Origin of the sequence: Clostridium tertium, from assembly GCF_017873245.1 — a bacterium.
In the GTDB taxonomy this organism is placed as follows: Bacteria; Bacillota; Clostridia; order Clostridiales; family Clostridiaceae; genus Clostridium; species Clostridium tertium.
This window is the reverse complement of the sequence record NZ_JAGGJY010000018.1, coordinates 1-57,671: the sequence shown is the minus strand read 5'-3', so window position 1 is coordinate 57,671 and position 57,671 is coordinate 1. Positions and strand designations below refer to the sequence as shown.

Annotated in this window: 72 protein-coding genes and 4 pseudogenes (1 of these 76 running past the window's edge); 8 read left to right on the top strand and 68 right to left on the bottom strand. The window is 26.1% G+C overall.

The window, feature by feature from the left end:
• The 19 genes from J2Z25_RS16420 to J2Z25_RS16330 form a co-directional block, all read right to left on the bottom strand.
• Positions 1-1,457, bottom strand: the 5' portion of a protein-coding gene (locus tag J2Z25_RS16420) for a methyl-accepting chemotaxis protein (protein ID WP_209741334.1). Its footprint begins 259 nt before the window's first position; the window shows 1,457 of its 1,716 coding nt (coding positions 1-1,457); the start codon lies at positions 1,455-1,457; the stop codon falls past the left edge of the window.
• Positions 1,458-2,075: 618 nt separating this feature from the next.
• The gene (locus J2Z25_RS16415; protein ID WP_008678918.1) at positions 2,076-2,285 is read right to left on the bottom strand and encodes an alpha/beta-type small acid-soluble spore protein; all 210 of its coding nucleotides are present in this window, start codon (positions 2,283-2,285) and stop codon (positions 2,076-2,078) included.
• A gap of 203 nt (positions 2,286-2,488) precedes the next feature.
• Complete coding sequence (locus tag J2Z25_RS16410; protein ID WP_209741333.1) at positions 2,489-2,791, bottom strand: spore coat protein; 303 nt, start codon at positions 2,789-2,791, stop codon at positions 2,489-2,491.
• Between the two features lie 3 nt (positions 2,792-2,794).
• A complete protein-coding gene (locus tag J2Z25_RS16405; RefSeq protein ID WP_111927805.1) occupies positions 2,795-3,010 on the bottom strand; it encodes a hypothetical protein in 216 nt (71 codons plus the stop codon).
• Between the two features lie 99 nt (positions 3,011-3,109).
• A complete protein-coding gene (locus J2Z25_RS16400) occupies positions 3,110-3,373 on the bottom strand; it encodes a hypothetical protein (RefSeq protein WP_209741332.1) in 264 nt (87 codons plus the stop codon).
• A gap of 199 nt (positions 3,374-3,572) precedes the next feature.
• Positions 3,573-4,796, bottom strand: coding sequence for an amidohydrolase family protein (locus tag J2Z25_RS16395; RefSeq protein WP_209741331.1), 1,224 nt, complete (start codon positions 4,794-4,796; stop codon positions 3,573-3,575).
• A gap of 8 nt (positions 4,797-4,804) precedes the next feature.
• Positions 4,805-5,875 (bottom strand): hypothetical protein, encoded by a 1,071-nt coding sequence (locus J2Z25_RS16390; RefSeq protein ID WP_209741330.1) that lies wholly within the window; start codon positions 5,873-5,875, stop codon positions 4,805-4,807.
• A gap of 116 nt (positions 5,876-5,991) precedes the next feature.
• Positions 5,992-6,648, bottom strand: a complete 657-nt coding sequence (locus tag J2Z25_RS16385) for an NADPH-dependent FMN reductase family protein (RefSeq protein ID WP_209741329.1) — start codon at positions 6,646-6,648, stop codon at positions 5,992-5,994.
• Positions 6,645-7,148 (bottom strand): flavodoxin family protein, encoded by a 504-nt coding sequence (locus tag J2Z25_RS16380; protein WP_097033355.1) that lies wholly within the window; start codon positions 7,146-7,148, stop codon positions 6,645-6,647. The genes J2Z25_RS16385 and J2Z25_RS16380 overlap by 4 nt, the downstream gene beginning before the upstream one ends.
• Before the next feature lie 302 nt (positions 7,149-7,450).
• A complete protein-coding gene (locus J2Z25_RS16375) occupies positions 7,451-8,851 on the bottom strand; it encodes a sensor histidine kinase (RefSeq protein WP_209741328.1) in 1,401 nt (466 codons plus the stop codon).
• A gap of 1 nt (position 8,852) precedes the next feature.
• Positions 8,853-9,557, bottom strand: a complete 705-nt coding sequence (locus J2Z25_RS16370; protein WP_209741327.1) for a response regulator transcription factor — start codon at positions 9,555-9,557, stop codon at positions 8,853-8,855.
• 240 nt (positions 9,558-9,797) lie between these two features.
• Positions 9,798-10,511, bottom strand: a complete 714-nt coding sequence (locus J2Z25_RS16365; protein WP_209741326.1) for an ABC transporter permease — start codon at positions 10,509-10,511, stop codon at positions 9,798-9,800.
• 14 nt (positions 10,512-10,525) lie between these two features.
• On the bottom strand, positions 10,526-11,272 hold the full coding sequence (locus J2Z25_RS16360) for an ABC transporter permease (protein WP_111927813.1): 747 nt from the start codon (positions 11,270-11,272) through the stop codon (positions 10,526-10,528).
• A 2-nt stretch (positions 11,273-11,274) separates the two neighbouring features.
• On the bottom strand, positions 11,275-12,186 hold the full coding sequence (locus J2Z25_RS16355; RefSeq protein WP_111927814.1) for an ABC transporter ATP-binding protein: 912 nt from the start codon (positions 12,184-12,186) through the stop codon (positions 11,275-11,277).
• A 160-nt stretch (positions 12,187-12,346) separates the two neighbouring features.
• Positions 12,347-13,243, bottom strand: coding sequence for a dihydrodipicolinate synthase family protein (locus tag J2Z25_RS16350; protein WP_111927815.1), 897 nt, complete (start codon positions 13,241-13,243; stop codon positions 12,347-12,349).
• Between the two features lie 22 nt (positions 13,244-13,265).
• On the bottom strand, positions 13,266-14,159 hold the full coding sequence (locus tag J2Z25_RS16345) for a fumarylacetoacetate hydrolase family protein (protein WP_209741325.1): 894 nt from the start codon (positions 14,157-14,159) through the stop codon (positions 13,266-13,268).
• Positions 14,160-14,208: 49 nt separating this feature from the next.
• Positions 14,209-15,369, bottom strand: a complete 1,161-nt coding sequence (locus J2Z25_RS16340; RefSeq protein ID WP_111927817.1) for a UxaA family hydrolase — start codon at positions 15,367-15,369, stop codon at positions 14,209-14,211.
• A gap of 11 nt (positions 15,370-15,380) precedes the next feature.
• The gene (locus J2Z25_RS16335; RefSeq protein WP_097033347.1) at positions 15,381-15,659 is read right to left on the bottom strand and encodes a UxaA family hydrolase; all 279 of its coding nucleotides are present in this window, start codon (positions 15,657-15,659) and stop codon (positions 15,381-15,383) included.
• Positions 15,660-15,696: 37 nt separating this feature from the next.
• A complete protein-coding gene (locus tag J2Z25_RS16330) occupies positions 15,697-16,680 on the bottom strand; it encodes a 2-keto-3-deoxygluconate permease (protein WP_097033346.1) in 984 nt (327 codons plus the stop codon).
• Between the two features lie 192 nt (positions 16,681-16,872).
• Here J2Z25_RS16330 and J2Z25_RS16325 point away from each other — a divergent pair, with 192 nt between their 5' ends.
• Positions 16,873-17,667, top strand: a complete 795-nt coding sequence (locus tag J2Z25_RS16325) for an IclR family transcriptional regulator (protein ID WP_111927819.1) — start codon at positions 16,873-16,875, stop codon at positions 17,665-17,667.
• A gap of 143 nt (positions 17,668-17,810) precedes the next feature.
• Here J2Z25_RS16325 and J2Z25_RS16320 read toward each other — a convergent pair whose 3' ends face one another.
• Positions 17,811-18,308, bottom strand: coding sequence for a GNAT family N-acetyltransferase (locus J2Z25_RS16320; RefSeq protein ID WP_209741324.1), 498 nt, complete (start codon positions 18,306-18,308; stop codon positions 17,811-17,813).
• A 288-nt stretch (positions 18,309-18,596) separates the two neighbouring features.
• Here J2Z25_RS16320 and J2Z25_RS16315 point away from each other — a divergent pair, with 288 nt between their 5' ends.
• Entirely contained in the window at positions 18,597-19,724 is a 1,128-nt protein-coding gene (locus J2Z25_RS16315) for an ABC transporter permease (RefSeq protein ID WP_209741323.1), read from the top strand.
• Complete coding sequence (locus J2Z25_RS16310) at positions 19,724-20,416, top strand: ABC transporter ATP-binding protein (protein WP_209741322.1); 693 nt, start codon at positions 19,724-19,726, stop codon at positions 20,414-20,416. Before J2Z25_RS16315 ends, J2Z25_RS16310 begins: the two co-directional genes overlap by 1 nt.
• Before the next feature lie 302 nt (positions 20,417-20,718).
• Here the strand turns inward: J2Z25_RS16310 and J2Z25_RS16305 are convergent, their stop codons facing one another.
• The 11 genes and pseudogenes from J2Z25_RS16305 to J2Z25_RS16255 all read right to left on the bottom strand — a co-directional run bounded on the left by J2Z25_RS16305 (position 20,719) and on the right by J2Z25_RS16255 (position 30,114).
• The gene (locus J2Z25_RS16305) at positions 20,719-21,207 is read right to left on the bottom strand and encodes a CarD family transcriptional regulator (protein WP_209741321.1); all 489 of its coding nucleotides are present in this window, start codon (positions 21,205-21,207) and stop codon (positions 20,719-20,721) included.
• 289 nt (positions 21,208-21,496) lie between these two features.
• Positions 21,497-21,811: a hypothetical protein gene (locus J2Z25_RS16300; protein WP_209741320.1), complete on the bottom strand. Its 315-nt coding sequence runs from the start codon at positions 21,809-21,811 to the stop codon at positions 21,497-21,499.
• A 541-nt stretch (positions 21,812-22,352) separates the two neighbouring features.
• Positions 22,353-23,258, bottom strand: a complete 906-nt coding sequence (locus tag J2Z25_RS16295) for a GNAT family N-acetyltransferase (RefSeq protein ID WP_209741319.1) — start codon at positions 23,256-23,258, stop codon at positions 22,353-22,355.
• A gap of 446 nt (positions 23,259-23,704) precedes the next feature.
• Positions 23,705-24,416: pseudogene (locus tag J2Z25_RS16290) on the bottom strand (pentapeptide repeat-containing protein).
• 124 nt (positions 24,417-24,540) lie between these two features.
• Positions 24,541-25,290 carry an aminoglycoside adenylyltransferase domain-containing protein gene (locus J2Z25_RS16285; protein WP_209741318.1) on the bottom strand — a complete coding sequence of 250 codons (750 nt, stop codon included), beginning with the start codon at positions 25,288-25,290 and terminating at the stop codon, positions 24,541-24,543.
• Positions 25,291-25,351: 61 nt separating this feature from the next.
• Positions 25,352-25,498, bottom strand: a complete 147-nt coding sequence (locus J2Z25_RS16280; RefSeq protein WP_209741317.1) for a hypothetical protein — start codon at positions 25,496-25,498, stop codon at positions 25,352-25,354.
• A gap of 553 nt (positions 25,499-26,051) precedes the next feature.
• Positions 26,052-26,408 (bottom strand): helix-turn-helix domain-containing protein, encoded by a 357-nt coding sequence (locus J2Z25_RS16275; RefSeq protein ID WP_008678946.1) that lies wholly within the window; start codon positions 26,406-26,408, stop codon positions 26,052-26,054.
• A gap of 352 nt (positions 26,409-26,760) precedes the next feature.
• The gene (locus tag J2Z25_RS16270; protein ID WP_142690132.1) at positions 26,761-27,435 is read right to left on the bottom strand and encodes a PIG-L deacetylase family protein; all 675 of its coding nucleotides are present in this window, start codon (positions 27,433-27,435) and stop codon (positions 26,761-26,763) included.
• Between the two features lie 111 nt (positions 27,436-27,546).
• Positions 27,547-28,488, bottom strand: coding sequence for a GNAT family N-acetyltransferase (locus tag J2Z25_RS16265; protein WP_209741316.1), 942 nt, complete (start codon positions 28,486-28,488; stop codon positions 27,547-27,549).
• Complete coding sequence (locus J2Z25_RS16260; protein WP_008678951.1) at positions 28,475-29,755, bottom strand: PTS sugar transporter subunit IIC; 1,281 nt, start codon at positions 29,753-29,755, stop codon at positions 28,475-28,477. The genes J2Z25_RS16265 and J2Z25_RS16260 overlap by 14 nt, the downstream gene beginning before the upstream one ends.
• Positions 29,756-29,817: 62 nt before the next feature.
• On the bottom strand, positions 29,818-30,114 hold the full coding sequence (locus tag J2Z25_RS16255) for a PTS sugar transporter subunit IIB (RefSeq protein WP_008678953.1): 297 nt from the start codon (positions 30,112-30,114) through the stop codon (positions 29,818-29,820).
• A gap of 147 nt (positions 30,115-30,261) precedes the next feature.
• Here J2Z25_RS16255 and J2Z25_RS16250 point away from each other — a divergent pair, with 147 nt between their 5' ends.
• Together J2Z25_RS16250 and J2Z25_RS16245 are read left to right on the top strand one after the other, a co-directional pair.
• A complete protein-coding gene (locus J2Z25_RS16250) occupies positions 30,262-31,023 on the top strand; it encodes a MurR/RpiR family transcriptional regulator (protein ID WP_209741315.1) in 762 nt (253 codons plus the stop codon).
• A 533-nt stretch (positions 31,024-31,556) separates the two neighbouring features.
• A complete protein-coding gene (locus tag J2Z25_RS16245) occupies positions 31,557-31,757 on the top strand; it encodes a PF20097 family protein (RefSeq protein ID WP_209741314.1) in 201 nt (66 codons plus the stop codon).
• Positions 31,758-31,886: 129 nt separating this feature from the next.
• On the opposite strand, the gene J2Z25_RS16240 is transcribed toward J2Z25_RS16245, so the two are convergent.
• From J2Z25_RS16240 to J2Z25_RS18860, 5 genes are all read right to left on the bottom strand, one after another.
• Entirely contained in the window at positions 31,887-32,360 is a 474-nt protein-coding gene (locus J2Z25_RS16240) for a hypothetical protein (protein ID WP_097033330.1), read from the bottom strand.
• A 59-nt stretch (positions 32,361-32,419) separates the two neighbouring features.
• Positions 32,420-32,893, bottom strand: a complete 474-nt coding sequence (locus J2Z25_RS16235) for a DUF4829 domain-containing protein (protein WP_209741313.1) — start codon at positions 32,891-32,893, stop codon at positions 32,420-32,422.
• Positions 32,894-33,096: 203 nt separating this feature from the next.
• A complete protein-coding gene (locus tag J2Z25_RS16230; RefSeq protein WP_209741312.1) occupies positions 33,097-33,294 on the bottom strand; it encodes a hypothetical protein in 198 nt (65 codons plus the stop codon).
• 281 nt (positions 33,295-33,575) lie between these two features.
• On the bottom strand, positions 33,576-34,103 hold the full coding sequence (locus tag J2Z25_RS16225; RefSeq protein WP_209741311.1) for a biotin transporter BioY: 528 nt from the start codon (positions 34,101-34,103) through the stop codon (positions 33,576-33,578).
• Entirely contained in the window at positions 34,100-34,234 is a 135-nt protein-coding gene (locus J2Z25_RS18860; RefSeq protein ID WP_268875688.1) for a hypothetical protein, read from the bottom strand. Before J2Z25_RS18860 ends, J2Z25_RS16225 begins: the two co-directional genes overlap by 4 nt.
• A gap of 119 nt (positions 34,235-34,353) precedes the next feature.
• On the opposite strand from J2Z25_RS18860, the gene J2Z25_RS16220 reads away from it, so the two are divergent.
• Entirely contained in the window at positions 34,354-35,334 is a 981-nt protein-coding gene (locus J2Z25_RS16220) for a biotin--[acetyl-CoA-carboxylase] ligase (protein WP_209741310.1), read from the top strand.
• Between the two features lie 63 nt (positions 35,335-35,397).
• On the opposite strand, the gene J2Z25_RS16215 is transcribed toward J2Z25_RS16220, so the two are convergent.
• The 20 genes and pseudogenes from J2Z25_RS16215 to J2Z25_RS16135 form a co-directional block, all read right to left on the bottom strand.
• Positions 35,398-35,562, bottom strand: a complete 165-nt coding sequence (locus J2Z25_RS16215; protein WP_342451355.1) for a GNAT family N-acetyltransferase — start codon at positions 35,560-35,562, stop codon at positions 35,398-35,400.
• Positions 35,563-35,574: 12 nt separating this feature from the next.
• Positions 35,575-35,733, bottom strand: coding sequence for a hypothetical protein (locus J2Z25_RS18685; RefSeq protein ID WP_245173444.1), 159 nt, complete (start codon positions 35,731-35,733; stop codon positions 35,575-35,577).
• Between the two features lie 133 nt (positions 35,734-35,866).
• Positions 35,867-36,355 carry a GNAT family N-acetyltransferase gene (locus J2Z25_RS16210; protein WP_209741309.1) on the bottom strand — a complete coding sequence of 163 codons (489 nt, stop codon included), beginning with the start codon at positions 36,353-36,355 and terminating at the stop codon, positions 35,867-35,869.
• Positions 36,356-36,467: 112 nt separating this feature from the next.
• Positions 36,468-36,641 carry a hypothetical protein gene (locus tag J2Z25_RS16205; protein ID WP_209741308.1) on the bottom strand — a complete coding sequence of 58 codons (174 nt, stop codon included), beginning with the start codon at positions 36,639-36,641 and terminating at the stop codon, positions 36,468-36,470.
• A gap of 49 nt (positions 36,642-36,690) precedes the next feature.
• Positions 36,691-37,230: a GNAT family N-acetyltransferase gene (locus J2Z25_RS16200; RefSeq protein ID WP_209741307.1), complete on the bottom strand. Its 540-nt coding sequence runs from the start codon at positions 37,228-37,230 to the stop codon at positions 36,691-36,693.
• A gap of 320 nt (positions 37,231-37,550) precedes the next feature.
• Positions 37,551-37,802, bottom strand: a complete 252-nt coding sequence (locus J2Z25_RS16195; RefSeq protein WP_008678969.1) for a hypothetical protein — start codon at positions 37,800-37,802, stop codon at positions 37,551-37,553.
• A 393-nt stretch (positions 37,803-38,195) separates the two neighbouring features.
• Entirely contained in the window at positions 38,196-38,666 is a 471-nt protein-coding gene (locus tag J2Z25_RS16190; protein ID WP_209741306.1) for a hypothetical protein, read from the bottom strand.
• 168 nt (positions 38,667-38,834) lie between these two features.
• Positions 38,835-39,071: a hypothetical protein gene (locus J2Z25_RS16185; RefSeq protein WP_209741305.1), complete on the bottom strand. Its 237-nt coding sequence runs from the start codon at positions 39,069-39,071 to the stop codon at positions 38,835-38,837.
• A 310-nt stretch (positions 39,072-39,381) separates the two neighbouring features.
• Positions 39,382-39,507, bottom strand: coding sequence for a hypothetical protein (locus J2Z25_RS18855; RefSeq protein WP_280916737.1), 126 nt, complete (start codon positions 39,505-39,507; stop codon positions 39,382-39,384).
• A 100-nt stretch (positions 39,508-39,607) separates the two neighbouring features.
• The gene (locus J2Z25_RS16180) at positions 39,608-40,096 is read right to left on the bottom strand and encodes a P-loop NTPase family protein (RefSeq protein ID WP_209741304.1); all 489 of its coding nucleotides are present in this window, start codon (positions 40,094-40,096) and stop codon (positions 39,608-39,610) included.
• A gap of 29 nt (positions 40,097-40,125) precedes the next feature.
• Positions 40,126-40,557 (bottom strand): VOC family protein, encoded by a 432-nt coding sequence (locus tag J2Z25_RS16175; protein WP_209741303.1) that lies wholly within the window; start codon positions 40,555-40,557, stop codon positions 40,126-40,128.
• Between the two features lie 83 nt (positions 40,558-40,640).
• Positions 40,641-41,567: a serine hydrolase domain-containing protein gene (locus tag J2Z25_RS16170; RefSeq protein WP_209741302.1), complete on the bottom strand. Its 927-nt coding sequence runs from the start codon at positions 41,565-41,567 to the stop codon at positions 40,641-40,643.
• A 509-nt stretch (positions 41,568-42,076) separates the two neighbouring features.
• On the bottom strand, positions 42,077-42,709 hold the full coding sequence (locus J2Z25_RS16165) for an EcsC family protein (RefSeq protein ID WP_142690146.1): 633 nt from the start codon (positions 42,707-42,709) through the stop codon (positions 42,077-42,079).
• Positions 42,710-43,085: 376 nt separating this feature from the next.
• On the bottom strand, positions 43,086-43,688 hold the full coding sequence (locus J2Z25_RS16160) for a hypothetical protein (protein ID WP_209741301.1): 603 nt from the start codon (positions 43,686-43,688) through the stop codon (positions 43,086-43,088).
• 49 nt (positions 43,689-43,737) lie between these two features.
• Positions 43,738-43,980, bottom strand: a complete 243-nt coding sequence (locus tag J2Z25_RS16155; RefSeq protein WP_209741300.1) for a hypothetical protein — start codon at positions 43,978-43,980, stop codon at positions 43,738-43,740.
• A gap of 294 nt (positions 43,981-44,274) precedes the next feature.
• Positions 44,275-44,421, bottom strand: coding sequence for a hypothetical protein (locus tag J2Z25_RS18680; RefSeq protein ID WP_245173442.1), 147 nt, complete (start codon positions 44,419-44,421; stop codon positions 44,275-44,277).
• Positions 44,422-44,452: 31 nt separating this feature from the next.
• Positions 44,453-45,106: a nucleotidyltransferase domain-containing protein gene (locus tag J2Z25_RS16150; protein WP_245173440.1), complete on the bottom strand. Its 654-nt coding sequence runs from the start codon at positions 45,104-45,106 to the stop codon at positions 44,453-44,455.
• Positions 45,107-45,264: 158 nt separating this feature from the next.
• Positions 45,265-45,756 (bottom strand): annotated as a pseudogene (locus J2Z25_RS16145) (flavodoxin domain-containing protein); the annotation flags it as partial.
• 230 nt (positions 45,757-45,986) lie between these two features.
• Entirely contained in the window at positions 45,987-46,742 is a 756-nt protein-coding gene (locus J2Z25_RS16140; protein WP_425340189.1) for a polysaccharide deacetylase family protein, read from the bottom strand.
• Positions 46,743-47,273: 531 nt separating this feature from the next.
• Positions 47,274-47,774 (bottom strand): hypothetical protein, encoded by a 501-nt coding sequence (locus tag J2Z25_RS16135; protein WP_209741298.1) that lies wholly within the window; start codon positions 47,772-47,774, stop codon positions 47,274-47,276.
• 166 nt (positions 47,775-47,940) lie between these two features.
• On the opposite strand from J2Z25_RS16135, the gene J2Z25_RS16130 reads away from it, so the two are divergent.
• The gene (locus tag J2Z25_RS16130; RefSeq protein ID WP_209741297.1) at positions 47,941-48,237 is read left to right on the top strand and encodes a YciI family protein; all 297 of its coding nucleotides are present in this window, start codon (positions 47,941-47,943) and stop codon (positions 48,235-48,237) included.
• 133 nt (positions 48,238-48,370) lie between these two features.
• Here J2Z25_RS16130 and J2Z25_RS16125 read toward each other — a convergent pair whose 3' ends face one another.
• From J2Z25_RS16125 to J2Z25_RS16100, 6 genes are all read right to left on the bottom strand, one after another.
• On the bottom strand, positions 48,371-48,589 hold the full coding sequence (locus J2Z25_RS16125; protein WP_209741296.1) for a hypothetical protein: 219 nt from the start codon (positions 48,587-48,589) through the stop codon (positions 48,371-48,373).
• The gene (locus J2Z25_RS16120) at positions 48,561-48,803 is read right to left on the bottom strand and encodes a hypothetical protein (protein ID WP_209741295.1); all 243 of its coding nucleotides are present in this window, start codon (positions 48,801-48,803) and stop codon (positions 48,561-48,563) included. Before J2Z25_RS16120 ends, J2Z25_RS16125 begins: the two co-directional genes overlap by 29 nt.
• Before the next feature lie 38 nt (positions 48,804-48,841).
• On the bottom strand, positions 48,842-49,069 hold the full coding sequence (locus tag J2Z25_RS16115) for a hypothetical protein (RefSeq protein WP_209741294.1): 228 nt from the start codon (positions 49,067-49,069) through the stop codon (positions 48,842-48,844).
• Positions 49,047-49,265 (bottom strand): pyridoxamine 5'-phosphate oxidase family protein, encoded by a 219-nt coding sequence (locus J2Z25_RS18675; RefSeq protein ID WP_342451354.1) that lies wholly within the window; start codon positions 49,263-49,265, stop codon positions 49,047-49,049. The genes J2Z25_RS16115 and J2Z25_RS18675 overlap by 23 nt, the downstream gene beginning before the upstream one ends.
• 181 nt (positions 49,266-49,446) lie before the next feature.
• Entirely contained in the window at positions 49,447-49,983 is a 537-nt protein-coding gene (locus tag J2Z25_RS16105) for an NUDIX hydrolase N-terminal domain-containing protein (RefSeq protein WP_209741336.1), read from the bottom strand.
• A 21-nt stretch (positions 49,984-50,004) separates the two neighbouring features.
• Positions 50,005-50,190 carry a DUF6440 family protein gene (locus J2Z25_RS16100; RefSeq protein WP_008678993.1) on the bottom strand — a complete coding sequence of 62 codons (186 nt, stop codon included), beginning with the start codon at positions 50,188-50,190 and terminating at the stop codon, positions 50,005-50,007.
• 231 nt (positions 50,191-50,421) lie between these two features.
• Between J2Z25_RS16100 and J2Z25_RS16095 the strand changes: the two genes are divergently transcribed.
• A complete protein-coding gene (locus tag J2Z25_RS16095) occupies positions 50,422-51,186 on the top strand; it encodes a stage II sporulation protein P (protein WP_209741293.1) in 765 nt (254 codons plus the stop codon).
• Between the two features lie 93 nt (positions 51,187-51,279).
• Here J2Z25_RS16095 and J2Z25_RS16090 read toward each other — a convergent pair whose 3' ends face one another.
• The 6 genes and pseudogenes from J2Z25_RS16090 to J2Z25_RS16065 all read right to left on the bottom strand — a co-directional run bounded on the left by J2Z25_RS16090 (position 51,280) and on the right by J2Z25_RS16065 (position 57,123).
• Positions 51,280-51,573 (bottom strand): hypothetical protein, encoded by a 294-nt coding sequence (locus J2Z25_RS16090; protein ID WP_209741292.1) that lies wholly within the window; start codon positions 51,571-51,573, stop codon positions 51,280-51,282.
• Between the two features lie 130 nt (positions 51,574-51,703).
• Positions 51,704-51,844: pseudogene (locus J2Z25_RS18670) on the bottom strand (aminoglycoside 6-adenylyltransferase).
• Positions 51,845-51,961: 117 nt separating this feature from the next.
• Positions 51,962-52,555, bottom strand: a complete 594-nt coding sequence (locus tag J2Z25_RS16080; protein ID WP_209741291.1) for a GNAT family N-acetyltransferase — start codon at positions 52,553-52,555, stop codon at positions 51,962-51,964.
• Between the two features lie 25 nt (positions 52,556-52,580).
• Positions 52,581-52,751 carry a hypothetical protein gene (locus J2Z25_RS16075; RefSeq protein WP_008678999.1) on the bottom strand — a complete coding sequence of 57 codons (171 nt, stop codon included), beginning with the start codon at positions 52,749-52,751 and terminating at the stop codon, positions 52,581-52,583.
• A gap of 491 nt (positions 52,752-53,242) precedes the next feature.
• Positions 53,243-53,926, bottom strand: a pseudogene (locus J2Z25_RS16070) (5'-methylthioadenosine/adenosylhomocysteine nucleosidase).
• Positions 53,927-54,177: 251 nt separating this feature from the next.
• A complete protein-coding gene (locus tag J2Z25_RS16065; protein WP_209741290.1) occupies positions 54,178-57,123 on the bottom strand; it encodes an exo-beta-N-acetylmuramidase NamZ domain-containing protein in 2,946 nt (981 codons plus the stop codon).
• Positions 57,124-57,671: the final 548 nt, after the last annotated feature.

Genomic DNA, 57,671 nt, shown 5'->3' with positions numbered 1-57,671 from the left:
TAGTATTGATTTCCTGTTTCTTTATATGCTTGAAATTGTGCATTTACATCTTTATTTATAAATTCTAATATTTCATTACCTGTTTCATTACTACTCTTAAAGGCAGCTTGAACATTTTTAATTGTTTCTTGAATAGTAAATGCTGACTCCTTTGATTCTTCTGCAAGTTTCCTTACTTCATCTGCTACAACAGCAAATCCTTTACCTTGTTCCCCTGCTCTTGCTGCTTCAATAGCTGCATTTAATGCAAGTAAATTTGTTTGTTCTGCTATACTTCCTATTGTATCTGCCATTACTTTAATAGTTTCTACTATTTTTCCATCTTCAATTGCTTTTTTCATCTTATTTTGTTTTTCATCATATATCTTTATTGTCTCTTCAATTGCTTTTTCACTATTATTTTTAACTTCAGATGCTCTAGATTTTGATTTATTTGCATTATTACTTCCATCCATTGCAGTAGCAGATAATACATTTATACTTGCATCTACTTCTTGAACAGAAGCACTTATTTCTTCAGATGCAGCACTTGATTCTTCCATTCCTGCAGCAATATTATTAACTGCTTCATCAATAATTTCTACTTTTGATAATAATTCCTCTACAGTTGCTGAAAGCTCCTCTGATGAAGCACTTATATCTTCTGAGTTTTCCATAATCATTTTTATTAAGTCATTTACATTTTCTTGAGCTGAATTTAAAGCTATAGCTGTTTCTCCAAATTCATCTTTTCTAGTTATACTAATTGGAATAGAGAAATCGTAACTAGATAATCTATAAGCTAGATTTTTTATTTTATTTAGCGGATCTATAATATTTTTACTTAATATATAAGCCATAAAGATTATAATACAAAATGTTATTACTGTAGAAATTAAAACTATGTACGAAAATTTATTAAATTCATTTATGTTTTTTAAATTAGTATTTTGAGCTAAGTTTTCATTTATTTCAATTGCCTTTATCAACTTATTAAACATAGAATCTATTATTTTTTCTATCTCTGAATTATTGATAGTTTCTGCTTCATCATATTTATTTGATTTTAATAAATCAAATACTTTTAATTTTAATTCCCTATATTTAAATAAATCCTCTTTAAAGTCTAAAAACAAACTTTTTTCCTCTTCTGTAATATCTAGGTCTTCATATTCCTTTATTAATTCTTCATTTTGAAAAACTATACCATCAATTAATCTTATTTCTTCATCTAACTTATCTTTATTTTTATCAGAAATCATTTTTATTATATTAATATAATCATAATTTAAATTTGATTTCAGAGATTGTAAATTTTTAATAGATACTAAATTAGTACTATACATATTATTTGCATTTTTGTTAATTGACCACGAGCTAAAGAGCCCTGTAGCACCAATCAATAACATTAGAATACATATTACTGAAAATATTGATATAAGTTTATTTTTTACTTTTAAATTAATAAAAAACTTCATTTTTATTTTATCCTTTCTTTTGTAATTATTTGTTATTTAATTATAATTATTACTTCACTTTATATTTTCGTATGATTTAAAGCATATTTTAAAGTATTATCATAAAAATTTTAAATTTATTATAAAGATATAATTTAGTTAAAACTTATAATATTATTTATATTTAAATCCTTTACTTTTATCATATTAATAAGACTATTTTATACTTTTGATTTTTTACTTATAATATTATTACTCTACTTAATACACTTTCTTCTTTTCTACAGTTTTAAAGATTTTTTAATACTTTTATTTTATATTTTTTAATTATAAATATTTTATCTAGAAACTTTTTTATTTTTTAAGTATTATATACTTTAATCTTATTTATATTTATTTTATTATTAGTATATTTTATTTTTTGTTTGTTTTATCATCATTTACGAGTATATTAGTTAAGATTGTTTTTTTGTATTTCTTTCTTTATATTATATATGCATTTATAAATCTTTTAAGGTAAAAAGTATATTTACTTTTTACTATAATTAAACAAAATAATAAAAGGATTAATGAATATTTTGTTATCATTAATCCTTTTTCATATTAGTATTATTTATACTATGTTTTTGGTTTTATTGATTATTTAATTTGGTTTTCGTATTGTTCAACCATTCTCTTAACCATTTCTCCGCCAACACTTCCATTTTGTCTTGAAGTAAGGTTTCCCTTATCTGCACTTTCATAGTTGCTTAATCCAACTTCTGTTGCAACTTCATTTTTTAATCTGTTTAATCCTGCTTTTGCTTCTGGTACTAAATTTCTGTTACTTCCATTATTATTTGATGCCATATCTTACATCTCCTTTTCATATTATTTTTGTTGACACTATTATATTAACCAGTCTGAAAATTAATAATCTATAAAAATATTAGATATTTTAGAATTCAAATCCTTAATTGGATAATCACCCCACTAAGTTTCACTTATATTATCTTTTCATTTTGAAATATTCTCAATAGTAATTAGAATTCTTAAATTTTAATAAGTATTTTTTATTTATTTTCATTAATAACACTTTTTGATTCATTATATGCACAAGTCAACTGATCAACTGAAGGACTATAAGGTTTAATCCACCCCTTAGTAATACTTAACTCTGTAAGAGCTGTATGACCTTCTACCATTTGTCCTAATGAAGCTGAATATATCGCTCTCAATTCAGGCGTACTACTTGTTAATGTAGAATTAAGATACAAATCTGCAGCTTCTTTAGCCGAAGAAAGCATACTTAAAGCTATGATTTCATCATTTATATCAATATTATTTTTAATTAACTTCCCAATCATATTCTTCATATATTAATCCTCCTTTACAATTAAAACGTTATTTTCTTTTATAAATTGTTGTATTCCTTTAATTCTTCCCTCTGATGCTAAAATACTTGCATCTGTCTGTCTTTTTAAATCTTCATCAGATATTAATGTAGATATTGCTCTTTGCATAATTAGTCCGTCATTTTCCATTTTTAGCACGGCTGCCAAAGATAATTTTTCAATTTCTGAAAGTGTTCTCATTTTTATCATCACATATAATATATTTTCCAATCCATATTATGTGTATTTATATCGAATATTAATCTTGGTAATGTTTGTATTACTATTTTAAGACATTATTTATATATTAAAAAGAATATCAATTTTATTGTTGATATTCTTTTTGTAAAACGAAACTCTCTTATAATATTCATTTTCAACATCATTTCTTATATAGAAGTTTTCCCATGCTTGCTCTCCAGTTACTCTTACTTTAATTATTATCTTATCTTCTTCATTATTGATATCTAATATTTCAAATGTTCCAAAATCACCTAAGTCATATTTACCTTTTTCATTTTTATTTAATAAATGCATTTTGAAGTTCTCTTCATTTATTCTCATAAACTTCTCCTTTCCGTAAGGTCCTTACACTTATTAATTAGATTAAATTTCATATTTTCTATAAAAACTTCAATAAATTTCTTTACAATTTATTATAAATAAAAAAATAAATCAGCATATACATCAAAACTTAAGTATATGCTGATTTCATAACTACATATTCACTTTTTCTAATATTATTCATTCATTTTTACTATTATTATCTTTCCTTATCTATTACACACTTTCCTTTATAAAATACTTTAATAATATCCTTAATATCAGTAATTTCTAATCCAGGTATTCCTTTGCTTGCTATAAAATTTGCTTTCATTCCAACTTTTAATGCTCCTATTTTTTCTTCTAATCCTAATACCTTAGCTCCATTTAAAGTTATTAATGATAAAATTTCATTTTCATCTAATCCCGCATCTTTTAACTTAAGCATACCTTGATTTGATATTTTCATTAATACTTCTGGTCCTCTTGGGCTATCATCTTCAAAGTTTAACCATGGCAGATTTATATCTGGAGGTAGATATGAATCTGTTGCTATTGCTATAATTATTCCCTCTTTAACTAATGCTTCAATTTCTTCTGGTGAATTTGGTTTTAAGTGTGTCCCACCTAATGGTGTTGCAACAATTATTATATTTTCTTCTTTTGCTTTTTTAATTAATTCATTTGTTATTCCATGTCCATGGTGTATAACATCTATTTTAGCTTCTATGGCCATTTTTATTCCTTCTTCTCCAGCAACATGGCATCCTATCTTCTTTCCTTTATTATGAAACATTTTTGATATTTTATTTAATTCTTCTTGTGTATAAATTATTTCTCCTGCCTTTGGAACTAATTCTTCTTTTAAATTAGCAGGAGTGGCATTTATAAATACATTTTCTCCTGGATATTCACTTTCATCAATTATCTTTTCTAATATTTCTTCATTTATAAGTGTTTCTTTATCAACTGAACTTTTTCCTGTAACAGCTGTTAAATTAACTAAATTTTCAAATCCTATTGTTATGCTGTTAGTTGAAAATACTATATCTAAAGGCAATGTTTTCATTTTTTCCTTAATCTTATTTAAATTCATTTCATACATTGGTGATCCACAAACTTGTTCACCAAAAGCTGTTACTCCAGACATTAATCCATTTAAAATTAAAGTATCTTGTGCTATTTCATAAGTTTCTTCTGTGACTGGATAAACTGTTGATGGAGCATATTCAAATAAATGCGTATGACAATCTATAAGTGATGGTGTAATTACTAAATCCTTAAAATCTATAACTTCTAAATCCTTATACTTGGATTTAATATCATTATAATCACCTATATCACTTATTATTCCATCACTTACTACAAAGGCCCCATTGCTTAAAGTTTTAATGTCACTTACTGTGATTATCTTATTTGATGTTACAATATATTTATTATTCATATCAACCTCTATATAATTAATGGTGTTAAAAGTAATCCTATTATTAAGCAACTTACAAATTTAATTGCAGTACCCAATACCCCTGCTAATAATGCTTCTCTTTCATTTAAATCTGAATTTTCTTTCCAAGTTACAGGTATTTGTCCAAATAGTACTGATAATGGTAAGCCCGAATTTGCAAGAACAAATCCTCCTACTACAAGTGCTGGTGCAATATTACTCGTTTCATTTAACTGTGCCATTGCCAAAGTTGGGCTTGCTAATACAGATACAATACCTGTTACTGGCTCTATACTTAACCATTGAAGAACTGTTGTCATTCCACTTTGTATAACTGTCCAAATTCCGAAGAAATCTAAAATACCAATTATAGTAAATACTGCCGCCACTGCTGGAATAATCACTAAAAACAAAAGATATGCTCCTTCTTTTGCAGAACTAAATATTGTGTCTAATAATTTAGTTTCTGGAGTAAACCTTGGTAATTCTTCTAATTCTACTGCTTTAGTATCCCTATATACGGTTTTAGATAAAATAATTGGAACCAGTACTATAGGTAAAAAGACACTAATTAATACTAAAGGTAATGCTGATATTCCAAACTTAGTTAAAGCTACTATCCCAAGAACAAGCGTTGCAAAAGATTGAGGAGATTGTATCATAGTTGCTATAGCAATTTTTTGCTCCGCTTTTGTAGCTCTTGCCTTTTTTAAAACAGGCCCTGATATAGCCCCTGCTGCATTAATATCACCTAATACATTATATACGCTTGGGATAATTACAGAAGGATTTACCTTAAATATTTTCATTATAGGAATAAAAATCCTAATTAGTGCATCTGTGAAACCTAATCTTTCTAAAACTCTCCCTACTATTACACTTATTATAATAGCTACTCCAACTTCACTTAATAGAAATACATCAACTACTATAGGGAATACTTGTTTTGTAATACTATCAAACAAACCTGATATTGATTCTGGTGATACTAAAAGCGTTATGAACGAAATAATAACTAAAGCTAGACCTACTATTTCAATTCCTCTCCACTTTTTTCTTGAATTTTTGTCTAATTCCATTTATATTCTCCTAATATTTCTATGTAATATATACTATTATGCCTTTCTGGAAAAGTTTACAAAACACAAAATCTGGGTTCTAAGCGAACTTCACTATTACCCAGATTTTATCTTTTTTATTTTCTTATATATAAGTCTCTTACCTTCAATTTATTAGCTTTAATAGCTTGCTTCCATCCCATCTCTGCAGCAAACTTATATGCAAATCTCGGAAAATTTGCAGAAATGAATATATTATCGTCACTTGAAGCATTTAATATATTTTTTGAAATAGTAGTTAATGCACTTCCTAAATTTTTCTTAGGTCCATGGCCTTCTGGAACATCTTTAACTGAGTGTAAAAGTGGACCAGCACCAATACCAATCCCCTGTCCCCATTTAAGTTCACATTTTCCAGACCAATTTTCAATTATTTCAATAGCTGACTTATTTTGCTCTCCTTCATAAAATCCACTATTAACTAAAGCATAAACTTTAATATTTTTTTCTTTGATATTTTTTAAGATTTCTTCTAACTGAACAAGGCAACTTAATAAATGAGATGGAACTCCATCTACATATAAAGGGAATATAAAAACTAAAATATCAGATGTTACTACTTCTTCAATTACAGCACTATCTAACTTATTTTTTCTAAAATTATATTCAGAAATACTTATGTTTCTCTCTGCTTCATCCTCACTATTATTCAAGAAAATTTTTAATTCATTTAATATAAGTCCTGAAGCACTATCTTTCACTTTAGGACTTCCGTTTATCAATGTTATTTTCATAGTATCAGCCCCTCCATTTCCTTAATATCATTAACAAATGAAACATTTGATATCTCCCAGTATAGATTTATACAATTGGCTTTTACTATTCTTCTTGCAGTTTGCTTTTCTTTCTCTGTTATTTTATTTTCATAAAACCAAACCTTCATATCAACTTTATTATCATATCTTCTTTGATGATGCATTTCCCCATTATTTATTTTAAAGAAAGGTAATACATAAGAAATACTCCTATCTAAAACATTTTTTACAAATGGACTAAACCCTCCATAAACACATTCACTTATTATAATAACTTCATCACATTTTGATAAGTATTCTCCCATATCACCATATTTATCTCTTATAACGCAAGCTCCAGGTGTTTTTAGCCAACAACCGAAACATCCAATACAATTATGAATACTACCATCATCTGAAATTACACTTGTATCTTCTAATCCATTAGGAAACAATTTTTCAAATTCTTCACTTTTTAAATCGTGTATTATTAATCTCATCATATCACCCCATATTTTACTTTTAATATTCCCCTTTTATTATTTTACCTATTTTATACTATCTCATTATTATTAAATAGCTCTATATTATAATTATGCAATAATAAATTTAAAATATATACACTTTATCCCAAAACTTTATTTTATTCACATTTTAATCCTATTAAATTCTATTATGGCACTAAAAGCAATATGATATTAATATGATATATTAATATCTATATATTAAGTTATAAAAAAACAGTAAATAGATTTATTATCCACAAACCTATTTACTGCTTTTTTAATTATAAGTATTGTACTTAATACTTTATAGCTATAATTATTTTAGTACCTACTCCAACTTCACTTTCTATATTAATACTTCCATTATGAGATTCTATTACTTCTTTAGCTATTGCCATTCCAAGGCCTGATCCATTAGATGCTGAACTTGTATTTACTCCTTTATAGTACCTATTAAAGATATTTTTTAGATCTTCTTTTCTTATTCCTTGCCCATTATCTTCTACAATTATATTTATATTATTTTCTTTCTTTAATACAAAAACATCAACGATAGTATCTTTAGAATTATGCTCTAAAGAATTTATTATAAGATTATTTATTGCTCTTTTTAAATATTTTTTATCACAGTTTAATCTTATATTTTCATCATGATAATTAAAATTTATTTCTCTATCACTATATTTAATATTATTTAATAAGTCTATTATACTTTCTTGTACTAAATTAATTAAATTTTCTTCCTTAAAATTAATAGGAAGCACTTTATTTTTCAATTTGTAAACTAAAGATAAATCATTAACTAAATCTTGAATATAATTGCTGTTATCTAAAATAGCACTACCATATCTTTTGGCTTCGTCAATATTTATCTCATATTGATCTCCATTTAAAAGTTGTGCATATCCTTTAATTGAGCTTAATGGAGTTTTTAAATCATGGCTAATATTAGCTATCCATTCTTCTTTTGCTTTATCTGCTTCTTTTCTCTCTATTTCATTTTCCTTTAAAATAATAGATAAGTTATTAATATTTTTGCTTACCTCTTTAAATATCCCTTGCTTATTTTTCTTATTTTCATATATTCCATTTTTTAAATCATCTATATCTTCAACAACTGATACCATTGGCTTAACTAAACTTCGACTAAATATATAAGCTACAATAGTCATTAAAATTAATACAAAAATAATAATTGAAATATGATATTTAAAACTTTCCTCTGTAAATATCATTTTAAATCTAAAAATTTTATCTATTGGAAAACCAACTAATAATGTATAATTTTCATTTCCTTTAGCTATATTATTTATAGAAATAGTAGTAGGTGCCTTACTTCCCCATGGATCTTGTATAAAATCTATTAAATCTGCCGTAAGATAATTACTTGGTACATTTGCAGGCTTATTTACTTCATATATTTCATTATTTTCTTTATCTAAAACCTGTATCCATATGTTATTTTCAATTAATTTATTTGTATTATTATCATCTAATTTAAAATCATTTCCTTTTTCTAAATCTTCTATATATGGTTCCATAAACTCTGAAACTTTAAATGATACACTAAATAATTCTTCTCCAAAGGTTATATTACTATTATATATTACTAAATTTAACATCCCATAAACTATCATTGTTATATAAAAAACTAATATCATAGATATTATTAATTTAATGGTTAATTTTACTTTCATATTAATTAACTAGCTTATAGCCAATCCCCTTCAAAGTTTTTATATGTTTTGGATTACTTGGATTATCTTCTAGCTTTTCTCTTAAATGCCTTATATGAACCATAATTGTATTGTCATACCCATCATATTCATATCCCCAAATTGCCTCGCATAATGAGCTTTTACTAAATACCTTATTAATATTTTTAACAAGAAATAAGATTAATGAGTATTCTTTAGCTGTTAGCAATATGTTTTCTTTACCTTTTTTCACTTCTCCTGTTTCTTCATTAATAGATATATTACCAAAAGTATATAAATTAGTTTTCACTTCACTTACTATACTTCCTCTCCTTAGTTGAGATTTAACCCTAAGAACAACTTCTTTTATGTTAAAAGGCTTAGTTACATAATCATCTCCACCAGCTTCTAATCCTTTAATTTTTTCTTCATCTTCACCCATTGCAGTTAAAAATATAATTGGACATGTAGAAAATTTTCTAATTCTATCACAAACTTTATACCCATCTATATCAGGCAAATTAACATCTAAAATTATTATATCCGGATTTTTTTCTTTAACCTGTAATATTGCATCTATACCATTATCAACTGCATATATTTCTTTAAATCCTTCTTTTATAAATACTTCTTTTAATAATGATAGTAGCTCTCTTTCGTCATCTACTAACATTATCTTTTTATTTAATATTTCATCCATAACCATGATGCCAACTCCTTTTTGTTAAATTCTCCAAGTTATCTAATTATAATACCGATATCCACCTTACATCATACTTACAATACATTTAGCTTAAAACACTGCATATCAAAAATTCTTTTATAATAATATCCTCTAGTTTCAAATATTTTAAGAAACTACATATATGAAATGTATTCAAAATTCAGATGTAATTGTTATCTATTCCATTACATCCCATTAGTTACATTTTACCATAATTATCTTTTACTTTATATCTGATTTGGTAAACCTTATAAAATCTAGAGAAAACATTACAATAGATAACAATATAGATACCACAAGTGTTATATATCTTTCAAAGCTACTTATATTTCCTCCAACTATCATCATGGAATATGTCCAAGGAGCATACACCCAAAATCTACTTTGTGCTATAAATATATTTGTAATTAACATAATAACTCCAATTGAAATCAATGGTATTATACTTGAAAAATTTCTACCAAATATAAATAGTAAAATTAATATAGGTAATGTTGTTATAAAAATTTGCAAAGCATATGATAACAATTGAAAATTAAAGCTTAAACTCTTACTTAAATAAAATTCAGATAAAACTATACAAGTAAAATATGATAGGATTGAAGCAATTAAAGTAACAATCATTACTTTATACTTAGAAAAATAAATACTACTTTTCTTAATGGGTAAAAGCATCAATTGTTTCCAACCACAATTATCATTTTCTAACTTTGTTATTACACATGCTGTATATATGTTTTGTAGTGGTAAAATTAATGATAAATAAGCAATTGCCGAAAATATAAATATTTCTTCATTAAGACTTATCCCATTCATACTTCCCATGACTTGTATTCTTTTCATAACTATTAGCACTACTGGTATTGGGATAATTAAAGCTAAAAGTAATAAAGAGCTCTTTTTAACTTTTAATAATTCTATTTTTAATAATTCCATTTCTATCCCTCCACCTAATAAATTTTCTTATTATTAAAATAGGCTTTAATTAATAAAGAACCTATTAATAATACAAATATAGATATAACTAGAACTAAGGTTATTTCATTTTTACCTTGAGTTATTGAAAATAAAGAAAATCCATATGGATTAATATTTTTAATGAACGAATCATTATAATAAATATTTGAAGAAATCATACTTAATACTGCTGCTGTTCCTAAAGATATAAGCAAATTTTTATTTCTTAGGTTTATAAATAAATGTATAACCATAATTACTAATGATGATATTAATTGTATTGCAAACATAACTATGAAAAACTTCCAAGGTATTGGTTCTTTAAACTTAAATATTATTCCTACTATTATTAAAGAAATAACATTTAATAGTAGCATTAATATACAATAAAAACTTGCTACTATATATTTTGATATTAAAATGTTACTTCTTTTTATTGGCTGTGTTAATAAAAATGTCCATGAATTATTTTTATATTCACTTTCAAATAATGTAGCTAAAATTAATGCTGCAAACATAGGCATAAAATCATTGAAATATAATATCCTTTGTTCTTTTATTAAAACCTGCCATGATGTTAAGCCTTTTTCCATAGCTTGAGGCAAGAGCCAACTTTCATATCTTATTAAAAAATCTACACATAAAAGTGCTGCTACACCTAATGGAATAGCTAATATAAATAAAATTACTAAATTTCTTTTTTCTTTTATAAATTCATTTTTTATTAAAGTCATCAACATAATTAAACCTCCTTAGTTAATCCTAAGAATATTTCCTCTAAGGAGCTTTTTTCTTGTGATAAATAGTTAATTTCATAACCTGACATAACAAGATCTCTACAAAGTGTAGATGCAGAAGCATTATTCCCTTTAACTTTTAGTTTTCCATTTTCTTCTTGAACTCTATATTTCCTAGAAGTAAGTAACTTAAATACTGAATCCTTATCTTCTTGCTTTTCTAAACCTATTAATACTTCGTTAGTTGAATTTTTCTTTAAATCATCTAGTGATCCTTGATATAATAACTTTCCTTTATTTATTACAGCAACTTCTGTAGCAACTAATTCAATTTCACTTAATATATGACTTGAAATTATTATTGTAATATTTTTTTCCTTAGCTAGATATTTTATTAAGTTCCTTATTTCTATAATTCCTGCTGGATCTAATCCATTAGTTGGTTCATCTAAAATTAAAAGCTTTGGATTTCCCATAAGAGCTTGTGCTATTCCTAATCTTTGCTTCATACCTAATGAGAATTCTCTAACCTTTTTATTTTTAGCATCCCATAAATTCACTAACTTCAATTTTTCTTCTATTTCATTTTTACTTACCTTTAATACTCTTCTTAAAATCTCTAAATTTTCATAAGCTGTTAAATGTCCATAATACGAAGGACTTTCAACTAAAGCACCTATATCTTTTAGTATTTCTTCTCTATTATCTTTAATTGATTTTCCAAAAACACTTATTTCTCCACTATTAGGTCTTATTAATCCTAATATCATTTTGATAGTTGTAGATTTTCCTGCTCCATTTGGACCTAAGAATCCATAAACTTCTCCTTCTCTAACTTTTAAATTTACTTTATCTACACTATTTACATTATTAAATTTTTTAATTAAATTTTCTGTTTTAACAATATATTGGCTCATCTTTACTCTCCTCTTAAACTTTATGAACCAATTATATATTTCCAATCTTAATGCTATTTTTAGCTGACCTTAATTTCATCTTAATTTTGAACAAAAGCCTAAGTCTATTAAAATATAAAGACTTAGGCTTTTAAAATATAATCAATATTCTAATTTATAATTACAAAAGATCTACTTCTTTCATAATATTTCTAATCTTATCTGTTTGTTCTTCATTTACTTGTATAAAAGGAGCAGTTGAATAATCCTTTATATCTAATCCTCTTAAAATCATAGCTTTTTTAATGACAGGTATAAATGGCTTCCCAATATCATATATGTCCATCATTTTATCTACTATTTCTTGAATTCTAGAAACTTCAATCATATCTTTATTATCTATGGCTTTTACCCACTCTGCAAACAATTCTGGATATAAATTGGATAGACCTCCAATACATCCATCACCACCACTTAGAATATTGTGTGCAAAATTTTCATCATATCCTGATAAAATTATAAAGTCAGGAAATTCCTTTTTTATTTCTCTAATAAGCTTTCTAGTATGTCCCATTTCAACCACTGTATCTTTATATCCTATAATATTCTTATGCTTCTTTAATAAATTTAAAACTATTTCAGCTGATAAATCATAGCTATTTCTATCTGGAAAATTATATAATATAATATTTCCATTTATATTTTTAGCAATTTTATCATAATATTCTATTATACTTTCATTTGATAATGAAAAATAATATGGTCCTATTATCATAACTGCTTCTGCTCCAGAATTCAATGCATAGTTTGATAACTCTATTGTTTCATCTTCTCTCATGCAGCTTGTACCAATATATACTTTTATTTTTCCTTTAGTATAGCTAAGCACTTCATCTATAAGCTGTATTTTTTGTTCCTTAGTCATTGAGAAGAACTCACCTGTACTTCCCATAATAACTAATCCATCAACTCCTCCATTTATTAAATGATCCCATATATTTTTATTTGCTTGAATATCAAGATTTCCTTGCTGATCAAATGCTGTTACTACTGGTGTTAAAAACATTGACTTTCTCATTATTTCTCCTTTTCTAATCCAACTATTTTACTATATTTATTAACTTACCAATCTTAGAAATTTCACAAATTACGGTATCTCCTATTTTCATGAATTTCTTTGGATTATATCCCATTCCAACTCCAGATGGAGTTCCTGTTGCAATTATATCTCCAGGTTCTAAAGTAATACCGTCAGATATCTCTTCAATTATTTTAGCAATATCTGATATAAATAATTTTGTGTTAGACTTTTGCCTAAGCTCACCATTTACATAACTAGCCAAATCAACTTCTATTGGAAATGGCAGGCTTTCTTTATGCAAAATATATGGTCCCATTGCTGCATAAGTATCTATACTTTTTCCCCTGAACCATTGTCCATGTTTTTGCTGAATACTTCTTGACGAAATATCATTAAAAACTGAGTAGCCAAATATATACTCTTCTGCTTTTTCTCTTGGTATTCTAGTTCCCTTTTTGCCAATTATAACTGCAAGTTCTACTTCATAATCTAGTTCATTATCTAAATCAAGTCTACTTATAATATTCTCATTAGGTCCTATTATTTTATTAGCTCTTTTAGAAAAATAAACTGTTTCTTTTGGTTCATTAAAACTTCCTTTATTAAAACTTTCTTTAGTTTCTTCTACATGATCTCTATAATTTAGCCCTACACATATAATATCGTGTATAGGTCTATCTATTGGTGAACATATTTTCACATCTTTTAAATTATGATATTTATATTTACTGATTTCATCTATTCCTTTTCTTAAAGAAATTATCTCTTTGTCATTAATATCTTCTATTAAGTTCACCATTGATTTAAATTCTTTATCTTTTAATATTGATGAAATCTCAAGCACATAATTTTCATCCTTAGATAAAACCCCTAATGACTCTTTATCATTACAAATAAATCTTAAGAACTTCATTTATTTACCTCGTTTTCATTTCTTACTAAAGGGTATATATTATTAATCTTTATACATAATTACAAAGTCTTGCTATTGCTGTTTCTGTATATCCTAAAGATTCTGCCTTTGTTATCTTTCCTGATGAAACATCAATAACTTCTTTTAATAATTCATCTCCCATTTCTTTTAAAGTCTTTGTTCCATAAATCAATGGACTAGCATCTATATCAATATTGTCTATCATATTAGAATAAGTTATTTTATTACCTGTAATTTTTATTACTGGAGTAATTGGATTTCCTGTTGGTGTTCCTCTTCCTGTTGAAAAGACAACTATTTGAGCTCCACCAGCTACCATACCAGCTACTGATGATGGATCATTTCCAGGAGTATCCATAATAACTAGACCTTTTTCTGATACTTGCTTACCATAATCATAAACTGCATTAACAGGTGTATGTCCACCTTTGTGAATGCATCCTAAAGATTTTTCTTCTAAAGTAGTTATTCCTCCTTCTATATTACCTGGTGATGGATTTCCTTCTCTTATCTCTTCTCCAACTAATTGTAGAGCTTTCTCATATCTATGAACTATATTATATATATCATTCTTAACTTCTTCATTTTTAGCTCTTGCTGCTAATATATGCTCAGCTCCTATAAATTCAGTTGTTTCAGAAAGTATTGATGTTCCTCCAGCTTCTACCATCCTATCACTTAATTCTCCAATTAAAGGATTAGAAGCTAGTCCACTTGTTGGATCTGATCCTCCACATTCTGTACCAACAATAAGTTCTGATAATGGGAACTCTTCTCTTTGTAACATTGAAGCTTCTTGTACCATCTTTTTAGCCGCACGTACTGCTCTTTCTATAGTCTTTATTGTTCCACCATTTTCTTGTATAATAAATTTTTCTAATGGTTTATTCGTTCTTTCACTAATGGCATCTGCTACCAAATCCATTTGACAGTTTTCACAACCTAAAGACACTACTATTGTTCCATATACATTTGGATTAGCAGCCATCCCAGCCATTACATCCATAGTAAGTTGTTGATCTCCAGCTACTTGTGAACAACCATTTTGATTATTAAAAGTCACTGCTCCTTCTACTTGTGATGCTATTATTCTAGTTGTATCTGATGCACAAACACTTGCAGGTAATATAAATACTTTATTTCTTATCCCTACTCTTCCATCTGGTCTTTTATATCCTAAAAATTTCATATCAATTCCTCCTATAACTCTTCCCTATGACTTTCTATATTATGAACATGTACATGCATTCCAATTTCTATATCTTTACCAGCAATACCTATATGCTCACCATATTTTAATATAGGCTCCCCTTTTTTTATTTCCCTAATCGATACCTTATGATATATTTTAATATCTTCCATAGCGATTATTGTCTTTACTTCTCCATTTAATTTGTAGTTGACATCTGACCCTTTTTTTATTGCTTCAATTGCCACTATAACATTATCATTTTCATCGATTATCATTGAATTAATCATAATCTATACCTCCTAAAATAAATTATAAATTTACTATTTAATTATTAACGATTACATTTTTACTATTAGATTTATCTATTGGCATTTTAGGACTTCCATACTTCTTTGCCCACCAATCTGTTATTATTGGAACTAATATAGCTGTAACAACAACAGCTGCTGCGACTTGTGCTGTTGCTGTTGCTTGATAAGGCGCCCAGCTACTATCTATTAATGCTACTGCGGCTGGAACTGCTACTGCATTACCTGCTGTAGTTGCTACTGCCCATCCTGCATATCCCGGTCTTTTTCCAATGAAAACATCACAAAATACTATAAATGCCCCACCTATAATTACTGTAATTAGTCCTAATATAATTCCTTGTGGCCCGCCTTTAAGTACATTACTCAAATTTATTCCAGCTCCTAATGTTAATCCAACAAAAGGAATTAATATATTCCCAGCTGGTTCTAGAAAATCTCTTAAATCTTTATCTATATTTCCAAGTATCATTCCAACTATTATAGGGATAATTGTTGCTACTAATGCTTTTGTAGGTATATTTGCCAATCCTGATGCACCTAAAGCAATTAATGTAAAGAATGGACCATCATTTAAAGCTAATAAAGCCATTGCTGCACAATCTGTATCGTCACCGTATGTTTTCATTAAAGCTAAATAAATACTACCATTACTATTTGTAACTGCACTAATAACTGATAATGTTGTTAATCCAAAAACACCAGCAAGTCCAAAAATTTTACCAATAGAAATACCAATTACTGCACCAATTGCAAATTTAGATAGCAAAAGTATTCCTCCTCGCTTAAGAACTTTAGGCATATCTTTAAGTTGTAAAGTTGTACCTAAGCAAAATAATTGAATTCCCATTGCAGTTGCTGCTCCAGCATTAGAAAAAACAGCTGTTGTAAATGAACCAATTTGTAAAGCTTCTGGAAAGAAAGTGTTTAAAAAAGCACCTACTAATAATGGAACAATCATCATACCTGCTGGCACTTTTTTAAGAAATTTCATGATCATAGTAATCCTCCTCATAAATTCAATTTGTTCGTATATACATACCGAGTACGTATTTATGAACTCGTTAGTATTATAATATCACCTTTTCTTTCTAAAGTAAACATTTTCAAGCAACTTTATAAATTTTATTTTATTGTTTTTCTAATATATATTTGCTATAATTCACTTATTAACAAAGGAGGATATTATAAAATGAAAAAAAACGAGCATAGACCTACTGAGAGAGTTTTAGATATTTTAGAGGTACTCTCTTCAAATACTGAGGGGTTAACTCTTACTGAAATTGCTACTGCTATTGAAGCACCTAAAAGTAGCATTTTACCAGTTGTTCATACTATGTGTAGTCGTAAATTTATATTCATGGACAAAAATACTTCAAAATATACTATAGGTATATCTTCCTACTACATTGGAAAATCTTATTCTAGTAGCAAAAATGTTTTAGAATTTATAAAATCTGAAATGCGATATATAGTTAAAAAGTCAGGTGAGATATGTCAGCTAGGTATTTTAGACGGAAATAAAGTCCTTTATATAGAAAAAGTTGATTCAGATGAACCAATTAGACTAATCTCATCAATCGGAAAACGATTACCTGCATATTGTACATCAATTGGAAAGTCTTTACTTATAAATAAGACTTTAGATGAATTAAAAGAATTATATCCAGATGGATTAAAAGCCTTTACTCAAAATACTATAACTGATTTTGAAAAACTTGAAAAAGAATTAATAGAAGCTAAGACTAATGGATATGCTATAGAAAAATCCGAAATAAACGATTATACTTCTTGTATAAGTATTCCTTTATTAAAAGATTCCAAAGCTATTGCATCACTTAGTGTCAGTATTCCAACATTTAGATTTAGTGATGAAAAATTTGAATTAATTAAAAATATTTTATTAGAAGTTAGATTTAAAATAGAAACATTTTTTAAGGAAAACGATATAGATGCAGATATATTCATGTTTAATGATGTTGAGTAATTCTTATTTCTCTTTTAATTAAAATGTCTGTTCCACAACAATTGTGTAACAGACATTTTAACTCTATAACTTTAACTTATGTAATATAGTAATGATTATAGTATTTTATAAATATACTAATACTGGTTTATTTATAGAATTAATCAATTCAACTTTGCCATATAATATTCATCTACATATTTCCCATCAACTATCATTGAATTTTTTTTAATTCCTTCCACTTTAAACCCATTTTGTTCATATAAATGTTTTGCAACATTATTATGGCAAACTACAGTTAATTCTAATCTTGTAATATCATTTTCTTTTGCCCATATATCTAATTCTGAAAATAATTTTTTACCAATCCCAATACCTCTAAAAGCCTCACGAATACCAACTACAATATAAGCTGTATGCCTTATTCTTTTTGGCACTCCCCTTTGTGCAGAAAGGAAACCTATAATATTTTCAGTATCATCAATTCCAACTAAGAGCAAATTTCTTCCTTCTATACATTGATTTATAAGAAGATTAACTTTGCTAACATCATTTGACCTTTCCCCTGGCTCAAGTAACATAAATTTCGTTTCTTTATCAAGCTCTAAAAACATTTTTAATAAATTATCTGCATCTTCTGCCTTTACTTTACGAATATTCATTGCATTACTCCCCCTATATAAAGCATTTTCCTTATTTTAGCATAAAGCTTAATTTATTAATATATTTTTTATTTATAAAAATAAGTATACTCGCACTGTTCATTAAAAATATTTTTATAAAATATCACTAAATGCACAAAGAAAATAATTTTTATTATAAATAAAATCTCAATTATTCAATAAAAATTATTAATTAATATTGATTTTTTATTGAACATAGTTCATAATTAATTCATGCTTATAATATACACTTTAATAAGTATTAATCAAAAGAAGGAGAATTAAATTATGTTTTTAGCATTAAAAGAACTAAAGCACAATAAGGCTAGATTTGGTTTAATAATCGGAATCTTAACTCTTATTATATTTCTAGTACTATTTTTATCAGGTATTGCAAAAGGATTATCTGCAGCTACTGGATCTTCCATTGAAAATTCTAAAGCAAATTATTATATTTTAGATGATTCTGCAGATAAATTAATTACTCGTTCAGTTATCGAAAAGGATAATTTAAAGAAATTAAATAACCTTAATGGATTAATAGATTTAAATGAAAATACTACTCCTATTAATTTACATACAAGTAATTTCACTATGGATTCCTTAGATAAAAAAATTAATTTAGTTTACTTAGCCATTGATCCATCAGCCTTTCTTATGCCTGAAGTTATTGAAGGAAATACCTTAAATAATGATAGAGAAATAGTTTTAAACAATTCATTTAAAGAAGATGGTATAAAAATTGGAGATAAAATCAAAGATACATCTTCTAATTTAGAATTAACTGTAGTAGGATTTACTAAAAATCAAATGTATGCACATATTTCTGTAGGGGTTATTTCTTTAGATACATATAAAGATATAATGACTTCTGCTACTGGTAGGGATTATGATAATTTTCAAGCATTAGCTATTAATATGGACAAGTCTTCAGAAAACCTAGATTTACTTACTAATCTTGTTAATGATAATTTAGATAAAAAAGTTTTATTAACTAAAAATGATATAATTTCAAATGTTCCTGGACATTCACAAGAACAAGCTACTATTCTTATGATGTTAGTATTTTTATTAATAATATCTTCATTTATAGTTGGTGTATTCTTCTATATAACAACTATGCAAAAGTTACCTGAATTCGGAGTGTTAAAAGCTTTAGGAGCTAAAATGTCAACTTTAGCAATATCTATAACTACTCAAGTATTTATGCTTTCTGTAATAAGTATGCTTATAGGAAATGTATTAACATTTTCTTTAGCCAGTATATTACCAGCAAGCATGCCTTTTGTATTGAGTTATAAAGATGGAGCTTTAGTTTCACTATTATTTATAGCAATAGCACTATTAAGTAGTTTATTTTCTATCAGAAAAATAAGAAAAGTAGATGCTATTTCTGCAATAGGAGGTAATTATTAATGAGAAAATACGCACTTCAATTAAAGAATATAAGTAAAACATACAAAGATGGAGATAGTGAAAATACAGTGTTAAATAACATTTCAATTAATGTTAAACCAGGTGAATTTGTTGCTATTGTTGGTCCTTCTGGCTCTGGTAAAAGTACATTTTTATCCATTGCTGGAGCATTACTTTCAGCAAGTAGCGGTGAAATAATAATTGGAGATACAAATTTAAGTGAGAAAGATAAAAAGGAATTAGCTGATATAAGAAGAAATCAAATAGGATTTGTTTTTCAATCACATCAACTAATACCTTATTTAAAAGTTATTGATCAACTAAAATTAATACCACAGCTTTCTAAAAATAAAAATAAAAAAGAAGTTAATGACTATGCTAATAAGCTTTTAAAAGATTTTGGACTTGAACATAGACTTAATCACTATCCTTCCAAATTATCTGGTGGTGAAAAACAAAGAGTTGCAATTGCAAGAGCTTTAATGAATCATCCAGATATAATTTTAGCAGATGAACCAACAGCAAGTTTGGATGGCAAGCGTGGTCGTGAAGTTGTTACTATGATTAAAGATGAGATAAAAAAATATAATAAAGCTGCTTTAATGGTAACTCATGATGAGCGTGTTCTTGATTTAGTAGATACAATATATAGAATTGAAAATGGTAATATAACTATAGAAAAGATTTTTTAACTTTAAAATGGCTGTTCCACAACAATTGTGTAACAGTCATTTTAAGTCTAGAACTTTAACTTATGTAATTTATAAAATGATTTATAATATAATTTAACAAACATTAAATTTCATAAACACTATTTAAATCTTAAATATACAAACTCATATATAGATTAAATAAAATAGGTTTATTTCTTATAAAAGATTTAACTGTAAAATATACTTATTCTAGACCTATAATTTATATAAATATAAATATAAATTAATAATTTAAAGATATTTATTATATTATTATATTAAAATTAACCTTATAATCTATTTTAAATATTATTTTTAATATAATCTTGAACTTCATCTACATCAATCTCTAAGACTATTGCCATTTCTTGATATAATTGCTTGCTCGCACTAATCATAATATCTTCATCTGTTTTATTAAGCTTTTTACCTATTGAAATTTTTTCATCTTTTTCTAATTTTATCGAATTTATAACCTTTATAAGTTCCTCAGCATTACCTCTTCTTATTATAGCCTTATATTCTTCAACTCTTCTTCTTGAGTCTTCTATTTCAACAGTCTCATTTTTTGAAATTTCTTTCAATAAATTCACTATTTCAGCTTTTGTCATAAGCTCTCTCATTAATATTTTTTGATTATTTACAGGTGTTTTAATAGTCATCTTTTCATTATAAACTGGAGATAAAATATAATATTCTAACTCTTCATTTCTTAAAGTTACCTGCTCTATATCTGTAACCTTACAAACTCCATTTGAACCATATACAACATAATCATTTATTTTAAACATAAAATTACCCCCTTATGTGTGTTATTTGTAATGAAAAAAGTAGCTCCTACAGCTAAAAACTTTTAGGAACTACCTGTTGTATATTAATTATACCACAAATATACTAATATTTCTTCAAATCTTTCTAAATAATAAGAATATTTAAGTATTTTCTTATAAGAATTCAATTAATTATCTACTTAAAATATAAATTTAATATATTTAATATATTAAATTATACTTTATACCTTTAACTTCATCTTCAGTAAGCTTACTAATACTTTCATATCAACTTAAAATCCACTATATATTAATTTTCTAATTTTTTGTAATATATAAATGTGGTTACTGTATTTAAAATTATAGTAACTACAATCAAAACTGCTGATACGAATACTAATGCATCAGTCGTATCCATAAGAGCAGACCAATCATTTATTTGAACCAAATGATTGTTATAAATAATCTGTAAAAATAAAGAAATTGCACAAGAACTGATACTAATAATTGAAAGAATAATCCAACTCTTATTTTTATGTTTTTTATATTGCATAAGACTAATTATTGGAAGTATCCAAGCAATTAAACCAAGTAATAAACTTGCAGGATTAAGTAAAATAATCATAATAACACACTCCTTTTAATTTAATTAAGATCTATAAATTCAACCTTCCATATACCTTCGCTTCCAAAATCGTATTCTAATTTAACACTATTATTATCTACCCATGTAATTTTATATTGATTATTTGAAAAAAGTCTAAATCCATCATCAGTATAAACACCTTCATTTAATTCTTTAATAAATACTCCAAACTTTCTTTCATAAAAATTGCTCTATCCTGATAAAAGAAATTCTTTTTCTTCTACATCCTATAAAAAGAATACTTTCTAATAATATTAAAATTGAAATTATCAAACTTATCGATTTCTTTTTCATAGCACTACCTTTCACCTTATATACTTATATATTAATTTATCAATTATATTAAGTCAATAATATTTTATTGTTTTTCAATAAATTATTATTATTAAAAAATACTATGGAAATTCAAGTTTTTATTATTTCATATTAAAATGTTATAAAAAAGTTCTTAAAGATGCCTTTTGCTTTCTTTAAGAACTTTTTACTTCATTCTTCAAAAATATTCTTTTATTATATTAATTTATTGGACTACACCTTTTACCTCATAATAATTCATAGTTGATTTTTCTTTAAATCCACAAGCTTTATATAAATGCAATGCATTTTTATTTTTTATCTCAACATCTAAGGCAGCTTTATTTATTCCATCATTCCTTAAATAATTTAAGACTTGCATCAAAGACGCTCTTCCATATCCCTTATTCCTATATTCAGGGATTATTCCAAATCCACTAATAAATGCTGAATTTAACTCTTTACTAACTTTTATCTTACCAATTACTTTATCATCTACTTGAATTAAATAAGTAATAATGTTATTCTTTTCGTCATCTTCTGGTAATATCATCTCATTACAACCTTCTCCAAAGAAGATTTCATTTAAATTATCTATTTGATATATATCCTTATTTTTTGCATTACTTAAACAAATATCTTTATTGTTTTCATATACAATCCAATTAATGCATTCCATTCTACACTCTGAAAATGAATAGCTAGATTTTGTATTCTTTATGAATTCTATTGCAGAATTTGACTTGTCATCACCAAGTAATAGAACCTTATTAAATTTTCTTCTTTTACATTCCTCAATAGCCATTTCTACAAGCTTAGTAAAGATCCTTCTTCTTCTAAAGTCAGGATGAACCATTCCATTAATTTCGGCAATATTTCCACCAAAACATGAAATTCCCAAATATCCAACTAGCTTATCATTAATGTAATATAAAAATTCATTTATGTCATTTGAATCTTTTTTATAGTCCTTATTAATTTGTATTCTATATTCTAATTCTAGTTTTAAATTTACTTTATCTTCATTTATACAAATATCCTCTAACTCTTTTATCTTTTTATGTTCTTTATCGTTTATATATTTTTTTAAGATAATATATTTATCCAATATTTCATTACTTGTATTAACCATTTATTTTTCACCGTCCTATCTTTCTTATTACAAAATGAATTTTATTAATTATTTAACTATCTAAAAATTTTCCCATAATGACCACATTATAATAATTACCATTAATATACATAAACCAAATTCTTCTTTATGCTTGAATCTACTTAGTTTATTTCCTTCGCAACGTGTAAATCTTACTATTTTACCATTTACTTCCGCTATTAAAAATAGACTCGTTCTAGATATTGAATCTTGATAAATTATTCTTTTGAAATTTTCTGAACTTAATAACCTTTCCCCTGCTTCTCTATCAATATTTTCTGTTTCGCCATCTATTTTAATTCTTAATCTGGATAGTTCTTCTGCATCTACTTGTTTTGGACAACATCTTGAAAACTTAAGTAAGAAAAGAGTATTATATTAGTTTTTCTTAGTTATTAATAAATTATATTTATTAACTTTAATACTTACCAATGCCTTGGTCTAGTAATAGATTTAGGTAATCTCGTATTTGAATCACCTTTAGCACTATTAATTTGAGCTTGAGTTATGAAAATGCTATTGCTTAAATTAGCTCCGCTTAAATCCTTCTTTCTAAGATCAGCACCCATAAGATTTAGAGCTCCACCTAATGCTTTTTTACCTTTTAAAGAATTTTTTCCGTTATTAACTTTTTTCCTTAAGAATTCACTAGTTTGTAAAAGCAAATTATTAATTCCTATTCTAATTGATGTTAAATCTAAATTTATGATTGATTTTGTTTCTAAATATGTTAAACTTTCTATTTCATTTATTTTTTTAGTCAGCCTGTCTTTATTTATATTATTATTATCTTGTAGTCTAATAGATTCATTAAGATACCAAAGCATTTCGTGGAGCTGCTTCATAATAATAAAAACATCAAACATTTCTTTTGAATGCCCAGATTTTTCTTTCCAATCATGTGCTGAATAAGTAACTTGAGCTACCTTTTGCCCTGCACCAATGCAATCATATGCTATGCAACCTTTTAAACCTTTCTTATTAAGATCTTCATGAACTTTACATTTAAGCTAAATTAATACAAGGTTTACCTGCATCCTTATTAACTGGAAATCCATCCATAGCTGAAAAGTATAGTGCAACACAACATAATACAAAGCACTTTTCACAATCAGGCTGTAGTTCTTTATAATTCATTTTTACCCATCTCACATTCATAAAATATATTATATGCACATTATCATTCAATTTTGGCGATATTTCAAATTAAATCCCAAAATCCATCTTATATCTTACTAATTTATTTTTATTAAGAACCATGCTAATTTATATTTTTCAGCATATAATCACAAAACCCTTTAGCTTCCTCTTCATCTACTTTCATTATTTCATTTGTATTATAACTATATAGCGCATCATTTATAATTTTATGATAGCATTTATCTAAATTATATAATCCCCATTCTCCACCTTTCTCTTTTGAAAGGATTAAGTTGTTTCTAACATAAGCTAATACTCTACATAAATTTAGAATGATATAAATAGGATTATCATAAATTTCTGATTTAGCTTCAGATATGTCATTTTTAATACTATCTAAATAATCTTCTTTTGAAACTTCAGCAAACACCTCATTTATAGGCAATCCATATAAAACTATTCCTGAATTCTTTATTATAGTAAAATGTGCAGCTAAATCTTTATCAAATCCATTCATATTTTTACAATAATCTTTTGAATCACTATTGTACCAACCAAGATGCATATTAGAAAAATGTAAATCAAATGGGGTTGGATATATAAAATTAGTACAATATTTCTTTAAAACTATACTCATTTCTAACCCTTTTGATGGAGCTTGTTTATTTAATTCAATTGTAACATTCATAAGTTTTAGCTTTATCTCTTCTGTTAATGGCTTATTAACTACGACTATGTAGTCAATATCACTTTTATCCCAATTGAAGCAACCTAATGCAATTGATCCATGTACATAAATGCCTACTAAATTATCTCTTAATATCTTTTTATACTCTATAGAAACACTTTTTAAAACATCTTCATAATCCATGCCCTTTACCTTCTTATAAATATTTGTAAAACAGATATTTTATCTATCAATGTATTGCTGTTTAATTATTTTCTTTAATTAAATCCATATTTAACTTAATTATATTACTAGTATCAATCCCATATAAGATATCTCCTATATCACCTTCAAGTTTAACCATTTCAATTCCAAAACTTTTATTTAAAACTAATGTAGCAGATGTTATCATAAAAATGATAATACAATTTAAAAATTGCTTTCCTATCCTATCTTTTGAAAATCCTACTGTTTGAAATATTGGCTTTTTTTGAATATAACATATAATATAATAAACCTTACCATAAATATATATGGTAATAACTCAATACATACTTTTAGAAATATCATCCCATCCAAATTAAATACAAACGTTGCTAAAGCAAAGAAGATAACAAGTGTTATAAAATTACTAAAAGCACACCACTTAATCTAATGAAATGACTTATTTTAGTGTTTACAATACTCAGCCCAATAATAATTTATTATTTAAAAACTAACCACCGCCATAATAAAGAGCTATATATAAAACCTATTCTTGTTGTTTTATTCGTAATCATCTTATTCTAATTGTCCTCTAATAGATTTAATTCAACAGTCTCTTCTTGCTTATTCCATTCCATAACAATAATCAACTTATCTTTAAATAGTCTTATAATATACTTCTTTGTATATTTAAATTACACTATTACATACGCAAGAATTTTATTCTAATATCTTTAGCACACACTAAATAAATCAATATATTACATCTTAAATTTTGACGTCTTTACCCATTCTTCCAATGCATTTTTACTAAATATAAATTCTCCAGATATTTGTACGCATGGTATTGAATCATCTTTAATAATTACTTGAGTTAATCTTTCCTGACTTATACCCAAATATCGTGCTGCTTCATCCAATGATAAAATATCTTTTGAATCTAAGTTATTATTATTTTCTTGATTAATTGTATTAGTAATATTAAATATTCCTTGACTTATCCCATCTCCAATGAATCGTCCATTATTTTCCATACTATTAGCTATTATTGAAGCACTAATAATAAGTGAAATAGCTAAGCTAAAAATTGAAATTGGTAATAATTTTTCTTTTAACACTTTTATTCCCCCTTAAATTAAATTCCCATTTGAAGTTCTTAATAAAGACTTTACTAAAAGTAACTCATACCATTCTTTATCTTATATGTAAATAATACCATATAAGTATTTTATTTATATAGTATATTTTCATAAAACACATTTGATATTTGTTGTATAGTTATTAACTATACATTCTCTCATTCTTATTAAAGTTTTAATACTTAGTTTACTACTATTTATTTTTATTCCATATACTTATAAACATATAAAAAGGATCTATGTAAAATTCAATTACATAAATCCTTTTTAATAAACTTTTTATTGTGTTATATAATCTATAAGAAAGCTAATTAATTTAATTAAAATAATTTTATAAGTTTTCTATATATGAAGCATACATATATGCTTTTGTAAACTTCCTGCTTCCACATTCCATACTTCTAACTTTTCCCATAGTTTTATAATAATCATAATAAGGAACACTATTTACTTTTCCATTAAAGATTTCATATTTTCTTAATGCATTGAACCATGTATCAACTTCACTTTCGCTTAGCTCATAATATGCTTGTGGCACGAATCCAACTAAATCTTCACAGTTTTCTCCATATAAAAGTTTTATATCCATGCCATTATTTCTACATATCTTAACTGCCTCTTTAACTGTATAGTGTGTATAATAATGCCTTGGATGCAATGTTCCACTAAAGTGAGTTATAACTAAATCCACTTTTTCATCAGTAAAATATTTTACTAAGATATCAATGAATTCATTTTCTGTTGGAAGCTCTTTAGAATTATAACCAAATGACTTGCAATCTGAATTCATTGCTTTTGCAACATTTATATTTTCCTGAATTAAATTCTCAACATATCTATCGTTCTCTTCCTTTGTAACATTAGGCCCTTCTAATCTTCCTTGTACTACATTGACAAAAGTGCATTTTGCCCCTAATGCTGCATATTTTATAATTATTGGACCTCCCATTAATTCTGCATCTAGTGGATGTCCTCCTATACTAATAACTCTCTTAATGTTATTCATCTATTTATCCTCCACTCTTTAATCAATATTCTATATAATTTATGAGTCTAAACTTTTTTTACTTCTAAATAAGTTATTTGTAATTAAATCCATTTTCAACTTTATCTAACTTTAAGCGATTTTTTTACTATACAAATAGTAACTTCTATATACTTCTACACCATGTTTTTGATAAAACCTCATACCTGCTCCATGAGTCCATAAGAAATATAAATAGTAAAGTTTATTTTGCTTCATATCATCCATCATTAAATTAAATAAGACTCCACCTATACCACTACTTCTTAAATCTTCCCTCACTCCAAATGGACCAAACCTACATTCATTCCCATCCATTTTCCTCATACAAAAACCTACTACTTTGTCATTCGTATCTAAACTTATCCATATAAGTTTTTCAGCTTCATTATTTTGCATAGCCATTAATGCACTTCTTTTCCATCCACCGCCAAAATTTTCACCTAAGAATTCTAACAAATCCATTGAATACTTATAATCAAACTTCCTAAAGCTATATCCTTGCTTCTCTAATTGATTTTTTCTTCCCTTAACTTTTAATGGTATATTGTAATCCCATAAATTTCTTTGCATACTTACAGCTTCACCAGTTCTTGTATAGTTTAATTTTTCAAAAAAATCTATACTTTCTTTATAATATTCCTTATCTATTCCTGGGAAAAAATAATTAGGACTGTATGCTGCTATAGTTATATTCTTTACTCCATATCCTTTTAACCTTTCTTCTACTTCCTTTACCATTTCACTTCCAATGTTTTTCTTTCTAAAATCCTCTCTTACAAATAAAAGATTTATCCAACCTCTTTCTGGTTCAAGGCCTCTATCTAAATATGGCACTTGCCTTTTTGTTGCTAATATAAAGCCAACAACTTCTTTATCCTCAATTGCAATGAGCGCAAGTTTTCTATTAAAATTTTCATCAAACAAAACTTGTTTTCTTAATTGTTCACATGAAATAGTATCGGCTATAAGACATTCATTCCATAGTTTCACTATTAAATTTTCATACTCTTGTGAGTAATTAATTATTTTCATATTTTCCCTCAGTCCCCTCTATTTGACTTTCCATTTCTTTTCTTTCCAAAGCCTTAAAAAATGGATAAAATATTAAACCTATAATAAAGTAGTTAGCTAAGCTAAAGAAGAATGCAAAAATGCTTCCTCCAGTTCCTAAATATGCTGCTATAGGTGCTGGTACTGTCCAAGTAACTTGAGTTATAATTGGAGGTATCATTGGAATTATTGATGTGAATATATATGACCAAATCCATAAAAATGAAAAACCAAATACCCAAGGTATAAATAATAATGGATTTAATACAATAGGTAACCCAAACATTACAGGCTCTGCAATGTTAAATATAGTTGCTGGTAATGCTAATTTTCCTAAAGTACTATATCTTTTTACTTTAGAAATTGCTGCTAACACAGCTATTGGTAATACTGATATACGAACGAAATATCCACACCACTCTGTAGTAAATAAATTAGGTATAACTTCTGCTCCTGCTTTATAAGCTTCCATATTTTCCGTTATCATACTTGTCCAAATTGGAGACATAACACTTCCTACAACGTTTGAACCATGTATTCCAGTAAACCATAATACTCTATCTAAAAAGAATGATAAAAACTGTGGTATTGGACCTTTTCCTGCAGCAACTAGCGGCTCAAAAATAACATTTGTTAGTTCTGGTATATTCCACTTTAATACATGTGACATTACCCATGACATTAGTAACACAACCATTGATGGAATTAATGCAGTAAAGGCATCTAACACCATTGGTGGAACTCCTGCCGGCAACTTAATTGTAAAGTTTTTATTTATAAGAAACTTATATATTTCAACTGCTATAATTGATATAAATATTGCTGCAAACATTCCTGAACTTCCAAAATTGGTAGTTTCTATAACTAACTTTCCATCCTCTGTATTAAACATTGGAAAGAACATCATAAAACTTAAAAATCCTATTAATGCAGTTACTATAGGCTTTATTTTTGAACCCCTATCTTTGTAATATTCTCCCAAAAAGTATCCTGAAACAATTGCAATACATACAGCTAAAAGACCTAAAGATGAATTAACTCCAGCCCATAACTTTCCTGAAAATGGAGCTACTATATTACTCCATCCTGGAATAGGTAGTGCAGCAATTAATATTAATAACGAACTAAAAATTAGAATTGGCATTGTGGTCATAAATGTTTTTTGTATAACTTGTAAGTATCTCATCTCTGATATTTTAATAAGAGGTGGTGCAAGACGCTCCTCTATAAAACTAGTTATCTTTTCCATTAATCCATTCTCCTTTAATTCTCATTTATTAAAACGTTTACTTAAGCTATAAAATTTTATCTCTATAGCAAAGTTGAAATTTGTTTTACAATTGCTTCACCATCAATCATTCCATAATGCACCATATCAATCACTTGAACTGGAATATCTCCTGCCACTTTTTGCATTTCTTTTAGCTTATACCTTACTTGTGGCCCAAGAAGCACTAAATCAGCTCCTTCAATACTTTCTTTTGCATTGCTTATAGAATAAGCACTTATGTCATAATCCAAATTATGCTTTTCAGCTGCTAATACCATTTTAGTAACTAATAAACTAGTGGACATACCTGCTGCACAAAGTAATACAATTTTTTTCATCTCAAAACCCTCCTGTAATTTATTTACAACCCAATCATAACATGCTTTGATTTAAAAATAAATACTTTTTCCCAAAATTTTTGAGAAATTTACCAAACCAATTTTATATGGTATAATATAACTATTAAATATAAGGAGGATACACTAATGAATCCAATAGATAATATACTTTTACATAATGATGAATTTACTCAATCTGAAATTAAAATTAAAAATATAATTCTTACAAATCCTGATATAATAGCTTGTTTTCCATTGGTAACAGCTGCATATAAAATGAATGTATCTAAATCTGCATTATTGAGATTTTGTCAAAAGTGCGGATATAAAGGCTTTTCAGAATTTAAATATGAATTATCACGATATCTTCACTCTGGGAATTTGTCCGATGAAAAAATAATCAATGATTCATCTCAAGAAATTATTAATCTTTTTATAGAAAAGCTTACATTATTAAAAGAAAGCAACTTAGATAATCAACTTGAAGCTTTATCAGAAGATATATTAAAATCAAACAAAATTAAAATTTATGGGGTTCACGAAACAGGACTTGCTGCTAGACATCTTCAATATAGATTAACAACAATTGGGATAGATTCAGAAAGCATTACAGATAGTAGCTTAATTGCAGAAAAAGCATTATTTTCATCACAAAATGATTTAAATATATATTTTTCACTATCTGCTTTAACTTCTATAATTGTTGAATCAATAAAAAATTCTATTAGTAATAATAGCAATATTGCATTAATTACTCAAAACAATAAAACAAAGTTTTCTAAGCAAATACCAAATATAATAGTTTTACCATCATTTTCATTAGCTAAGGATAGTTTTTTTATTGATAGCCAAGCTCTAAATTTTGTATTTATCGAATTATTAATCAATAAATTATCTAAACTTCTATAGCTTTTAAATATTTACTCAAATCTTAATTCATTCTGATCTAACTAAATATACATAAAAAAGCTACAGAATAGTATTACTTAAATAATTAATTTAAAGTAAAACTATATCTGTAGCCTTAATATTTTCATTTTATTTAACGTCATCTACTTTTATCTTCCATATTATCTACTGATTTAGATTCTACTCTACCAAAAATTGTTTCTACAATTTTATATCCATCACTTGTCAAATTTTTATACGGATAAAAATTATACTTAATTGGAATTGCTGTTATTAGAAATTGTATAAGACTATAAAATGAAAGACTTCTTAATATTATTTTATATGCATAATTTAGGCTATAAGAAAATTTATATAAAACTATGCTTGATAATAAACAAACTATAAAAGAAATAAATGGTCCAGCTGCTGTAATTACTATATTTCTAAGTTTAGTACATTCATCTATTTGATTATTATTTTAAATAGTCATTATCTATATTCTATATGATATAATTAATGTATTGAATTGATACTTTATTGAGGTGGTATAAATGAATTGTCCATATTGTAGTAAAGAAATGAAAAAGGGTATTATTACTTCTCCGAAAAACAGCTTTGATTTTATTTCAGATGAAGCTAGAAACCAATCTTATTTTTTCCCTGAAAGAATTAATTTAAAACGTGTATTGGATAGTGATTTAGTAGCTTATTACTGTGATGCCTGCCACAAAATTGTAATTGATGTTAAGTAAATTTAATATATAAGAATAGCCAATGAAAATCTCATTGGCTATTAAATAATCTTTTTATGTTATTTCTGAATTACAGACTAAAAAATCCCATATTTAATCAATCAACTTTACCTTATCAAAGCTTTAAAATTATTCGCCAGATAGAACCTTCTCTAGACTTGCATTTATAGCCTCAGAATCTTCAGGATGTGCCAAAAATAATTCATTTGACTTTAAAATAGCTGCAGAGTTCGTAGTTTGTACTGATTGTTTTACTTTAGGATCATCAATAGAATCAATGTAATCCTTTTGTTTCTGCCAAGCTTCTTTTATTAAGTCATAGTATTCTTTTTCAGTTGCTTCTGGTTGTGTATCTGGTTTCGTGTCTTGTTGTATATTTTTTTGTACATCCTCATCCTCTTTTTTGCTTTCCACTGCATTTTCAACAGAGAGAGATGTAGTTTTTTCACTTTCTTTTACCGAGCTTTGAGTGCTGGTAACAAATTGGTTTGTACTTAATTCAGAATAATTATTTTCTCCTACTGAATTATTTTTCTGTCCACATGCGACAAGTGACAGAGATAATAACAATAATCCTAATTTCAAAAATAGCTTTTTATTCATTTTATATCTCCTCGCAAAATAGGTACTCTATTACACATTTCATTACTATTGTAAATAAACTACACACCCATGTCGTCTATAAGCCATGGTGAGGTTTCATCTTTTCTTATAAGAAAATACCAATAATCATATATTCCACTATCTCGAAGACCTACTCCATCTTTTTTGTAGTTTACTTCAAACTTAACTTTATAAATCTTAAGGTTATTTTGGGTTGCTCCATTTATTTTACCTCTTCCGTTAATTAAATAACCTTCCTTAAGTTTTTCATTATTCTCCTCTTCAATTCTTATTATCTTTGTACTATCCAAATTTTCAAATCCCCAAAATACATTTGGATCATTAAAACGCTCTGTTAAAGTAGTTAATAAATTTTCATTATTTTTCTCATTTTTATATTTAAAATGATTTTCTAATACAGTTTTAGCAGAATCATTTTCAATATCAATTGTACTATTACTTTCTTTTGAAAAACCAGCTATAGTAATGAAAGTTATAATAACTATTATAATAATTTTAAGTTTTTCTTTCATTATAGCCCTCCACTCAAATCTTATCCATTTCATACTCATTTACAACTATAGATTTATTATAACATATTTTGTAAATACCATACTATTCAATTTTCAAAGAACAAATTTTCTTAATTGTTCCGAAATAAATTAAAATTACGTACTATTTCTGAATTGCGTACTAAAAAATACCGCATATTCTTTTGAATAATACGGTACTTCTATTATCCCTGTGCTGCTAGCTGTATTCCTGCTATTATAACAAGGAGTGATATTGATGAAATAACTATATTTAATGTTGGACATTCTTTATTAATTACATTCTTGAACGCATTTACTAATGAATAAATAAAAGTGAATGGCCATATAAACCATGTCCAATAAAATACTAGTCCTATTGTATTAAGTACTGTTATAAACATTATAATTTCCCCTCTCAATATTACTTGACTTAATTATATCATATATTTCCATACCGTATTATTCAATTTTCAAAGACTATTAGTTCGTAATAATATCAAACTTCGAATTTAATACATATAATTTATTTTTATAGTGCTATAAATATAAGTAGGAATAATAAATAGAATATATGGAATATGTCTACCTAAGAATAATAATATTTTGCAAGTATTTAGCCCAAGATTTTATATAACAAAAGTAAATGAGATAACTTTGTAATTATCTCATTCACTTTATTAATTTATATCAAATTTAAGACTTTTTTTAATTTTACTGCTAGATATGAACTTAAAATACACTTAAATATATCTCCAACTACAAATGGAAATACTGCTAATGATAATGCAGATATAATACTTATTTTTTGTATTATGCTCATATATATTGCTCCAAAACAATATAGCACAATCATTCCAATAAATACTGTTACAAATAAATATCTTTTAAAGCTATTGTTCTTACCTTTTAAGCAGCTCATCAATGGTGCTATAACTAAAAATCCTAATATAAATCCACCTGTTGGTCCAAATAATCTTCCAAATCCACTTGTTCCTCCTGAAAAAACAGGTAATCCAAAGACTCCTAAAAAAATATATAATAAAACAACTAGAAATGATTGCTTAGGTGTAAGTATTAATGCTACTAAATTAATTGCAATTGTTTGTGCAGTAATCATTGTAGGTGTAAATGGTAATGGAAAAGAAATATATGATGATATACAAATTATTGCTATGCAAATTGACATTTTTGTTAATTCTTTTATTTTCATTTTAATCCCCCAATCTTTATTGCTTCCATAAAATCACATTCGAAACATAATATATTGTTTAAATCTTTATTTCTTTCATAGTTTATTTTAGTTAATGATTTTGCAAAATCTTTTATAAGATAATCTAACATATTCTATATAATACTTTTTATTTTCATAATAGTCAACCTATTTTATATTTAAGGGTGACAATAATTATGTTATAATATACTTATAAAATAACAATACTGAAAATAAAATAGGTGAAAACATGAGTGTAAAAGATAAAACTTTAAGTGTACTTGAAAATAATAAAGGAAATTATATATCTGGTGCTGATCTTGCTAAAGAGCTTTCAGTTAGTAGAAATGCCATTTGGAAAGCAATTAAATCATTGCAAAATGAAGGTTATAATATTTATGCTGTAACTAACAAAGGCTATTGTCTTTCGACTGATACAGATATTTTATCATCACAAAGTATTTCTAAATACTTGAATAAAAAAGATGATAATTTCAATATTAAATTTTATAAAACAATTAATTCAACTAATAGTGCAATAAAGGAACTTGCAATTAATGGAGAAAAAGAAGGCACAGTAATTATTTCAGAGGAACAAACTGAAGGCCGAGGAAGATTTGGTAGAAAGTTTCATTCTCCTAAAGGTACAGGAATTTATATGAGCATTCTTTTACGACCTCAAATGCATGCTTCAAAGGCATTTCTTATTACTGCTGCTACTGCCGTTGCTGTTGCTGAAGCTATAGAATCCGTTTCTGATAAGAAAGCTAAAATAAAATGGGTTAATGATATATATTGTGACAATAAAAAAGTATGTGGGATATTAACAGAAGCATCTTTTGATTTTGAAAGCGGTATAATTGATTATGCTGTTTTAGGTATTGGTATTAATGTAAGAATACCTAAAGAAGGGTTTGCAGAAGAAATTAAAGATGTAGCAACCGGTATTTTTGAATATGAATCTTCTACTTCTACTGATATTAGAAGTAAACTTATAGCTGAAATTTTAAGACGATTTTGGGACTACTATAAACATATTGAAGATAAATCTTTCTTAGAATCTTATAAAAGTAGATCTATATTAATTAATAAAGAAGTAAATATACTTTCTAGCAAATCTTCCGAAAAAGCTACAGTTCTTGAAATTGATAATGACTGCAGACTTAAAGTTCAAATGGAAGATGGATCTATTAGATTATTGTCCTCTGGTGAAGTAAGTATTAGAATGTAAAAGCCTAGAATATCTAGGCTTTTTATAATTCCTCAATTACACATCTAATTTTTTTGATAAGATTTATAATGCTAGTTTCATTAAATTATTTGTTTGTTCATCATCACCCAATTTGAAAACATGTGTATCAAATTTTATAAATCCTTGCTTTTCATAAAATTTTATAGCACTTATGTTATTTTCCCATACCCCTAACCCAATATAATTTAGTCCATTATTTCTTCCAATTTCTATGGATTTTTACATTAACATTTTTCCTATATTTTTCCTTTTATATCCTTGTAGAACATAAATTCTTTGAACTTCCAATGTATTATCATGACCTTTTTCTGTTTGTGCCTTCTCAATAATTAATTCTAAAAAGCTAATTTTAGTTAAATTTTCTATTACTAAAGCCAATATTATAAAATATCTTCTTAACTAATCTTTTATATTACTTTGCTATCGTTTGTTATTGCTCTATTATAAGGACTTATAAAAAATAAATTTCACTTTTACTATAAAAATAATTAAAACCTAATCACTATATTTATCACTCATTTAAAATCATTACATCAAATTCTATCATACTAGTATGAGAAATTCTCTTAAAAGAATAGATTCTTCTAAATCCTACTATTTGATATACTTTTATTGCACGTTTATTAAAATTTGCTACAGTTAAACGAAATTTTTTAGCGTGAAATTCCTTTCTAGCAAAATCCAATCCTTTTTTTAAAAATTCTTCTCCAAGTCCTTGTCCACAAAAATCTGGATTTATTCCTAATCCTATATCCATAATATTTTTATTATCGTAAACATCATATTTATGTCCAATTGGAACTTGAGCAGATCTACCAAAGCAATAGAATCCAACTATATTACCTTTACTATCTAAAGCTGAATAATAATCTCCATTAAGAAGTTCTTTTATACATCCATTACTCCCATCTAAGCTATAAATAGAATAAGGCTCCTTATAAATCCACTTAGAAATCATTTTTGCTTCATTATTAGTAACTTGCTTTATTATTATATTCATATATAATCCCCACTTAAGAATTTTATTTAATGTTTTCTTTGCTCGTCAAACAAGTCCTATAGCTCCATTATTTTTCTCACAATTCAATCAAAACTGTAGTTACTTTAAATAATTATTTAGTAACTACTGGAGTACCTTGATGAAAAACCATCTTCCAGTACCCATTACTACAAAACTCGAAAAAGTCTTCTGATAGTAATTTCTTTATTTTCTGCTTATCTTTTCTAATTTCAGATTTTAACAATTCATTTTCTAATTTAAATATAATTTCTTTCATATTATTCATAATATAATCGCTCAAATTTATATATCTATAAAAATTATACTTAATAACTTTAAGAAAAATACTCTGATTTTAAAATACTATAATAAAGTATGTTAATCTCTTTATTATCTAATAATTTCAATCTTTCTTTTCTGGTAAACCTATATTTAAACCCACACTTTTCATTTACCCTTTTGGAATTATTATTAAAATCATAGTGACTACACCAAATTATATCTAAATTTAATTTATTAAAGCCATAATCAACCAAGCAATTCACAGCTTCAGGAACATAGCTGTTTCCCCAATATTTAGGATTCAAAACATATCCTATTTCCCTTTGAGCTAAATTAGCTAAATTTATATCAGGTTTTCTCCTATGAAGCCCAATACCACCAATAACTTTGTTTTCAGATTTTAAAACTATAGCATAAGTATCACTATTACGTATGAAGATTTTTATTTTTTCCTTACTTTCATTTTCATCTTTATGCGATGGCCATCCAGCACTTGGCCCTACTAAATTACTTTTAGCATATTCATATAAATCCGCACTATCACTTTCCTGCCATTGTCTTAATATCAATCTATTGGTTATCAATTCTTCCATTCAATATTCCCCTTTTACAAATCAATTAATACAATTATAAACTAATTATCCATATAATTACACATAATTCCTAGTATCTATATATTAAATTTTCAATAAAATATTTGAATAATTATCTAGAATTAACTTTAAATTACTCTTCTTATATTCAATAGATTTTTTATATAATATTCAAATTTTTATTTCAAATAAAAAACACCGTATATTCACGTTGAATAATACGGCATTTAATAAAATAATTTTCTAATTTACTTCTTAGTTCATATAATCAATTGTATAAATCTGTATATTTTAAATTATATAATTAGTATTTTTACCCTCTAACCTTGTAATCCATTTTCTTGACGTTCCATATTTTCAATAACAACATCATATATATCTCCTAAAGAATCACAATATTCTAGTAGTTTCCATGGAGTATTTGTATGAAAATGAACCTTTATCAAGTCTTCATCACCAACTGCTAGTAAGCAATCACCTTCGATATTTTTAGTTATATACTCATTAATTGCATCTTCTGAAAGATCATGACCTTCAATTAATAATTGGGTATCAAATTTATATTCAAGCATTATTTATTCTCCTTTTAAACTTCAATTTCAATTTATATATTAGAAGGTAAAAATTTTACCTTATCCTATTATGGATAGATTATAACATATTTTTCAAAATATATACACTTTAAAGAGTATCTTTAAAATACTATATTTATTAATTAATCTATAAATATAATTTCAGTTAATAAAATAGTTACATTAAATAATTTAAAATCATGCTACTTATTTTTTATTTAATCTTTTTTCATATTGGATTAGATTTACTTCGATTATTATTACACATAATATAAATTTCAATATACTATGCTTCATATGGAAATGAATTATATATAATCGGAAAATAGACAATTTCATTATTTAATTAGAGATATAATCTTAAATATAATACTAAACTAAAATTTATTAATTTTAGTTAATCTCCTTTAAGTGCTGAAAATGTATCCCTATATGACCAATCCCAAGAATTGCTATAGATATAATCATCCAAATTACCTTACCGTATATTCCTAGTAACAAAAATGCTATAACAGGAAGAGTTGCTCCTGGAACTGAAATGTAACAGAAACTACGATAAAAACTTTTTAAAGTATGTTCTCCTGTAAAATATCTAACCCAGTATATCTCGTATAAAATCATTAAAATGAATGATGCAATCAACCAGATATTCCACAGAGAAAAAGTAGTAATATTAAAATCTGAAAAAATTAAGGCACAACAAGTTACAGCTACTTGTCCAACACGTTCAAATAACAGCAATAATTTATTTTCATTGCTATAATCATAATTTTCCGGCTGATACTTTGTCCATATAATATTAGGGATAAATAACATCAACAAATAAATTAATCCTATATATGAAAATCCTAAATGTCCTAACATAGAATTTCCTCCAAAATTCAACTTATATATTCAATTTAATCATAACATATTTTGGAAATGCTATCATATATTATTATGCTAGTATCTAAAATTATTTATGAGTACGTCTAAATGCATTAATCATATTTGCTATTTTTATCAAGTAATATTTGCAGCATTTAAATTATTTTAAATTTGTTTCTTGTTATCAATTGCGTCTTTAACTTCATTTAATTTTTTAATAATTATGCATGTACATACTACAATAACTCCACATAATGTCATTAATCCTGTATATGTAAACATATGATAAGATATAGTAACAGGATTTCCTATAAAGATAAATTGTCCTAATATTTGCATTATAAACATGTTAAATATATAGAATAATACAACAGCTCCTATTCCTTTTAAAATAGTATTCATTAAAATTCCCCCTTAATTATAAAATAATCAATCTATCTTTACATCTATTGTCTTTATACATTACTCTTCATTTTAAAAATTATTTTTTATGTTATCGATATTATAAAACTATGTATTTATATCCAATTAGGAATTGTAAAGCAAATTATCACCAATACAATTACACTGCTTATTCTATTTACAATAAGATAAGAATCACTTGTTTTTACATCTTTATATGACCAACTATTTTATTTCTCTCATTTAGCTTTGCAGTAAACATTAAATTTAAAGGATTTTCTTTTGACATTATATCTATATCATTTTTAAGTTATTTTTCTAATAGCTCAAATGAATAAGATGGACCTACCCATTGAAGTAAGAATTCTTTATTATGAATCCAAGAAATTAGTTGAGAAATTTCCTCATATTTAAATCTTTCAAGTTTTATTTTCATGTTTCTCCTCTTCATTTATATAATCTACTCATTTATACATTCATTATTATTCAAATATTGTTATAGTGATCACTTGACGCATTATTTATAATCACTATAGCTATAACTTTTCATTCAACTCTTTAATATTTTTTATCCTAATCAATTTGTCTTCATAGCATAATAATATATTTTCATACTTTTCTCTCTTCTGATCAAAATCATTTGTCCACTTAAACATATTTTTTAACATTTTAAGGGTGGGATTGTAGTTGCATTTTTCTATTCCAAACCTTTGCTTTAAAAAACGTGTAATTATTCTTATTCTTCTTATATGTAATGGAGTATCTAAGAAAATAATCTTATCTGCCATATCAAATAAACATTTTTGACTTTCTCTATAAGTTCCTTCAATTATCCAATGACCTTTTTTGTCAATTTCTAAAATTCTATTTAATTGCTCATAATCTGAACGTTTATATCTCTCTTCACCTTCTCCTCCCCATGCTATACTATCTCCTTCATAACATGGAATATTGTATTTTAATGATAGTCCCCTTGAAAGTGTTGTTTTTCCACTTGCAACTATACCAAAAATTAATATTTTCATATCTTCTCCAATCACACTTATTTTAAATTCTATAAAATAAGTAATCCATTTTCATCGTACTTAAAATCAGGTCCCCATGCAACTTCCCAATAATAGCCATCAAGATCAGCAAAATACGCATGATATCCACCCCAGAATACATCTTGAGGTTCTTTAGCTATAGTCGCTCCAGCACTCCTAGCTAGCTCAATAACTTTATCAACCTCTTCTTTAAATTCTACATTGTACGCTAATGTAACACCTGCAAATCCACTATTTATTTTAGGAGGATTTTCTTCATTTATATCCTCAACTAATAAATCTAAAGGATAAAGCTCAAATTTTGTTCCTGCTGTATCAAAGAACACTACTTTAGGATTGTTTTCTTTTTCATCAGTTTTAAATCCAAGTCTATCTCTATAGAACTTTATCGCTCTTTCCATACTTCTTACCCCTAAACAAATACATGTAATTTTATTCATCCTCAATCTCCTTTATATAATTTTACTTTATTACAAGCTTATTAAAACTAAACTTATATAACAACTTTTAAATCTTAAAATAATTATAATTTATCTATTAAAGTATTCCATGTAAGTTCTAGAATCCCTGTCATATTCTTGGTCTCATTTGAAACATAAGTTATAACTGCATTCTTATCTGGCAAAATCACTACATAATTACCATATAACCCATCCATACGATATGAACCATTATATGAATTCATCCACATTTGATAGCCATATCCTTGATGATGATCTGCAGTAGCAAACTTTTCATCAAAATCTTCTGTTTTAATTTGAACAGATGTAGCCTCTTCTATATAACTTGAAGGAATAAGTTGCTTTCCATTCCAACCCCCTTTATCAATTATTAATTGCCCAAATCTGGATAACTCATCAGCTGTTAAATACAACCCAGAAAATCCTTGTGGAATTCCCTTTGGGCATGTATCCCATTTAGGTCTTGGTATTTCTAAATATTTAAATACCTTTTCATTTAAGTATTCATCTAAGTTACTTCCTGTTGTAAGACTTATAATCTTTGAAAGCATGTAAGTTGCTGAATTATCATATGTAAAATGAGTACCAGGTTTAAAAACACTAAGTTCATCAAAAAATAGTTGAGAGATATCCCATTCCTTACCACTACTCCAATCAGCCTTCATTACAGGACACTCTGCATGACCACTTCCCATACAAAGCAAATCATGAATAGTAATTTCTTTTAAATATTCATTCATAGCCATATCTTTTATATCAGGGAAAAAATCTATAACATAATCAGTAAGTTTAAAATATCCTTCACTAATTGCAATCCCTACTGCCATTGATGTAAATGTTTTACTTATAGAATATAAAAGCGTCGGTTTTTCTTGTTCAAAATCATATTTTGCAATTATATTGCCATTTTGCCTAACCACAACATTTAGTACATGAAGATTTTGATCTTTTACTGATAATATTAAATCTTTTAATATTTCATTATCCATTTAAGGTTTCTCCATCCATAATATATTTTTTATTGGTTATATATCAATCTAACATAAGTCTTGCGCTTCATTAGCAAGGTATTAATTATCTCTATTCTTTTACTTATATTACTTTAATTATGAAAATAGTCTTTTTCATTCATACCATCTTGAAGTTATACTACAAAAATATCTCACTTGTTCTAGATCATGTATGTGAATTTTTTATTTTTAAATTCTGTGAAAATAATAATAGTTCTTATACTAAAAACTATATCTCCTTTTATAAATTCTTATAACACATATTTCCAAGATTATTCCATTTATATTACAAACAACATTTTATTAATTATTTAGAAATATAGTTTATTTATGTATTTTTTCTAAATTACGGATTAAAAAATACCGTAATTTATTTAAATAATACGACATTTTTATTTTTATATTTACTTTTATTTTCGTAATAATTTAAAACTATTCGTTAAATTGCAATTTGTACTATTAATATAAAGTTAAAAATTGTTTTTCAATTATCCTTTATAATATGATATCGCAAACTTACCTACAGCTTGCGTTGCAACCCAATCAAAGGTAAACCCTACAGGAGCGCCTACTAATGGAACCATTTTCATAAAGCTTGTTAAAGATTTTTCCCCAGCTTTAGTGATAATATTCTGTCCAATCACTTTCCATATTTTAACCATAACATCTCTAGTAATATATTTTTGAACTGCTTTTTTTGTAACACTTTTTGACATTTCAATGCCGATCCTTTTTAGTGCCTCTTTAGCAGAATCTCCAGCTAAAATCAGATATAAATCTGTTTTTAGATCAGTTGTATCTTTTGTATGTCCATAGACATACGCAATAGCAAAAGCCATTGAAGCCTGAATTCTCCATGAACAAATTAAATCAGACGGAATGGATACAGGCAACGTAATTAATCCACCTACACCTGTAATCGCTCCAATAAGTCCATTTTTTATAGATTTTCGATGTAATATTTTTTTAGCTAATTCATCACAGCTAATATTATTATTTTGTTCACGTAATTTATCTACATATGCTTCTATAGCAATATAATCTGTAGATAATAAATAATCCATAACAGTTTCAAATCCTTTTTGCAATTCTTCTTTTGACGGTAATTTAATTAACTCCATATAATACTTCTCCATAAATTCTAATTTATCTATCTCATAGCATATTTCAATTATAATTTTATTATAACATATTTTGTAAATACCTCGCTATTCAATTTTCATAGATAAAATTTTCTTAACTAGTTTGCAATTGTATCATATAACCCTATAAAAGTTGCATAATATTTTATTTTTACAAATATCTTTTGAATTTTATTTATACTCCTGATGACAATGATAACTACATATCCCCATACTTCTTGTCCATAATTTTTAATATTTACTTAAAATTAGTTGTATAGATCTATCTTTCACTATATTCTTTAAATCTTTTATATTGTAATATAATTCATAAAAAAAAGAGCCTCTCTTGAAACTCTTTTTCAATATATAATTTTTAATTAATTAGTCTCCATGAATAACAGGCCTTTGAAATTGTCAAGTTCAGTGAATTTATATATGATAATCTAGACTGCAAAAATTTATTTCTATAATCTTTAGCTTGCTCAAAAAAATTGATGTACTTTTCTTTAAGTGAATCTTCGCCAATTTTAGTTAAATATAAATTTCTAAAGTTTTCATAATAATGTAGAACATCTAATTTAATTTCCTCAGATAATATAAACTTATGTCTTTTCTCAAATTTCTTAGAAACTTCCCACTTATCCTCATAACAAGTATAAAACTGTAGTATGACTATATTTAAAATATCGATTTTCTTTATAAAATATCCAGAATACACATTACCTGTATCCGGTGGATTCGTCGTGCTATTTAATGAAAAGGAATAAATACCTCCAACACTTTCTTCCGTTAATTCAATAATCCGTTTACTTGCTTTCTCGGCCCATTCCGCATACTCCTTCCCTATCCTTACAAGAACTTTATTATAATCAGAATTATACTCAGAAAGAGCTTTTATACAAATAATATTTAGATTACTTATATAAAAACATGCAAAAATACCTTCAAGTTCATCAAATCGTTTTAAATTATCCATTAAATGAGTAGATTCACTCTGTAAATCACTTAACTTATTGATATTAACTTCACGTGTAGTTATATACCCAAAGCAAAGTAGCTACGCTATTGGTGCCTGCTATGTATTCTTTCATAAATGCATTATCAATTGCCTTAATTATTTTTTTGCATACTTCTTCTACTGCTTCAGAAACTACCTCACCAAAGTCATTTTTATCTTTGAATATCTGTGATATAATTTCTGAAGCAACCTTTTCCTGAATATTACCACCTGATAAATCTATTATTTTACTTAAATCAGTTTCTTCCATCTAATCACCTCAATAGTAATATATCTCTATATTAAATATTTATACTTTTTACAAAAATGGATTTTACTTACCATCATAATAATTAAAATTATAATAAAAAGAACCCTATTCTAGGATTCTTAAAAGTTAATAGTCATCCTTATAAATAATGTAATTATAATTGGCCCATATATATCTAAATTCTTCATATAGAACCTCCATCATTTATTGTTGTTATTTTATATTTATCATTTAGCATATTTACAGTTTTCTACTTTTGTAAATACAGTAATACTATTCTTTTATCCTCTTGATCTAACATAAATTTTTAGTTTCATTAACAAGTTCCTCAAGTATTCCTACTCCTCTTCTTGTATCACTTTCATTAGAAGAAATTGAAGTAATAACATCATCTATTCTTTTCTTATAATTTTGTGGTTTAATTTTAAAAGTATCTATCATTTTTATAGCTTTTTTCTCATTAATACAATACTCATTGTTTAATGCAAATAAAACTTGATTTAAAGGATGAAATGCTTCTAAAACAATGTCCACAAACATAATAAATATCATCTTTATCTATACTTGATTTAGCAAACATTAAAGAAAAAGATGCTTCAAACATATACCAACCAATTATTGCATTTTTTAAATTTTCTGGATATGGTATAGTTTTTACTTTTAATTCTGATATTTTATTTTTAGGATCATCTAATACTTTGCAAATTGCTACTTCTCCCATATACATAGCATTTAAATAGGCATGCGGATGTCCTGTCTGATAATTTGATGAAATTTTTCCATTTAAACAATCATCAATCACCTTAGATACACGCTTTATATCACGTAATATAAAATCTACATGGTATCCTTGAACTGTTAACCATCCTCCGGCATTCACCCATGGTCCCCATTCTCCTAATGAACTAACTAAATTTTTTCTATTTTCATCATCTAGCTTAGTAGCAATCTTATCAACATCAGTAACATTGAAGCCTTCTGATTCATCATAATATATGCCAATATCAATATCAGAATCTTTATGATTAGTCCCCCTCGCTCTTGAACCTCCTATAACTACTCCTATAACACCATGAATATTTTTAAGTTCAACGGTTATATCATTTAAAATATTTTCAATAATCATATTCTCTTTCCCTTTCTTATTTTAAAACTTTTAATATTATCACTGAGTTAGCTATACTTCTTCCTTCTTATATAAAAGATTGATTTCTTTAAAATATTCATTCTTAATATTTCATAATTAGTATCATAAATACATCTTAGCTTCATACTTTGTTAATTTTATTCAACTTCCTTTGCTTGGACTTTTACAAACTGAATCAGTGGTGCAATATACTCTCTAGAGGAAATATCATAAGAACTTCCAATAGCTTGCTCAAATCCATCTTCATCTGAACTTTTATCCTTTTTTCTACTCAAAATTTTAGCAATTATTTTCATAATCATACGATCTAAGATACCCATTTTTTCATAATTAAGTCTACCTTGCATATAAAAATGAGAAATTATTTTTAATTCTTCATTTGAAAAATTTGATTCCCAAATTGTATTAATAACATCTTCTACTTCTAAAGGTGTTGCCCCTGTTGCAAATATGATTAGCTTAGACATTTCATTATCTGAAAATAATGCTTTTATCTTTTTTATTCCATCGATTTTCCCTGCATGAACACGGCTTCCATAAATAACAAAATCATATTCTGCAATAGACGACCTTGATAAATTTTTATAATCTAAAATATCACATTTAAGCTCTTCTGCAATCCATTCTGCATACCCTAAAGTTTAATTGATACATTTTACGAATTAATTATACCATATTTTGTTAATTGTATATTAGTAACCTTTCAAAAAACAAATTCTATTGTTTAACCCTTAATAGTTATAAATTGCTAGGAAAAATAATTAAACAATGAAATTTTTTGAATTATAAAATAAAAAAATACCGTATATTCTTTTTTGAATGATACGGTATTATGTCGATTTACTAATATGTTTACATATTATGATATTCTAAAATACATTTCTGGTGTATCTTCTTCAATAGTCTTAAATTCATATCCTTGATTTTTATAATAATCTATTATTTTAGTCAGTGCTTCACTAGTATTTTTATTCATATCTGTGCAATGCATAAGTAAATTTATAGTTTTCAAATCCTTACTTCCTTTTATAGCATTCTTATATAGAACATCTTTAGATTGTTTTGGATTTAATCCATCAGAGTTATCTAAATTCCAATCATAAACCTTAAGATTATTTTCATGCAATCTATTTAAAAATTCTTTATTTAAATGTTTATAACTTCCTCCTGGAAATCTAATTATATTAGGTGAAATTCCTACTACTCTATTTATCTCATCACGACATTCAATCATTTCTCTTATAAAGCAATCTTCGTGACAATAAATACATTTATATTTATGAGTAAATGTATGCAATCCTATACTATGTCCCTCATCATTCATTCTTTTTAATACATCTTCCTTATCTTCAATTTGATTACCAATCACAAAAAATGTTGCTTTTACTTCCTTTTCTTCTAATATATCTAAAATTTTACCTGTAACTTTATAGCTCGGTCCATCATCAAAGGTTAAATATATAACCTTCTTTTTATTGCTAACATCATTCTCATTAACTTCACTTTCTTCTATTAATGAATCTACAGAGATACTTCTCATATCTATTTTAAATATAAAATTAAAAATAACTGCACTTACTAAGATAGCTAAAAAAATTTTTACTTTATGTCTCATCTTCATGCTCTCCTTATAGACTTATTCATTAATCTGTTATAAAACTCATTACCTTTTATAATTTACTATTTTAGTCTTTTTATTTATGGTAATTTCAAGTAATATCAGTAGTTACTCAACCTTGAAAATTTTCAAAGAATTACTTTTATACTAAGTACATCATTTATATAATCCACTCGTAATATAATTAAATTGTGAAATAAAAAAATACCGTATATTCATTTTTGAATAATACGGTATAACTATTTTCGTTTTAAAAGGTTTAATATTTCCAAATTAAAGGGATGATAATCAAATAATCACTCACTACTGCAATTATTTTATGTAGTTTTGATTATTCTTTATATCATTGATAATTACTTTTGCTTAACTCACCTTTTATTCTTGGCAAATTTCTAATAAAAATAATAATCTTATTGTCTATAATACTATTGCTACTAATAAATACTATTTCGAAAAATAGTGTTGATTATAGATTATTTTTCAAAAAAGTTTCTATATAAATAATACTTTTATATTAATATGATAAATCTATTCTATTATTATCCTAAATATAGTTGAAGTATAATTCCCTTCGCTCCAATATCCATTCATTTCATAAATATATTCTCCTTTTTTATCTGGTAATGTTATATTATTTACTTTTTTTGAAGAATCAAATTTTATAGTTGTGTCATTAACTGAATCACCTACTGACCATAATCTTAGAATTATTTCTGGAGGAGCTGAATTAAAAGTTACTTCAACTTCGCTATTAGATTTTGCAGAAAATCCTGAAACTTCCATTCCAGCATCATATGATGGTCCTACTAAATAACTACTCCCTGCTTTTTGTCCCTTTGGTAAACTTCCAGACCAGGTATGTTCTCCAATACTTGTAGGAACTATTTTTCCATTGTATTTTATGGATACAGATGGTTTTCTCATAGGAATATCACTTGTCATTTTTGCATAAGCATAGCTAGATATTATACATACTACAAATGTACAAATAAATAATTTTACTAAAAACTTTCTACTTTTTAAATTCAATATGACCACCTCTTTTTTTATTTTAAAGAATCATTTATAAATGGTCTTTTTATATATTTATTCTAAGACAAAAATTTACTTTTTTAATAAATAATAATTCTTTATTAATTATTAATATGATATAATATACATAATATATTTTATATAAAGAAGGAGGATAATAAAAATGAAATATTTTATTATTGAAGGTAAATTAAACAGTTCTGTTGAAATAGATGAAAGTATTATGAACGAACATATAGCTCATTCTCAAAAAGCAATAGAAAAAGGTGTTACACTAATATCAGGACTTAAAGAAGATATGAGTGGTGGTATTTTAATTATGAAAGCAAATTCATTTGAGGACGTAGAAGCTTATTTAAATTCTGATCCACTCAAGATTACTGGTTCCCAAGAATATCGTATTATGGAATTTACACCTCATTATACTCATCCACAAACTAATGAATGGTTTGATAGATAATTTACAAAGAAATTTAAATAAGCAACTAGTAATACTATAATATTAGTACATTTTTAAGGAAATTTATAAGTTTCCTTAAAAATGTTCATAATTTGCATATATTTTAAATTAAATCATTAAATATTCATTGTTATTATACATCAGAAATATCTATATTTTTATCAAATACATAAGTATATGTCTCTCCATCTTCAATATATTCATCTTCACCATGTCCCAAATTATATCCTATCAAAGTTAAATGCATAACTCTTTCATCTCCAATATTAAATATTTTAAATGTAAAAATTGCATCCCCAGCATATAATTTATCTTCTTTTATTTTAATAAGAAGAATCTCCATCTTTTCCATTACTTCTATATTCCTTAATTGATGTTTCTGAAATATCCATATAGTCTTTTGAATTTAGTTTTTCTACTATATTTAGTTCTGAATTTATATCACTACCAGCATATAAATACCATCTTCCATTTATCTTTGGTTGTGATAAATTGCTTATAAACAAATATGATATTAAGCAACATATTACTACTATATAAAAACCTCTTCTTAAATTCTTTCCCATATCACTTACCCCTTAAATATTAAATTTATATCAATTTATTACTGCTCATTAAAAATAGGATAAATATTATTATTATAAATATATTCTAATGTTCCAATAGTACTTTCTCTAGAAATCAAATATCCTAGATCCCCATTCTTAAATTTTATATCCCAAGTAATATACCAATGTGTTTCCTCTTTAATTTCAAGTGGAGTTAGCTCAAATTCATTCTCCTCATCCATTGGTCTATAATCACATTTATTAATGAGTTTTCTTCTTTTCATCTTCAAATACTTCTTTTGCTCTTCCAAATATTATTACACTTTCATATTTGGTGCTAAACTTATCTGGTAATACATCAGTTTGTCCAACTACACAAAATGATACTTTATCATTGTTCTTTATATTTTCTAACTTATATCCTTCAACTGCACTATGAAAATATATTGAATCATTTGAATAAACATAACTTAAAGGAATTCCATATGTATATCTATTTTCATTTACTGTAGATAAAATTCCATATTCGCATTTTTTTTTATATGTCTATTGCTTCTGAAGGTTCAACTTTTCTATCTTTTCTATCTTTTCTATCTTTTCTTCTTATTTCTTTAAACATATTTATTCCTCCATAACTAAATTTAATTTTCATAAATAAAATCTAGTCAAATAATGTTTTCCAATTTGAGCTTCTATATGCTTCAAAGCACATTTTAATTTGCTCTTCGTTATTTTTTTCTGTTGCCAACAATGGTACGTTATCTAATGAAAAATAATCACTTTTTATTGTTTCTATATTTTTTTGAAATTCTCCATCTATTAAAGAACATAGAACAAAAACATTACACACTTTATAAGTATATACAGGCAAATTATACTTTTCTCTATCTTGAACAGCAATTATCATATCTGCTGTAACATTTAAACCCGCCTCTTCTTTTACTTCTTTTATTGTGTTTTCTTTTATTGATAAATCTACATTTACCCAACCACCTGGCAATGACCAAGTCCCATTGCTTTCTTGTACCAATAAAATTTTATTATTTTTAAATATTGCTGATCTTGTATCTAACTTTGGTGTTTGATATCCAATTTCATTACAAAACAAGTCCTTTACTTTTTCTAAAGGTATATCTGATTGTAAACTTATCATTTCTGCTGAAATTTCTCTAATTCTTTCAAAGCGTTCTTTATCAATTTTTCTTTAATAAATTGGAATTTATCTATCAACTATCACCTTACCATCAGAATCCAACAGTGGTGTAACTCCATTTTGCCCTGTTCCAACAGTCATTAAATAATTAACCCCTGTATGATTATCGACAACAATATATATTGCTCCAAATCCTAAGGATTGCTCTTCTTTAATAACAAATCTCTTTTCTTTTTTATCTTTTCCAAACATATAAAATTCCTCCATCAAATAATTTTTTATTTTAATAATATATAAATAGTCTTTATTTTTCATTTTTATACTTGTTTAAAATTTGCTAACCTATATTTTATATTTCATGAGATTATTTAACTTATTTATTAATACATCATAAAAATTAGTAAGACAATTAATTGCTTTCGATTTACTTTCATAATATAAATATTCATTTAATATACATTTAAAGAAAGGAGGTGTATTTTATTGAAGAAAATCCATAAAAATATTATTGTATCAATTATATTTTTAACTATATGTGTAACATTAGTATATTTATATTTAAGAAAACAAAATACGTTATCAGATTCAAATAAAATAGACAACTCAGAAACAACTAAATCAACTAATACAATTAATGATTCATCAAACATATCGCTATTAGATACTATTAAGAATCTAACTATAGATAATTCAAATTCTACTATTCCTCTTTCATCTGATATAGTTATATACAATAGTCATCCAGATGAAGAATATGAATTTGGTGCGAAAGTAACTGATTTAGGCGCTTTAATTAATCATGAACTTAATACTGAAGGCTTAAACAGTAATTTTATTAGCTCCAAACCAAATATAGAATATATAAAATCATATCAGGTTTCACATGATTCTATAACAGAAAATGTGTCTGGATATGAAAATACAATACTTCTAGATATTCATAGGAGCAATAGTGATTCTTTTAAATCTGATCCTGAAATGATTACCTTTGTCCTTGCAAAAGATAATCAACATTTTGAAGAAAATAATAAATTTGCAGAAGAACTAGTAAATGAGATTTCAAAATCTACTAAAGTAAAAGCATCAATATACTACTACGATTTTACTACTGAATATTTGAAGCGCAATCAGGAATTATCTAACAATTCAATCTTAGTAGAAATAGGCACCGATAAATCAGATGATGCTTATATTAAAGAATGTGTGGATGTTCTTGTAAGCTCGTTAAAAAATATTAAAAACACTTAATTTAATTATTATACTTATAGGCTTACTACTTTCTTATATGTAGTAAGCCCTAATTTGTAATTTTAAATATAGTTACTTAAATTCTTTATATTTCTAATTTTTATTTATCTTATCTGTGATAGTTATTAATTCATTAATAACTACTTTTGCTATGTAACTTATATAAATACAAATAAAAAACTTTATAATAGATAATATACCCATTACGTTGTAATCTTTTATTAATGCATAAAGTCCTGCACCAATTCCAACAAAAATTACATTTTTACTTATGCTACTTAATTTATTAGAATTAACTTCATCCTTTTCTAAATCATATTCTGATTTACTATTAATAAATTCTTCCGAGCTCTCAATTTCAAAATATAGTTTTTCTTTATCCTCCATAAACCCTCTCATACCACCACATATTATAATTTACTAATATATTTCATTTGCATCTCTTGGTAATAAGTTTACATCTTTTAAAAACTTCAAACTATTATTTGCTTCTAACTGATTATATGTCACATTTATTTTAGTTAGGTGCTATCTCATTAGCAATATCATTAAATAAATTACACATAGTAAATACTGATTCCCAAATTTCTTTTACTTTTCCAGAAGGATATATTTTTTAAAATGTATTCCACTCCTCTTGATCTAACCACTTATACATGTATTTTCCTGACTTTCCAACACTAACAGTAAAATTTGAAAATACTCTTATTTATTATTAATAAATAATATTAAACTACTAGTAAATAAACTTTCTCTTAGTATATTTAAGATGTCTTTATAACTTTATAAAATTGTAGCACTTATCTATAATCTCATTAACTAAACCATTGTCAACATCTTTAATTAATTTTAAAGGCTTTGGTTCACAATACTCTTCATTAATACTCTTTTCAAACCAAGTAACATCATGCCACTTGCCAAATTTATATCCTGTATTATGATAAATTCCTAGCTTCTTAAATCCAAAATACTCATGTAACTTTTCACTATTCATATTATTAGAAGTAACTACACCATAAATATTTTTTATATTTTGAAGTTTAGATATTTCAATTAAAGCTGTATAAAAAGCTTTTCCAAGTCCATAGCGTAGATATGCATTATCAATATAAACAGATAATTCAACATTCCATTGATAAGCAGCTCTTTCTTTATGTCTATAAGAATAAGCATATCCAATTATTTTGTCATCTAAAGTACAAACTAAATAAGGATAATCTTTAGATATTTTTCTAATACGCTTTTTAAATTCATCGACTGTTGGTACTTCATATTCAAAAGTTATTATTGTATTCTTTACATATGGTGCATATATTCTTAATATTTCTTCTGCGTCATTTTCACTAGCCATTCTTATTTTTATATCCATTCTGTCCTCCTACCAGTCTAACATTCTATTTTTGCTCCTCACTTTTTTTATCAATTATTTCTTTTAATTGCATATTTAGTTTTTCTACTTCATTTTTAAGTCTTTTTTGAATTATCAATACTCTAACTATAAATATTATTAAAGCTATTGGTATTACAAATTGAAGTAAAAGAACTAAAATATATAAAGGTTCCATACTCACTACCCCTTATTAATTTATGAATACTTTTTAAGCCACTAACAATTTGTCTATATTTAACAATTTTATTAATATAATACCTCTTTTGCTAATTATACCATAATTTAGAATTTAATATGTATAGCATTTATTCTATTTATTATCTTATTATCATTTACGAGTATTTCTATTACAAAATAATAAATAATTCATATAGTAATCTCTTAAAAGTATGATAAATTTATGTAAATACTCATAGGTAGTTTAATGAAATATTTGAAACTATATAAAGGTACTATTCAATGATAAATTATTTTGCTGATTGAGAAATGATGTGAGCTGATTTGAATTTAAATACATCTCATGTTAATGTTAATAAGGGAGTCGCGTTTCACGACCTCCTTTAGAATTTATTTAAATAAATCTAATTGTTCGGTTGTATGAACTAAATTATGCATGATTACTCTTGTATTTCTTCACTCTTCAACTCTATAGCTCTTTCACACATATTATATTGTTAATAGAAGTTTTTTTACAAAATTTATAGACTTCTTTGCTGCCATTAGACAATTAGATTCAAAAACTTCTACACCTCTTTCATCTTCAGTATCTGTTATTGACCTTATTGATATAAAAGGATTTTTCTTTACATAACAAACATGAGCAATACTTGCTGTTTCCATATCTACACAAAGTGAATTAAATTTTGATATTATTTCACTTCGTCCTTTATTATCTATAAATGTTTCACCAGTTACCATTTTCCCAAATAGTATATTTTGACTAAAAGCATTCTCATTCACTATTGTCCTGCATAACGAGAATAACTTTTTATCACTTTCAAAATATATACTCTTCATCTATGGATGATACTCTGTTAAAATCTCTTCTGCAACATCATTGTATGCTACTTCTGTTGAAATAACTGTATCTCCAATATTTAAGTTTTTATCTATTGCCCCTGCTACTCCCGTTACAATAATATTAGTCACTTGAAACTTGTCTATTAAAACTTGAGCTGCAATTGTTGCATTAACTTTACAAACACTACAATGTAATGCAACAATATCTCTATTCTCATATTTACCAATATAAAACTTTAGCATTGCATGTTCTTCTAATTTCTCGGTTGAAAGTTCATCAATAAAAGGCATTATTTCATCTTCTGAAGGGCCTATAATTCCTATTTTCATAAATTCATCTCCAATTCAATTGATAATTAATCAGTTAATTATTCTATAACTATACAATTACTTATACTTATTGTAAATATATTCCTTATGCTTAATGTTATCTTGTTATCTATTTAGTTATACAGAAATAAATAAAAAAGCCATAAACTTAAATGAATTAAATTTCATTTGCCGTTTATAGCTTTTTATTTATTATAAATTATCTAATATTTTATTTTATAGATTTTTAATCATTTATAAAGCTAATGTCTCTATTTCTTATCTACTGCTTTCTTAGACTTATCTTCTAAAAATCCTTTTCCCATATATATCATAAATAAAGATATAACTATTAATAATAATGAACTATTTACAGTACTACCAGTTTGAGGCAAACTTCCTGAGTTATTATTTGGTTCACTAGGTTTAGGAGATTCTCCAGGCTTATTATTATCATCTGGTTTTGATGGTTCTTCTGGCTTATTATTGTTATCATCTGGTTTAGGTGTACTATTATCTTCTTTAACTGTAACATTTATTTTTTTAGAAGTACTAGCACCATTACTATCAGAAACACTGTAGTTCACTACATATTCTCCAGCCTTACTAGTATCTACAGTATTCTCTACAACTTTTATAGATGATGTTAAATCTCCATCCTCTTCATCATAAGCTGTTACATCTTTTAATGGATCAAAGTTTTCATTTAATTTTAATGTTTTATCATTTGAAGTTATAACAGGAACATTATTAATAGTTGATGCTGGTACATATATTCTATATTTTTCTATATCAGATTTAAATTCACTAGATTCTTTATCTACTATTGCAAATAATTCTTCTAATGTATATTTTCCCTCTCTTACATAACTATTTCCAGTTAGCTTGTCAATGAAATTAGTGCTTAAATATTGGAACTTATCTGGATACATATCTCTAACTGTATATAACATAGCATAGCCTGTCTTAACTGAATTAAAGCTATCCCTATCTGTTACATATACTTGAACTCCACCACAAACTTGATTTTTCCCAGTTGGATAATTTGCAGTATCTGATGCTGAATACTTTGATATCTGTGGCGTAAATGAAGCTGCTCTAAATTTTACTCCTGGTAACCCTAGAGAGTTAAGTTCATTAGCTAAATTTATTGGATTTATCCATGGAGCACCTATTAGTTCGAATGGTCTTGTTGTTCCTCTTCCTTCTGATAAATTTGTTCCTTCAAAAACACAAGTTGCTGTATATACTATTGCTGTATCTAAAGTTGGCATATTTGGTGAAGGCATTACCCATGTATCTAATCCTGTTTCATCATAATACATTTCTTGTGACCATCCACTCATTTTAACTACTTTTAAATCACAATTAATATTAAATTTGTCATTAATATATTGAGCATATTCACCAACAGTTAATCCATATCTTTGAACTATAGGATACATTCCAACAAATGAACTAAATTCAGGATCAAGTATATTTCCTTGTACTTCACTTGATATAGGATTAGGTCTATCAAATACAACAAATGTTTTATTATTTTCTGCACATGCCTCCATTGCATAAGCTAGTGTATTTATATATGTGTAGAATCTAGCTCCTACATCTTGCATATCATAAGCTACTATATCAACGTTTTCAAGCATTTCTGGAGTTGGCTTTTTAGTTGATCCATACAAACTATGAACTGGAAGTCCAGTAATATTATCTACTTCATTTCCAACACTATCTCCAGCTTGTGCATATCCTCTAATTCCATGTTCAGCAGCAAATAATGTTGTCAAATTAGTTTTTTCGTATAATACATCTATAGAACTTTTAAAATTACTATCCATACCAGATGGATTTGTTATAAGTCCTACTTTTTTATCTTTAAATATATCTAAGCTTTCTTCTATATTATCTATACCAAGTTTAATATTACTTACATTTTCTCCACCACTATTTGACTCTTGGTAAATATAATATTTTTCTGTTTTAGCTTTAAATTCATTAGACTCCTTATCTACTATTGCAAATAGTTCTTCTAACGTATATTTTCCCTCTCTTACATAGCTGTTACCTGTTAACTTATCTATAAAATTAGTACTTAAGTATTGGAACTTATCTGGATACATATCTCTAATTGTATATAACATTGCATATCCAGTTTTAACAGCATTAAAATTATCTCTATCAGTTACATAAACTTGAACTCCACCACAAACTTGATTCTTTCCTGTTGGATAATTTGCAGTATCTGATGCTGAATATTTTGAAAATGTTGGAGTAAATGATGCAGCTCTAAATTTTACTCCTGGTAAACCTAAAGAATTTAATTTATTACTAAGATCCATTGGTTCAATCCAAGGTGCACCAATTAATTCAAAAGGTCTTGTTGTTCCTCTTCCTTCTGAAACATTTGTTCCTTCAAAAACACAAGTTCCAGTATAAACTATTGAGGTAGTAAGCGTAGGCATATTCGGAGATGGCATTACCCATGTATTTAACCCTGTTTCATCATAATACATATCACGAGTCCAGCCTTCCATTTCAACAACTTCAAGTTTACAATTTATATTAAATTCTTCATTTATAAACTTAGCATATTCTCCAACTGTCATTCCATACCTTTGAACTATAGGATACATCCCAACAAAGGAGCTAAAATCGGGATTAAGTAAATTACCTTGTACTTCTCCACCAATAGGATTAGGTCTATCAAATACAACAAATGTTTTATTATTTTCTGCACATGCCTCCATTGCATAGGCTAGTGTATTTATATATGTGTAAAATCTAGCTCCTACATCTTGCATATCATAAGCTACTATATCAACATTTTCTAGCATTTCTGGAGTTGGCTTTTTAGTTGATCCATATAAACTATGAACTGGAAGTCCAGTAACTTCATCAACTTCATTTCCTACATTATCCCCTGCTTGTGCATTTCCTCTAATTCCATGCTCAGCAGCAAATAATGTTGTTAGATTTGTCTTTTCATATAATACATCTATAGAACTTTTAAAATTACTATCCATACCAGATGGATTTGTTATTAACCCTACCCTTTTTCCTTCAAAAATGCTTAAATTCTTATCTAAATTATCGATACCTAATTTTACTTGTCCAGTACTACTTGCATTTACAGTTTTTATCTCTTTAGCTTGAAATAATATTGATGAAATTAAAAATCCACATGTAATTATTCCAAGTTTTCTTTTTAACTTTAAATTCATGAAATTATCCCCCTATTTAATATCATTTCTTAGTATTTAATAAAAAATGTATAATAATCTTTCATGTCAAGCCTTAAGAAGTCATATAGTATAATATAAACTTTTGTGCATAATAATATAAAAAGGTAGTCTAAACTACCAAAACACTTTATCATAGGTATCTTTATTTAATATTTTCATCTTGTCTGTTTATTTTAATTCACTATAAATCTTTATTTCACATAACTCCCCCCTTTATTGGTTATTATAATTTATAATATTTTTGCTTTAAAATATTATAAAATTCGTATTTATTAAGAAATAAATATAGTTTATATTAGTATTGTATTAATTTTGATTTCGTTTACAATTTGTTATTATTATATCATTATAGAAATATTATTTCAAGTTTTTACAGATTTTATTTTATTTTATTTCACTTTTTTTATTATATTTATTTTTAATTTAATAGATTTATAGATTAAATAATTTATTTTATAAGCATATATTTTTTTTTTTTTGTTTTTTTTTGTGGGGGTTTTGGTGGTGTGGTGTTGGGTGGGGGTGTT

Coding starts and splice junctions, on each gene's coding strand:
- J2Z25_RS16415 (WP_008678918.1), bottom strand. CDS start 2,285: ATGGCATCAAATAATAATGGAAGTAACAGAAATTTAGTACCAGAAGCA.
- J2Z25_RS16410 (WP_209741333.1), bottom strand. CDS start 2,791: ATGAAGAATATGATTGGGAAGTTAATTAAAAATAATATTGATATAAAT.
- J2Z25_RS16405 (WP_111927805.1), bottom strand. CDS start 3,010: ATGAGAACACTTTCAGAAATTGAAAAATTATCTTTGGCAGCCGTGCTA.
- J2Z25_RS16400 (WP_209741332.1), bottom strand. CDS start 3,373: ATGAGAATAAATGAAGAGAACTTCAAAATGCATTTATTAAATAAAAAT.
- J2Z25_RS16395 (WP_209741331.1), bottom strand. CDS start 4,796: ATGAATAATAAATATATTGTAACATCAAATAAGATAATCACAGTAAGT.
- J2Z25_RS16390 (WP_209741330.1), bottom strand. CDS start 5,875: ATGGAATTAGACAAAAATTCAAGAAAAAAGTGGAGAGGAATTGAAATA.
- J2Z25_RS16385 (WP_209741329.1), bottom strand. CDS start 6,648: ATGAAAATAACATTGATAAACGGAAGTCCTAAAGTGAAAGATAGTGCT.
- J2Z25_RS16380 (WP_097033355.1), bottom strand. CDS start 7,148: ATGAGATTAATAATACACGATTTAAAAAGTGAAGAATTTGAAAAATTG.
- J2Z25_RS16375 (WP_209741328.1), bottom strand. CDS start 8,851: ATGAAAGTAAAATTAACCATTAAATTAATAATATCTATGATATTAGTT.
- J2Z25_RS16370 (WP_209741327.1), bottom strand. CDS start 9,557: ATGGTTATGGATGAAATATTAAATAAAAAGATAATGTTAGTAGATGAC.
- J2Z25_RS16365 (WP_209741326.1), bottom strand. CDS start 10,511: ATGGAATTATTAAAAATAGAATTATTAAAAGTTAAAAAGAGCTCTTTA.
- J2Z25_RS16360 (WP_111927813.1), bottom strand. CDS start 11,272: ATGTTGATGACTTTAATAAAAAATGAATTTATAAAAGAAAAAAGAAAT.
- J2Z25_RS16355 (WP_111927814.1), bottom strand. CDS start 12,186: ATGAGCCAATATATTGTTAAAACAGAAAATTTAATTAAAAAATTTAAT.
- J2Z25_RS16350 (WP_111927815.1), bottom strand. CDS start 13,243: ATGAGAAAGTCAATGTTTTTAACACCAGTAGTAACAGCATTTGATCAG.
- J2Z25_RS16345 (WP_209741325.1), bottom strand. CDS start 14,159: ATGAAGTTCTTAAGATTTATTTGTAATGATAAAGAGTCATTAGGGGTT.
- J2Z25_RS16340 (WP_111927817.1), bottom strand. CDS start 15,369: ATGAAATTTTTAGGATATAAAAGACCAGATGGAAGAGTAGGGATAAGA.
- J2Z25_RS16335 (WP_097033347.1), bottom strand. CDS start 15,659: ATGATTAATTCAATGATAATCGATGAAAATGATAATGTTATAGTGGCA.
- J2Z25_RS16330 (WP_097033346.1), bottom strand. CDS start 16,680: ATGATCATGAAATTTCTTAAAAAAGTGCCAGCAGGTATGATGATTGTT.
- J2Z25_RS16325 (WP_111927819.1), top strand. CDS start 16,873: ATGAAAAAAAACGAGCATAGACCTACTGAGAGAGTTTTAGATATTTTA.
- J2Z25_RS16320 (WP_209741324.1), bottom strand. CDS start 18,308: ATGAATATTCGTAAAGTAAAGGCAGAAGATGCAGATAATTTATTAAAA.
- J2Z25_RS16315 (WP_209741323.1), top strand. CDS start 18,597: ATGTTTTTAGCATTAAAAGAACTAAAGCACAATAAGGCTAGATTTGGT.
- J2Z25_RS16310 (WP_209741322.1), top strand. CDS start 19,724: ATGAGAAAATACGCACTTCAATTAAAGAATATAAGTAAAACATACAAA.
- J2Z25_RS16305 (WP_209741321.1), bottom strand. CDS start 21,207: ATGTTTAAAATAAATGATTATGTTGTATATGGTTCAAATGGAGTTTGT.
- J2Z25_RS16300 (WP_209741320.1), bottom strand. CDS start 21,811: ATGATTATTTTACTTAATCCTGCAAGTTTATTACTTGGTTTAATTGCT.
- J2Z25_RS16295 (WP_209741319.1), bottom strand. CDS start 23,258: ATGGTTAATACAAGTAATGAAATATTGGATAAATATATTATCTTAAAA.
- J2Z25_RS16285 (WP_209741318.1), bottom strand. CDS start 25,290: ATGGATTATGAAGATGTTTTAAAAAGTGTTTCTATAGAGTATAAAAAG.
- J2Z25_RS16280 (WP_209741317.1), bottom strand. CDS start 25,498: ATGATAACATCTGCTACATTAGTTTTAAATAAAAGTTTTGGAATTGAA.
- J2Z25_RS16270 (WP_142690132.1), bottom strand. CDS start 27,435: ATGAATAACATTAAGAGAGTTATTAGTATAGGAGGACATCCACTAGAT.
- J2Z25_RS16265 (WP_209741316.1), bottom strand. CDS start 28,488: ATGAAAATAATTAATTACTCACAAGAGTATGAAAATTTAATAGTGAAA.
- J2Z25_RS16260 (WP_008678951.1), bottom strand. CDS start 29,755: ATGGAAAAGATAACTAGTTTTATAGAGGAGCGTCTTGCACCACCTCTT.
- J2Z25_RS16255 (WP_008678953.1), bottom strand. CDS start 30,114: ATGAAAAAAATTGTATTACTTTGTGCAGCAGGTATGTCCACTAGTTTA.
- J2Z25_RS16250 (WP_209741315.1), top strand. CDS start 30,262: ATGAATCCAATAGATAATATACTTTTACATAATGATGAATTTACTCAA.
- J2Z25_RS16245 (WP_209741314.1), top strand. CDS start 31,557: ATGAATTGTCCATATTGTAGTAAAGAAATGAAAAAGGGTATTATTACT.
- J2Z25_RS16240 (WP_097033330.1), bottom strand. CDS start 32,360: ATGAATAAAAAGCTATTTTTGAAATTAGGATTATTGTTATTATCTCTG.
- J2Z25_RS16235 (WP_209741313.1), bottom strand. CDS start 32,893: ATGAAAGAAAAACTTAAAATTATTATAATAGTTATTATAACTTTCATT.
- J2Z25_RS16230 (WP_209741312.1), bottom strand. CDS start 33,294: ATGTTTATAACAGTACTTAATACAATAGGACTAGTATTTTATTGGACA.
- J2Z25_RS16225 (WP_209741311.1), bottom strand. CDS start 34,103: ATGAAAATAAAAGAATTAACAAAAATGTCAATTTGCATAGCAATAATT.
- J2Z25_RS18860 (WP_268875688.1), bottom strand. CDS start 34,234: ATGTTAGATTATCTTATAAAAGATTTTGCAAAATCATTAACTAAAATA.
- J2Z25_RS16220 (WP_209741310.1), top strand. CDS start 34,354: ATGAGTGTAAAAGATAAAACTTTAAGTGTACTTGAAAATAATAAAGGA.
- J2Z25_RS16210 (WP_209741309.1), bottom strand. CDS start 36,355: ATGAATATAATAATAAAGCAAGTTACTAATAATGAAGCAAAAATGATT.
- J2Z25_RS16205 (WP_209741308.1), bottom strand. CDS start 36,641: ATGAATAATATGAAAGAAATTATATTTAAATTAGAAAATGAATTGTTA.
- J2Z25_RS16200 (WP_209741307.1), bottom strand. CDS start 37,230: ATGGAAGAATTGATAACCAATAGATTGATATTAAGACAATGGCAGGAA.
- J2Z25_RS16195 (WP_008678969.1), bottom strand. CDS start 37,802: ATGCTTGAATATAAATTTGATACCCAATTATTAATTGAAGGTCATGAT.
- J2Z25_RS16190 (WP_209741306.1), bottom strand. CDS start 38,666: ATGTTAGGACATTTAGGATTTTCATATATAGGATTAATTTATTTGTTG.
- J2Z25_RS16185 (WP_209741305.1), bottom strand. CDS start 39,071: ATGAATACTATTTTAAAAGGAATAGGAGCTGTTGTATTATTCTATATA.
- J2Z25_RS18855 (WP_280916737.1), bottom strand. CDS start 39,507: ATGAAAATAAAACTTGAAAGATTTAAATATGAGGAAATTTCTCAACTA.
- J2Z25_RS16180 (WP_209741304.1), bottom strand. CDS start 40,096: ATGAAAATATTAATTTTTGGTATAGTTGCAAGTGGAAAAACAACACTT.
- J2Z25_RS16175 (WP_209741303.1), bottom strand. CDS start 40,557: ATGAATAAAATTACATGTATTTGTTTAGGGGTAAGAAGTATGGAAAGA.
- J2Z25_RS16170 (WP_209741302.1), bottom strand. CDS start 41,567: ATGGATAATGAAATATTAAAAGATTTAATATTATCAGTAAAAGATCAA.
- J2Z25_RS16165 (WP_142690146.1), bottom strand. CDS start 42,709: ATGGAGTTAATTAAATTACCGTCAAAAGAAGAATTGCAAAAAGGATTT.
- J2Z25_RS16160 (WP_209741301.1), bottom strand. CDS start 43,688: ATGGATAATTTAAAACGATTTGATGAACTTGAAGGTATTTTTGCATGT.
- J2Z25_RS16155 (WP_209741300.1), bottom strand. CDS start 43,980: ATGGAAGAAACTGATTTAAGTAAAATAATAGATTTATCAGGTGGTAAT.
- J2Z25_RS18680 (WP_245173442.1), bottom strand. CDS start 44,421: ATGATAGATACTTTTAAAATTAAACCACAAAATTATAAGAAAAGAATA.
- J2Z25_RS16150 (WP_245173440.1), bottom strand. CDS start 45,106: ATGATTATTGAAAATATTTTAAATGATATAACCGTTGAACTTAAAAAT.
- J2Z25_RS16140 (WP_425340189.1), bottom strand. CDS start 46,742: ATGAGACATAAAGTAAAAATTTTTTTAGCTATCTTAGTAAGTGCAGTT.
- J2Z25_RS16130 (WP_209741297.1), top strand. CDS start 47,941: ATGAAATATTTTATTATTGAAGGTAAATTAAACAGTTCTGTTGAAATA.
- J2Z25_RS16125 (WP_209741296.1), bottom strand. CDS start 48,589: ATGGAAAAGATGGAGATTCTTCTTATTAAAATAAAAGAAGATAAATTA.
- J2Z25_RS16120 (WP_209741295.1), bottom strand. CDS start 48,803: ATGGGAAAGAATTTAAGAAGAGGTTTTTATATAGTAGTAATATGTTGC.
- J2Z25_RS16115 (WP_209741294.1), bottom strand. CDS start 49,069: ATGAAAAGAAGAAAACTCATTAATAAATGTGATTATAGACCAATGGAT.
- J2Z25_RS16100 (WP_008678993.1), bottom strand. CDS start 50,190: ATGTTTGGAAAAGATAAAAAAGAAAAGAGATTTGTTATTAAAGAAGAG.
- J2Z25_RS16090 (WP_209741292.1), bottom strand. CDS start 51,573: ATGGAGGATAAAGAAAAACTATATTTTGAAATTGAGAGCTCGGAAGAA.
- J2Z25_RS16080 (WP_209741291.1), bottom strand. CDS start 52,555: ATGGATATAAAAATAAGAATGGCTAGTGAAAATGACGCAGAAGAAATA.
- J2Z25_RS16075 (WP_008678999.1), bottom strand. CDS start 52,751: ATGGAACCTTTATATATTTTAGTTCTTTTACTTCAATTTGTAATACCA.
- J2Z25_RS16065 (WP_209741290.1), bottom strand. CDS start 57,123: ATGAATTTAAAGTTAAAAAGAAAACTTGGAATAATTACATGTGGATTT.